This window comes from Shewanella inventionis (assembly GCF_019931735.1).
GTDB classification, from domain to species: Bacteria; Pseudomonadota; Gammaproteobacteria; order Enterobacterales; family Shewanellaceae; genus Shewanella; species Shewanella inventionis.
Map to the genome: position 1 here is coordinate 3,690,976 of NZ_CP082926.1, position 57,671 is coordinate 3,748,646.

General features: G+C 40.5%; 45 protein-coding genes and 5 tRNA genes (2 of these 50 only partly in view). 18 read left to right on the forward strand and 32 right to left on the reverse strand.

The window, feature by feature from the left end; all coding sequences use genetic code 11:
* From K8B83_RS16460 to K8B83_RS16475, 4 genes are all read right to left on the reverse strand, one after another.
* Nucleotides 1-5,599: the 5' portion of an FG-GAP-like repeat-containing protein gene (locus K8B83_RS16460; RefSeq protein ID WP_223418311.1), read on the reverse strand. 890 nt of this gene lie to the left of the window's left edge; only the first 5,599 of its 6,489 coding nucleotides appear in the window; the start codon lies at nucleotides 5,597-5,599; the stop codon falls past the left edge of the window.
* 46 nt (nucleotides 5,600-5,645) lie between these two features.
* Nucleotides 5,646-5,990, reverse strand: coding sequence for a hypothetical protein (locus K8B83_RS16465; RefSeq protein ID WP_188741251.1), 345 nt, complete (start codon nucleotides 5,988-5,990; stop codon nucleotides 5,646-5,648).
* Nucleotides 5,991-7,043: 1,053 nt separating this feature from the next.
* Entirely contained in the window at nucleotides 7,044-8,765 is a 1,722-nt protein-coding gene (locus K8B83_RS16470; RefSeq protein WP_223418313.1) for a hypothetical protein, read from the reverse strand.
* Nucleotides 8,762-9,922 carry a tyrosine-type recombinase/integrase gene (locus K8B83_RS16475; protein ID WP_188739074.1) on the reverse strand — a complete coding sequence of 387 codons (1,161 nt, stop codon included), beginning with the start codon at nucleotides 9,920-9,922 and terminating at the stop codon, nucleotides 8,762-8,764. The genes K8B83_RS16470 and K8B83_RS16475 overlap by 4 nt, the downstream gene beginning before the upstream one ends.
* Before the next feature lie 208 nt (nucleotides 9,923-10,130).
* Here K8B83_RS16475 and K8B83_RS16480 point away from each other — a divergent pair, with 208 nt between their 5' ends.
* Complete coding sequence (locus tag K8B83_RS16480; protein ID WP_188739075.1) at nucleotides 10,131-10,277, forward strand: hypothetical protein; 147 nt, start codon at nucleotides 10,131-10,133, stop codon at nucleotides 10,275-10,277.
* 307 nt (nucleotides 10,278-10,584) lie between these two features.
* On the opposite strand, the gene K8B83_RS16485 is transcribed toward K8B83_RS16480, so the two are convergent.
* Nucleotides 10,585-10,824, reverse strand: a complete 240-nt coding sequence (locus K8B83_RS16485; RefSeq protein ID WP_188739076.1) for a helix-turn-helix domain-containing protein — start codon at nucleotides 10,822-10,824, stop codon at nucleotides 10,585-10,587.
* A gap of 156 nt (nucleotides 10,825-10,980) precedes the next feature.
* Between K8B83_RS16485 and K8B83_RS16490 the strand changes: the two genes are divergently transcribed.
* Nucleotides 10,981-11,490 (forward strand): hypothetical protein, encoded by a 510-nt coding sequence (locus tag K8B83_RS16490; protein WP_188739077.1) that lies wholly within the window; start codon nucleotides 10,981-10,983, stop codon nucleotides 11,488-11,490.
* Between the two features lie 162 nt (nucleotides 11,491-11,652).
* On the opposite strand, the gene K8B83_RS16495 is transcribed toward K8B83_RS16490, so the two are convergent.
* The 7 genes from K8B83_RS16495 to K8B83_RS16525 form a co-directional block, all read right to left on the reverse strand.
* Nucleotides 11,653-12,063: an antitoxin Xre/MbcA/ParS toxin-binding domain-containing protein gene (locus K8B83_RS16495; protein ID WP_188739078.1), complete on the reverse strand. Its 411-nt coding sequence runs from the start codon at nucleotides 12,061-12,063 to the stop codon at nucleotides 11,653-11,655.
* Nucleotides 12,064-12,226: 163 nt separating this feature from the next.
* Nucleotides 12,227-12,457, reverse strand: coding sequence for a GDCCVxC domain-containing (seleno)protein (locus K8B83_RS16500; protein ID WP_223418315.1), 231 nt, complete (start codon nucleotides 12,455-12,457; stop codon nucleotides 12,227-12,229).
* Nucleotides 12,439-12,834 carry an organomercurial transporter MerC gene (merC, locus tag K8B83_RS16505; RefSeq protein WP_188739079.1) on the reverse strand — a complete coding sequence of 132 codons (396 nt, stop codon included), beginning with the start codon at nucleotides 12,832-12,834 and terminating at the stop codon, nucleotides 12,439-12,441. Before merC ends, K8B83_RS16500 begins: the two co-directional genes overlap by 19 nt.
* A gap of 67 nt (nucleotides 12,835-12,901) precedes the next feature.
* Complete coding sequence (locus tag K8B83_RS16510) at nucleotides 12,902-13,279, reverse strand: MerR family transcriptional regulator (RefSeq protein ID WP_188739080.1); 378 nt, start codon at nucleotides 13,277-13,279, stop codon at nucleotides 12,902-12,904.
* Nucleotides 13,280-13,978: 699 nt separating this feature from the next.
* A complete protein-coding gene (locus K8B83_RS16515; RefSeq protein WP_188739081.1) occupies nucleotides 13,979-15,310 on the reverse strand; it encodes a tyrosine-type recombinase/integrase in 1,332 nt (443 codons plus the stop codon).
* 263 nt (nucleotides 15,311-15,573) lie between these two features.
* Nucleotides 15,574-15,969: a hypothetical protein gene (locus tag K8B83_RS16520; RefSeq protein WP_223418316.1), complete on the reverse strand. Its 396-nt coding sequence runs from the start codon at nucleotides 15,967-15,969 to the stop codon at nucleotides 15,574-15,576.
* A 104-nt stretch (nucleotides 15,970-16,073) separates the two neighbouring features.
* Complete coding sequence (locus tag K8B83_RS16525; protein ID WP_223418331.1) at nucleotides 16,074-17,171, reverse strand: protein kinase domain-containing protein; 1,098 nt, start codon at nucleotides 17,169-17,171, stop codon at nucleotides 16,074-16,076.
* A 3-nt stretch (nucleotides 17,172-17,174) separates the two neighbouring features.
* Between K8B83_RS16525 and K8B83_RS16530 the strand changes: the two genes are divergently transcribed.
* Entirely contained in the window at nucleotides 17,175-17,936 is a 762-nt protein-coding gene (locus K8B83_RS16530; protein WP_223417353.1) for an IS5 family transposase, read from the forward strand.
* A gap of 116 nt (nucleotides 17,937-18,052) precedes the next feature.
* Here the strand turns inward: K8B83_RS16530 and K8B83_RS16535 are convergent, their stop codons facing one another.
* From K8B83_RS16535 to K8B83_RS16550, 4 genes are all read right to left on the reverse strand, one after another.
* A complete protein-coding gene (locus K8B83_RS16535) occupies nucleotides 18,053-18,469 on the reverse strand; it encodes a DUF3010 family protein (RefSeq protein WP_223418333.1) in 417 nt (138 codons plus the stop codon).
* 125 nt (nucleotides 18,470-18,594) lie between these two features.
* Nucleotides 18,595-19,863: an IS4 family transposase gene (locus K8B83_RS16540; protein WP_223418334.1), complete on the reverse strand. Its 1,269-nt coding sequence runs from the start codon at nucleotides 19,861-19,863 to the stop codon at nucleotides 18,595-18,597.
* A gap of 840 nt (nucleotides 19,864-20,703) precedes the next feature.
* Nucleotides 20,704-22,134 (reverse strand): site-specific integrase, encoded by a 1,431-nt coding sequence (locus K8B83_RS16545; RefSeq protein WP_223418336.1) that lies wholly within the window; start codon nucleotides 22,132-22,134, stop codon nucleotides 20,704-20,706.
* Between the two features lie 98 nt (nucleotides 22,135-22,232).
* Nucleotides 22,233-22,322 (reverse strand) — tRNA-Ser (locus K8B83_RS16550).
* A 258-nt stretch (nucleotides 22,323-22,580) separates the two neighbouring features.
* On the opposite strand from K8B83_RS16550, the gene K8B83_RS16555 reads away from it, so the two are divergent.
* On the forward strand, nucleotides 22,581-24,320 hold the full coding sequence (locus K8B83_RS16555) for an AAA family ATPase (RefSeq protein WP_223420099.1): 1,740 nt from the start codon (nucleotides 22,581-22,583) through the stop codon (nucleotides 24,318-24,320).
* 75 nt (nucleotides 24,321-24,395) lie between these two features.
* Nucleotides 24,396-24,911 (forward strand): bifunctional 3-hydroxydecanoyl-ACP dehydratase/trans-2-decenoyl-ACP isomerase, encoded by a 516-nt coding sequence (gene fabA, locus K8B83_RS16560; protein ID WP_223418337.1) that lies wholly within the window; start codon nucleotides 24,396-24,398, stop codon nucleotides 24,909-24,911.
* Nucleotides 24,912-24,970: 59 nt separating this feature from the next.
* Here fabA and rmf read toward each other — a convergent pair whose 3' ends face one another.
* From rmf to rlmKL, 5 genes are all read right to left on the reverse strand, one after another.
* Nucleotides 24,971-25,147 (reverse strand): ribosome modulation factor, encoded by a 177-nt coding sequence (gene rmf, locus K8B83_RS16565; protein ID WP_188739826.1) that lies wholly within the window; start codon nucleotides 25,145-25,147, stop codon nucleotides 24,971-24,973.
* 216 nt (nucleotides 25,148-25,363) lie between these two features.
* Entirely contained in the window at nucleotides 25,364-27,256 is a 1,893-nt protein-coding gene (locus K8B83_RS16570) for a DUF3466 family protein (protein WP_223418339.1), read from the reverse strand.
* Nucleotides 27,257-27,281: 25 nt separating this feature from the next.
* Nucleotides 27,282-29,198: an ABC transporter ATP-binding protein gene (locus K8B83_RS16575; protein ID WP_188739828.1), complete on the reverse strand. Its 1,917-nt coding sequence runs from the start codon at nucleotides 29,196-29,198 to the stop codon at nucleotides 27,282-27,284.
* A gap of 1 nt (nucleotide 29,199) precedes the next feature.
* Nucleotides 29,200-29,433, reverse strand: a complete 234-nt coding sequence (locus tag K8B83_RS16580; protein WP_188739829.1) for a glutaredoxin family protein — start codon at nucleotides 29,431-29,433, stop codon at nucleotides 29,200-29,202.
* Nucleotides 29,423-31,558: a bifunctional 23S rRNA (guanine(2069)-N(7))-methyltransferase RlmK/23S rRNA (guanine(2445)-N(2))-methyltransferase RlmL gene (rlmKL, locus tag K8B83_RS16585; protein WP_223418345.1), complete on the reverse strand. Its 2,136-nt coding sequence runs from the start codon at nucleotides 31,556-31,558 to the stop codon at nucleotides 29,423-29,425. Before rlmKL ends, K8B83_RS16580 begins: the two co-directional genes overlap by 11 nt.
* Before the next feature lie 289 nt (nucleotides 31,559-31,847).
* On the opposite strand from rlmKL, the gene K8B83_RS16590 reads away from it, so the two are divergent.
* The 4 genes from K8B83_RS16590 to K8B83_RS16605 all read left to right on the forward strand — a co-directional run bounded on the left by K8B83_RS16590 (nucleotide 31,848) and on the right by K8B83_RS16605 (nucleotide 32,849).
* Nucleotides 31,848-31,923, forward strand: a tRNA-Met gene (locus K8B83_RS16590).
* Nucleotides 31,924-31,967: 44 nt separating this feature from the next.
* Nucleotides 31,968-32,043 (forward strand) — tRNA-Met (locus K8B83_RS16595).
* Between the two features lie 45 nt (nucleotides 32,044-32,088).
* Nucleotides 32,089-32,164: transfer RNA gene (locus tag K8B83_RS16600), tRNA-Met, on the forward strand.
* A gap of 567 nt (nucleotides 32,165-32,731) precedes the next feature.
* A tRNA-OTHER gene (locus K8B83_RS16605) sits at nucleotides 32,732-32,849 on the forward strand.
* A 261-nt stretch (nucleotides 32,850-33,110) separates the two neighbouring features.
* On the opposite strand, the gene K8B83_RS16610 is transcribed toward K8B83_RS16605, so the two are convergent.
* The 8 genes from K8B83_RS16610 to prmB all read right to left on the reverse strand — a co-directional run bounded on the left by K8B83_RS16610 (nucleotide 33,111) and on the right by prmB (nucleotide 39,744).
* Complete coding sequence (locus K8B83_RS16610) at nucleotides 33,111-33,806, reverse strand: alpha/beta fold hydrolase (RefSeq protein WP_223418347.1); 696 nt, start codon at nucleotides 33,804-33,806, stop codon at nucleotides 33,111-33,113.
* A gap of 16 nt (nucleotides 33,807-33,822) precedes the next feature.
* Nucleotides 33,823-34,197, reverse strand: coding sequence for a rhodanese-like domain-containing protein (locus K8B83_RS16615; RefSeq protein ID WP_223418349.1), 375 nt, complete (start codon nucleotides 34,195-34,197; stop codon nucleotides 33,823-33,825).
* Nucleotides 34,198-34,458: 261 nt separating this feature from the next.
* A complete protein-coding gene (locus tag K8B83_RS16620) occupies nucleotides 34,459-34,998 on the reverse strand; it encodes an RNA methyltransferase (RefSeq protein ID WP_223420101.1) in 540 nt (179 codons plus the stop codon).
* A gap of 23 nt (nucleotides 34,999-35,021) precedes the next feature.
* Nucleotides 35,022-35,300 (reverse strand): YfcL family protein, encoded by a 279-nt coding sequence (locus K8B83_RS16625; RefSeq protein WP_188736524.1) that lies wholly within the window; start codon nucleotides 35,298-35,300, stop codon nucleotides 35,022-35,024.
* Between the two features lie 3 nt (nucleotides 35,301-35,303).
* Complete coding sequence (locus K8B83_RS16630) at nucleotides 35,304-36,440, reverse strand: ATP-NAD kinase family protein (RefSeq protein ID WP_223418350.1); 1,137 nt, start codon at nucleotides 36,438-36,440, stop codon at nucleotides 35,304-35,306.
* Nucleotides 36,441-36,468: 28 nt separating this feature from the next.
* Nucleotides 36,469-37,650: an MFS transporter gene (locus K8B83_RS16635; RefSeq protein ID WP_223418352.1), complete on the reverse strand. Its 1,182-nt coding sequence runs from the start codon at nucleotides 37,648-37,650 to the stop codon at nucleotides 36,469-36,471.
* Nucleotides 37,650-38,744, reverse strand: coding sequence for a chorismate synthase (aroC, locus tag K8B83_RS16640; RefSeq protein ID WP_188736529.1), 1,095 nt, complete (start codon nucleotides 38,742-38,744; stop codon nucleotides 37,650-37,652). Before aroC ends, K8B83_RS16635 begins: the two co-directional genes overlap by 1 nt.
* Before the next feature lie 55 nt (nucleotides 38,745-38,799).
* Nucleotides 38,800-39,744 carry a 50S ribosomal protein L3 N(5)-glutamine methyltransferase gene (prmB, locus tag K8B83_RS16645; RefSeq protein ID WP_223418357.1) on the reverse strand — a complete coding sequence of 315 codons (945 nt, stop codon included), beginning with the start codon at nucleotides 39,742-39,744 and terminating at the stop codon, nucleotides 38,800-38,802.
* A 79-nt stretch (nucleotides 39,745-39,823) separates the two neighbouring features.
* On the opposite strand from prmB, the gene smrB reads away from it, so the two are divergent.
* Complete coding sequence (gene smrB / locus K8B83_RS16650; RefSeq protein ID WP_223418359.1) at nucleotides 39,824-40,351, forward strand: endonuclease SmrB; 528 nt, start codon at nucleotides 39,824-39,826, stop codon at nucleotides 40,349-40,351.
* A 127-nt stretch (nucleotides 40,352-40,478) separates the two neighbouring features.
* On the opposite strand, the gene sixA is transcribed toward smrB, so the two are convergent.
* A complete protein-coding gene (gene sixA / locus K8B83_RS16655; protein ID WP_188736536.1) occupies nucleotides 40,479-40,952 on the reverse strand; it encodes a phosphohistidine phosphatase SixA in 474 nt (157 codons plus the stop codon).
* A 189-nt stretch (nucleotides 40,953-41,141) separates the two neighbouring features.
* On the opposite strand from sixA, the gene K8B83_RS16660 reads away from it, so the two are divergent.
* From K8B83_RS16660 to K8B83_RS16670, 3 genes are all read left to right on the forward strand, one after another.
* Nucleotides 41,142-43,931 (forward strand): insulinase family protein, encoded by a 2,790-nt coding sequence (locus tag K8B83_RS16660; protein ID WP_223418360.1) that lies wholly within the window; start codon nucleotides 41,142-41,144, stop codon nucleotides 43,929-43,931.
* Nucleotides 43,932-44,242: 311 nt separating this feature from the next.
* Nucleotides 44,243-48,562 carry an EAL domain-containing protein gene (locus K8B83_RS16665; RefSeq protein ID WP_223418362.1) on the forward strand — a complete coding sequence of 1,440 codons (4,320 nt, stop codon included), beginning with the start codon at nucleotides 44,243-44,245 and terminating at the stop codon, nucleotides 48,560-48,562.
* A gap of 107 nt (nucleotides 48,563-48,669) precedes the next feature.
* Nucleotides 48,670-49,410, forward strand: a complete 741-nt coding sequence (locus K8B83_RS16670) for a hypothetical protein (protein WP_223418368.1) — start codon at nucleotides 48,670-48,672, stop codon at nucleotides 49,408-49,410.
* 961 nt (nucleotides 49,411-50,371) lie between these two features.
* Here K8B83_RS16670 and fadJ read toward each other — a convergent pair.
* Nucleotides 50,372-52,498: a fatty acid oxidation complex subunit alpha FadJ gene (fadJ, locus tag K8B83_RS16680; protein WP_223418371.1), complete on the reverse strand. Its 2,127-nt coding sequence runs from the start codon at nucleotides 52,496-52,498 to the stop codon at nucleotides 50,372-50,374.
* Between the two features lie 5 nt (nucleotides 52,499-52,503).
* Nucleotides 52,504-53,814 (reverse strand): acetyl-CoA C-acyltransferase FadI, encoded by a 1,311-nt coding sequence (gene fadI, locus K8B83_RS16685; RefSeq protein WP_188736546.1) that lies wholly within the window; start codon nucleotides 53,812-53,814, stop codon nucleotides 52,504-52,506.
* 251 nt (nucleotides 53,815-54,065) lie between these two features.
* On the opposite strand from fadI, the gene K8B83_RS16690 reads away from it, so the two are divergent.
* The 5 genes in view from K8B83_RS16690 to K8B83_RS16710 are tightly spaced (at most 44 nt apart) and all read left to right on the forward strand, a layout consistent with a single transcriptional unit that may run on beyond the window.
* Nucleotides 54,066-55,022, forward strand: coding sequence for an AAA family ATPase (locus K8B83_RS16690; protein ID WP_188736549.1), 957 nt, complete (start codon nucleotides 54,066-54,068; stop codon nucleotides 55,020-55,022).
* A gap of 44 nt (nucleotides 55,023-55,066) precedes the next feature.
* On the forward strand, nucleotides 55,067-55,999 hold the full coding sequence (locus K8B83_RS16695) for a DUF58 domain-containing protein (protein WP_398410896.1): 933 nt from the start codon (nucleotides 55,067-55,069) through the stop codon (nucleotides 55,997-55,999).
* Nucleotides 56,000-56,542, forward strand: coding sequence for a DUF4381 domain-containing protein (locus K8B83_RS16700; protein WP_223418378.1), 543 nt, complete (start codon nucleotides 56,000-56,002; stop codon nucleotides 56,540-56,542).
* The gene (locus tag K8B83_RS16705) at nucleotides 56,542-57,540 is read left to right on the forward strand and encodes a vWA domain-containing protein (RefSeq protein ID WP_223418380.1); all 999 of its coding nucleotides are present in this window, start codon (nucleotides 56,542-56,544) and stop codon (nucleotides 57,538-57,540) included. Before K8B83_RS16700 ends, K8B83_RS16705 begins: the two co-directional genes overlap by 1 nt.
* Nucleotides 57,540-57,671, forward strand: the 5' end (the start) of a protein-coding gene (locus K8B83_RS16710) for a VWA domain-containing protein (RefSeq protein ID WP_223420102.1). The gene runs 1,950 nt beyond the window's last position; the window shows 132 of its 2,082 coding nt (coding positions 1-132); its start codon is at nucleotides 57,540-57,542; its stop codon lies beyond the right edge, outside the window. The genes K8B83_RS16705 and K8B83_RS16710 overlap by 1 nt, the downstream gene beginning before the upstream one ends.

The following is a 57,671-nucleotide window of genomic DNA, read 5'->3' on the forward strand; positions in this document are numbered from 1 at the left end:
TATTAACCAATTGTGCACCAAATATCTTTGTTGCACCCTTAATTAATGATCTGCCAATTTTTTTAAATGGATTAAAACTGAAATAACCACTCGGATCTGTCATCGACATAGGGTTGTTCAGCACGTAACTATAACGGTTATACGATTGGCTATTCAACGGCGCCTGAACGAAGGGATCAGCTTGTAAGAACCTACCTAAGGTTGGATCGTAGATCCGACCGTTCATATGAATAATATCTAAGTCTTTTATATGTTTATGGCCTGTATATCCTCTGTCCGTTGGCTCGCTGTAGGTATAATTTGATAATAAACTTGCCAAATAGACAGCGGTACGTTTACCCCAAGGGTCGTAAATCGCTTGCGATACCACTGCGCCACTGGCATTGGTTGTAGCGATGACTGAGCCTTGATGGTCTTTGTGTAGATAAAAAGTATCACTTGAACCATTGCTTCGTTGGGTATAGACAATATCGCCAACATAAAACTTATGCTCGGTTAATGTACCTGCGCCACCCGTACGATATACCTTTTCATAATTGCCTAAATAGGTTGTCTGATAAGTAACATTTTTACCATTTTCGACATACGTATCAGATTTATAAATAAGCTCACGTTCAGGCCCATATTTCATGGTAGAACTGCTGCCAGCCTTGGTGATTAATGTTGGCTTGTCGTAACTGCCATAATTAAAGGTACGAGTACCATCTGTTTTACTATTGCCGTTGGCATCATAGAAAAACTTATACAATTGCGCTCCAGAGGCTGATTTGACCTCATTAATCTGGTGCGGTTTAGTTGCATAGTAGGTGTAATTGCCCACACCCGTTTTAAATTTAATATTACCCCAGTCATCATAATTGAAATCTTGATACGTTTTAAAATTTGTTGGCAAGATACCACTACCAGTCGCAATACTAATTGTCCTGTCTTCTAAACGGTTTGTCAGGTAGTCATAGCCATACGTTTCTGTAAAGTCGGTAATGCTTCCAGGGGTTGAACCAAATTTAGTCCAGCGACTGGTTACGTTGCCTATATCATCATGCACGACATCAGTGTAAGCAAGCTGAGTACTACCCTTTTTAACGTCAATACTTGATAACCAGCCAGTGTCATCTTCAAACATCGCAGTGGTAGTCACATTGTTACCGTAAGTGACTTCGTCGACTTGATTTCGCGCGGTCATCGAGTCAACATGTTTTAATAACGCGCTCGTTATATTATTACGTACTTCAGATAGATAACCAGACGTTGTGTAGTAATTCTTAACTGAAAACGCCGCAGTACCTGCAGGGTAAGTGGTAACACTTGGGCGGCTGTAGCTATCGTAAGTTTGGCTTTGCGTGAACGTATTCCCCTCTATTAAGGTTGTTGTCGTTTTAACTAAGCCATCTGGATAATAAGTAAAACTATTTTTATAGGTTGGATTGCCACTAGCACACGTTGCAACTGCTGCATCAAATTTTTCGACTGAAAGCAGTCTGCCTTTATCGGTCGCTGTACCATAATTCCAACAAAGCGTGCCTTCTGATGGCTCATAGCTTTTTATTTTGCGTCCAAGTAAATCATATGAAAAAGTGAAGGTATGGCCTCTAGCGGTCTCCTGGGTCATTAACTCACCAAAAGCATTATAGGTGTATTTCCATAGACCTTTTGACGGGTCATTGGTGGAGAGTTTCCTGCCCCAGTCATCATAAGTCACGGTGACAATGTAATTACTGCCTTCTCCGGTTGTGTCTGTAGTCACAACATTGCCTTGAGCATCATAAGTAAAAGACACTGTATTACCGATTGCATCTTCAGTATAAGCCGTTTCACCAAAACCATTTTGATATACGCTTGTCGTTATACCGACTTCATTAGTGGTTCGACTTTCAAAGCCAAATAACTCATTTGTGACTGTTGTGCCATTGGGCTTTGTAACGGTATTAGGTCGATTTAATTCATCGTATTCAAAAAGTGTAAAGTCAGTTGAGTTTGGCTCATACACCATTTTTTCTCGGCCTTGCTCATCGTACTCTTTGATGACTTTGTTCCAGCCACCGCTAAAGCTTGTGGTTTGAGCGATAACCTCGCGCCCCCATTTATCAAAATACACTTCCTGGGTGGGATTTCCGGTTACCGTTGTTCTAACGTAATAATAGGCATTACTAGAACAGCTACTGCAAAAAGCTTGAGTAACGGTCGTTGTTTTTGCGTCAGGATGGTCAATGGTTTTTAGTCGGCCTAAATCATCAAAATATTCTATTTTTGCGACATTATTGGCATCGGTAGTTTTTATTGAAGTGATGACACCTGTTACAGAGTCTGCATCAACATTGTTATACTTAAAACTGGTTCTAAACCCCATCGCATCATCTGTGTAACTCAGGTAACGCCCTTTAGCACCATAATTGCTACTCGTACTGCGAGTAATATTTGTGCCTGTTGCTGTGCTATAACCCGTTACTGCTTCAGAGGTTTTATTTCCCCAGGCATCATACCCATAAGTGGTTGTGAGTTTAGTGGCTGCTTGATTAGGTGATAATGTGCTCGATTTCAACATCAAATTTGAATAGTAATCAAATGTGGTTTCTCGGACATGTGTTTTAGGGTCGCCTGTTCGTGTTTTTGTGACAACAGAAGAAGCTAAACGGCCATATCGTTCCCAGTCACCTGAACCATAGGTATTAACATTGTTGGTAGTGAGTACGTCATTAGAGTATTCATCAGAAATTTCAATGTTACTTTCAAGTAAGTTACCCCAGTCATCATATTGATTGGTCGTGAGCGTTACGCTTGACAGTGTGCTACTCAGATTACTGTCTAGTATGTAACTTTCTTCTTCTGAAGATGCAATATAAGGTGAAATACCACCATTAGCGGTTTGGATGACGTCTAGCGTGTTACTCGCCCTTGAAAGCATCTGAGTATCAAGCATTTGAATGGTTTCAATAGGCATGCCTGCATGGGCAAACGTTAATTCACCATGCTCTTGACTGTATTTGGTTTCGGTCACAACATTGGTTTGGTTATCGATGGTTTTTAACATCTGAAAGCCTAATGAACCACGGCCCTTTTTATGGATAAGAAAACCACCGTATTGATAGTTGACCGATACTTTGCCATCAACACCAATATTGCTTTGTGTTTCTACTTTACTGACGAGTTGCATACCTGAGTGAGGTGAGAACGTATCTGTTGTTGTGTCTGCATCTGAGAAATTGGTCACATACACGGATGAGTCTGTCATCGGTTTGTAGGTCACCGTTGTCGCAACACCAAAGCCATTGGTAATGGTATTGATGGCGAACTCTTTAATCCCTTTACGGTTATAGTATTTTTTCCAACTGCTGCCTGTTGAAGTCAGTAGGTTTAATTTACCATCGCCATCCGTATCACCAAAACGAACCGTAGCATTGGCGTCAAAATCCATAAAGCCACGGCTCTCAAATGAAATCCATTCACCCGAATTTGTGGGGCGAGAGAAGAAAATAGCCCAATTAGACGTGGAAGTTGCATGTAACACGTCCGCGCGGCCGTCATTGTTTAAATCAACAAATTGGTCAAGGTATTTTTTAGTACTCGATGTAGCTAACCCCGCGTCTCTAGACGCTAAGAATTCAATACCGTTAGAGAGTCGATACCACCATTTATCGCCACTGACAAATAACAAATCACTCAAGCCGTCACCATTTAAATCGGCTATACGGAAGGTGTCTTCATAGTTACCAAGGGTCTGCTGTAAGGTTAAGACCGGATTTGCCATGGTGCCTGATGCAACAAAAAGCATATGTTTTGTTGAAGTACTGCTGGTCCAAGTGCCAGCCCAATCTCTTTGACATTCATCTCTAGTGCGAATAGAAGCATTTAATACACCACGAACATAACAACCGGATGTTGTCGACGTCACTTTCATCACAAGGTCTGAGCGGCCATCACCATTAACATCAACGGCGCTGGCAGATTTCATATCAGCAGTTTGAGATTGCACTCCCATATTTAACTCAGCCGATGCAATGGTATCCGTAAAGGTATAGAGGGTTTTATTCGCAGTAAAAGTACCATTGCCATTGTTTACATGAGCCTTAATCGTATTGCCCGTTCGAAAAACAATGTCTTCATTGCCATCACCATTGACATCCATAACTTGCGCACCGTTCTCAAGCCCGGTGGCGACGACATTAAGGTTGGTTAACGTGTATTCAGAGGTTATAATTTTAGTAACACATTGCTCCCACTTAGCACATGCCTCAACACTTTCGCTAGCTTGAAATGATAATGCATGCCAATTTGCTGTTGCAGAGTTGGCAACAAGTAAATCCCTTACACCATCACCGTTATAATCAATATTAAGTGCATATTCCTTTTTTGATGTACCAATCGATGTCATCGTTTTGGTGGAAGTAAAGTAAGGGCCGAGCTTCACAGCCCACGAACTACCACTGACGTAAACAATATCTTGATACCCATCACCATTGACGTCAAAAACTTGAGAAGTACTAACGTTGGCAGATCCACTCGCAACAGAGGTGGGATTCTCAAATGGCTTAAAATCAGTTGATGTGGGTACATCATGACAAAAGTCAGGCCCAGCAGGCTCTGACTTACACAGATATTGCATGCTACTGCTAGATAGATTGGGGCGTTGCCAACCAAACGTTGTTTTGGGTAAGCAATTACCAAAGTCAGTATCATTATCGGGACATTCTTGAACGGATGTTAATAAGGTGCGCTCTTCTATAAAATTACTGTTCTCATAGTTCAAAAAGTAAGAGCGGTAGTTGCTACCGTCAACCGATGAGTCAATACGCTTTAGTATTTTGTTATGCTTTGCAATAGCCCCCGCTTGATAACCTAAAAAACCCTTACCGTAGTCTTCGTAAACAAATTTAACTTTATTGAAAGCAGTACTGTCGCCCAATTTTGCTGAGTACTGAATGCTATCAATGTAAAATGTCCCATTCGTTTTACTGTTGTTGTAATTAAACAGAATATAGTTATCTTTAATATCTTTGATGACTTTAACAGCCCATGTTTTTGCCATTCCAGTCTTATTGCTTGGCTCAACAAATGCGTCCGCTTGATTTGTACTGACAAGACCCGTTAAACCGGGATTACCATAATAATAAGTTTCACCGGCTTTCGTTTTGACTTCAAAATAACTAGGCCCATTAGCTTGGCTACCGCCCATAGCGGTAACAATTGAGAAGTCATCAATTTCTTTAATGTAAGTTGAATAAGGTGCACCGTAGGTACCCGCAAGCAATATCAATCGTTGACCATCAAGACAAAACCTATCACTACTGGTAAAATTTACACCTGTAATCGCATTGTCATTAATTGGCGTTTGTGGGCAGCGAGAAACGGCTGAAATACCGCCAACACTCCAACCAATACCTACAGGGCCATCTTGAAGGTTATTACTTGAATAGTTTAACGACACTTGCGGCGTTACGCCTGCTCGACCTTCAGGTATGTTAATGGGTACTGAGTATGTGGCGGCACCACTCTCATCAACCCTAAACTCACCTGAAGACAACCCTACAACTTCGGCCTTCGAAGATGCACTTACTCCAAGAATAATGAGCATTATTGGAAGCAATAATTTATGGCGAGACATGAGGCATCCTTACTTTCACGTAATAATAAAGGTTGATAATTGGAATTTAAAAGGGGGTAAGGGCTACATCGATACGTTCAATGCACTCTTGTAGCTCAAAGACAAATACAGCACTGCCTGGACCGTGTTCAACATCTTTCCTTGTTAGCTCATAAGACCGACCTGAGTTAACAGCGGAAACAATTAACTGACCAACGTTCGATTCGACTAAATCATACTCAACAGAAATGGCAACTTCACCGGAATAAGGGCAGCCGTCATAACTGGTGTTGTTTAATACATCGAAAGATACAGATTGATTAGCTGCAATAGCAGGTAATCCTACAAAATAAAAAAACACCAAACCTATGTTCAATCTTCTTAATGTAGGGCAAAACATCCTTTTGTGCATATATTGAAATCCATTTGCAAGCTAAAGTTGCTGATTCTAGAATTCGAAGAAAATATGCTCAACTTTACATTCTGTCAACATAATAAAATCAACGTTTCAAAATTATTTTTTAACCACTAATCGAAGATGAATTCGAAGCGTTATCAATGTTCGAGTTCTAGGTGAGTCACCATTAAATTTGTCGTTTTGCTATTGGTTATAATTAAATTTAATCGCCACATGCTCATGCTTTCTCTAAGTAGTGTTGTCTTGATACCTAGGTAAAACTGAGGGATCATCAAATTGATTATTATTCACTTCACTAGGCCTAATTGTTACTCATAACCGATTAGGGTTATTGAAGTATTTCAGCTAATTCAATGCTGCCGTCTTTAGTTGGCTTTTGGGGTTCAAAGGGGATTCCCCTTGCCCGAGTTTATCTCCCATCTTTTTGGAACAAAAAGTGGGAGATAAACGTACCGGGTTACGTACTGGTCCCACATAATTGTGGGCTGCTTTTTGCTTCGCAGTCACTGACTGCGAAGCTGTATTTTTTCGCACTCAACGAGTGCGAAGTTAAGGTCTGTTTAGGCTAAGTCTAAACATTATCACGTTGTAAAAAACAAATGGCCATGCGGGTTTTATACTCTCACCATATACGGTAATTTCATTTCAATACTAATGGGCTTCAAACATACATGTTGTTCAAACCTCAATTTATCAAATCGATATTTTGACTATTTCGCCTCATCCGTTTGCTCTATAAAACGACCACTGACATCTTTAATGCCGCCACTGGCAGCGTAAGTGCCATCTGTGGCAGCAGTGCTGCCAATTAGGGCTCGATAGCGCTATTGCCACAAACTACACTCCATAACTCGATACAAGCATAACCTCATGCCTAGCCGTTAATTTAAGTCTTACACTCTCAGCGATTAATAAAAAATCGGTCATCACTTTATAAAAGTAATGACCAATCCTCTGCTTAATTTGCGAGCAACTTATATTGTATTGACTCTAATCTGATAGAATACCGTTAACGCATCATTAAACGAATATTGAACGCGTGCTTTATCACATATCCAATGAGTCGTTAATCTGACTGTCTTTGCGTGTTAACGCGTTTTCAAGCTCCGTATCGCCCGTATTATTCGCAATTTTTATTAGTATTTTTCGGAGCTCAGCTGGCAAATCTGCACTAAACGCTTTAATGACATATTGCATGAACTCTGCAGCCCCCGATCTTCCTTTAAGTATCAATCGATTATTCATATGCTCTAACATTTTGTGCACTGGTAACAATGCCTGGGTTGTCATCACGCTAAGTCTGTCTAAAATTGATTGTTTTTCAGCTATAGCGTTATCTAATTCTGTGTGTTTTTGCTGTTTAAGCCAAATCGATGCATCTAATTTCTTTTCTTTCTCTACCTTTACGTTCAAACGCTCATCAACTTCTTGTTCAAGCAGCATTTTTTTACTGAGTCTACGCTGCTTTTGTTGAACAACTATCTCAATATCAGATAGTCTTTCTTCTTGCTGAATACATTGTTGTTCAAGTGCGTCATGTTTTATTGTCAAAGCGTCATAACTTTCACTCACGTTAATAATTTTGCTCTCTACATCGTCAAGCACTTGTTTTCGCTCAGAAATTTTATCATCAAAACTTTTAAGCTGAATTTCTAAACTGTTTACATTTTCAAGCAGTCGAGCATGATAGTTGAATGCTCTATCACGCTTAGCCAATTTCGCTTCTCTGCGCATTTGCTTTCGTTTTTCAGATTTACGAACCGATTCCGGATGAAATGCAGCATTGATGTTCTTCGGATGAAAGAGATGTTCGTTGACGAACTCATAGAACATCTCTTGCATATGCTTTGCCACATCGCCTGCCTGCTCATAATTCAAACGTCCAATTTCAGAAAATAAAGTCGCTGACATACCATCACGTTTGAATAGAAACTCATTCACTTTTTTAATTTGTGCGATACGTAAATCGTATTGATGCGTTAAAGCATTTTTCCCCGAAATAAAAGCATGCACATGACCGCCAGTTACTTCACCGGGTAGTCGTTCATCATGATGTAACACCATGAGTTTAATTGGATAATCAGGATAATAACGCTGTAAGAAACTTTTCATTGCGTGCATCATTTCTTCATTGCTCACAATGTCTGTACCTATCTGATTATTTATCGGGATTTTGAATAATAATTCTTCAAAATTGACAGAGTTAAGTGAATTAGGCTTATCTAACAATGTATTGTGGGCTTTGATATAATTCACCAATTGCTCAACTCGCTGAGCTTTACGCTTCATATCAAGCAAATTCAATCGATATGCAGCATGATGCACATTTATTAAGCTATCACTCGAGAAAATTTCATCGACTAACTCAATACCTTTCTTGCAAAAATGACCTGCCTTTATCCACTCTTTAAGTTTGTTTTTTGAGCGTGCTTTGTCTTGCCCCAATTTACGCGCATCAGCACTCTTCATTGTTTCGGGTTGCAAAATTTCGAACATCATTTGCTCTCTTTGCTCTTGTGAAAAGTTATCTAGAGGGACAATTCCATCAGGGGTATCAATCAAATTAGTGTGCGATAGCGAGCTATCCCATTCAATTTCGATCTCATTCTTTGAGCGCATCAGCTTCTGTGACTTAGTCAAATACTTTTGTTTAAGCGCCATTTCTTCTGTGAGACGTAATGAATGAAACAAGGTAGCTTTGCCAGCTCTGCGCCCCTTGTCATTAAATGCATAGTTAACAAATGCAAAGAAGAGAGTCGTTAATCTCATATCAACATCTCCCCAACATTCTGACTTAAAAGCATTTTTAGATGCTGTGTGATTAAATGAGGGTGACTAATGAGCAGTTGTGATAATTGTTGCTCTGAAAGCTGAATATCAGCTCCTGTTGGAGTATTTGAAGGTGCAGGTAATTCTGATGCGCAGGTATTTACTGTTGCTTGCTCAAATGCCTGTATTGGCGTAAATATCCCTTGAAACTGCTGCTCAACTTTATTAACAAAGTCTGGTGCATCTGCACACATCCACCTCGCGTAGTGAATATCAATCATGGCAGTGCTTTCGTGTCCCATTTGCCTTGCCAGCCATTCTTTTGAGATGCCTGATGTCAGGGCTTGACTTGCAAACGTATGTCGCAGCTGTCCGGCTCCGCGGTGCTTCACTTTTGCAGATGCTAAAAATGGTGTAAAAAACGTTTTGTTAAATTGTTTTGCGCTAATGAAAGGTTGATTCGTCTGAGTGTTGTAGAAAACGAGTGATAAATTTTCTATTTTTTTCGTTTTATTGTCGCGTTGAAGCACTGATATTTTTCTAGCTTTTCGATGTCCAGTTATCAGTTTTTGTTGTGTTAATATACTAATAGCAGAAGCACATAACTCAACTGTACGTTGAGAACCTGGGGTTTTTGGAGTTTTATATTGCTTATCAACTAACGCGATTTTGACTTTGAGTTTTGCATTAATAAAGTCAATATCTTCCCAGCTTATTGCCAACAACTCACTTATCCGAAGCCCAGTTAGGGCGCATAACTGAAAAGCATTTTTCCCTGACAAACAAAGCACTTCTGTTTGTGCTAACGCTGTTAATTCAGCTCGAGAGAAAGGATTAGGCTCTGCGTGACAAACCGATAGATTTTGAACACCATCCATTGGATTTCTAACGATTACTCCATCTCGAGACGCATTGTTAAATATTGCACGCAAAATGATATAAAACTCATTTATCGACTTGTTTGCATAGCTTTTATGCAATTTTTGACGCAGCTGAATGATGTCACTATGAGTGACAGAATCAATATAGCGCTGTCCAATCAATTTAATGATTTTTGATGCTTTACAACGCTCAGAACGTAAAGTCGATGGTGCGACTTCGTGTACTCTTGAAGATAAATATTGCTTCACATAATGTGAGACTGTTAAATCTTTCATTGCTTAACCTTGGCGAGTCTTTGCCCGCTTTTCTTAAGCGAAGATTAACATATCCTTGAACATATACAATACTAAAAAATATAAAAACTTTATATATTTCAATTGCTTATATACATCCAACATTTTAAAAAGTCAATATTACAACGTCATGAACAAAATAAAACATTACATAATCACAGTGTTAAATGTCATAGCGAACACGTTTAACATGACTGAAATCATCGACAAAATTTATATTATGAGTAAATTATTTTTTGAATATGTAGAAAAAAAGGCTGAGGAGGAGGAAGCATCAACGGTTCGTCATGACACAGTAATGTTGCCGACATTATTGAGCTATCATCGCATGCAGTAACTTAGTCAACTTTACAGTCATCACTTTCAATACAAACAAAGTATCGCTAAATGACATTGTGTGTTGATGGGCAAAAATTATATTTGGCAGCTTTACCCACCTTAGCCGTTTATCTTGTGCTTAAGTGGCTTTTGCAAGTTTGAATCATAAATAAAAAGCATTGATAATCGATATACCGCAAAATACTGTCATAGAGTTGTTCTAGACGTGCTTCGATAAGATTATTCTCGTAACTGCATTACGCAGCATATCGCCTCTTCTAAGGTTAAATAAACCTTCACTTTACTCAACAATCTTGTGTCTCAAGCTATTCAACCTCGAGTAAGATCGCTTTCTCGTCTGGGATTAAATCATGCACTGAGCATTCAAGAATCGCTGCAATAACATACACTTTCTCTAAGCTGATGCTTTTCTCACCGCGCTCTACGATACCAATATAGTTGAGGCTAAAGCCGCATTGCTGTGACAGGTCTTTCTGAAGTATGTCTTTTTCTTTTCTTTTTTCTGCGAGTTTTTTTCCAAACTCAATCGCAATCTTTTTTTTCATTCTTATCTTGTAGATTAAATTAAAACACACTATAGTGTGTTTTGTGGTGATTAATCACTTAGCTAATATCAGTTTGCCGCTGCCTTATTAGCTAAACGCTCGCCCAGGGATGCTAGCATCCCTGGGTTTATTTACTCACAACTCGAATCCTTCAAAATGACACAAGTTGATTTTATAGACATTATTAATAAACATTGCCCCGTCGTGTTTACTACGGAATATTTGTTACAAGCCCTTATCTATACGTATGAGACTGAAGATGCTGCCATTCTTCGAAAATGCATGCATAACCACTTGTATCAATTAGAAAAACACCGCTTTGTGAAACGGCTTTCTCCTAAAAGAAGTCGCAACGCACAATATGAACAACGATTCAGTCTACAAGCCCCAATTCATATGCAGCCCAAAAGGCCAGACGGTACTTTACATAAGCACACTGATAATCAGAGCATGGTAAAAAACCACTATAATGTACTTCAGCAACATATCAAGCAGTTAACACATAAACTCAATGCTTTTAAATTGCTTAGTCATAAGTTTCATTTATATAGCCCCATCATCAATGGCAAAATCAAGGTGTTAGATACCGAGCTATATGCAAAAGGCATTGAGCTCAATGCCGTCAATGAATTGATAGATGAAATCAAAAAGTGCAGTAGAGGTTGAACGTAAGTTAGCAAAAGTGATTATTGACTAAACTATACTATACTATTCGCACCGTAGGGGAAATCGTCATTAGGCTAACGGCATTTGCCGTTGAAAATGTTGGGTGGAATAGAGCTTGGTAATTAAAATTGTCGTCAAGGCGCTGTAAAGTCACCGGCGTTGTTACGCTGTCATGCCATAAGATAACTTAATTATCGTCGCATTAATCATGTCCAAACCGATAATGGTATCTAGCAGCGTTATCGGTTGTTGATTAGCAAACGCCTGGTTGGGTGTCTTTAGCCATAAAAGCATTCTATCTTGCGTACCAAAGTACTCTGTTCCTGCTTGAATAGTACTGATGAGCATCAACACACGCTCGGTCGCGATGGCTGGCAACAGCTTATCGTAAAGTCTTAATTTTACCCCTAATACTGTTTCTAATTCACGCCTAGATAAACCCGTAAACGTCATCGCATTAGCTAGCATGTCAGCGGTTACCCCCTGCCGAATAAGCTCTATATCGCTATATGAGTCACGATTAAGGTGCTCGATGCTTGTACCAACCAATACTGAAAACGCTTCATTTAACATATAGAGCAACTCCAACAGAAAATGGTATTTGATAGCAGTATAAGTGAAATTCAAAAGCCTGAAGACCTAATTTATTAATGCATCAATAAGGTTAAACTTCGTGTATTGCTTCAAACACATTTTTGGACAGAAATGCGTTAGATCTAATACCTAATTTAGGCCATTAAGAGGCTGTCACTGAGCTCATACAACAGCTTTGTCCTTCTTGAATTGGTGGACATTTAACTGTTCCATAGGAGCAAAATACACAACAGTCGCCCGTCAAGGGCTTTAGAAGAACTTTGCAAGATTCACATTCATAATACCACTGGCAAGCGTTGGTTGGCATTTTTTCAGTTTTACTGAAGCCGCATTCAGGGCAAGTAATGGTAGAATTTAACTCAATATTTTGCATGTTTGCTCCTTCAAAGGTTTAACAATGTCTAATACGGACATGACAATCATCAAACAAATACCTACATAGAATAAATAAGTGCTCCAATCGTATTGCCATAACGGATAGAGGGTTAACAAAACCGCTATAGGGCCAATAACTCCAAGAGTACCTCTCGTATGATTTTTGTTTTTATACCAGTTATACAAATTTGCCAACAATGCCAGTGTTGCAAATATAGGTAATACGGTATTTACAGCAATCCCCTCAAAGTGAGAGAGAAAGCCTAATCCCAATGCTGATGATAATGAGCCTAGAGCAGGAAAACACCCTGTGCAACTAAGGGCTGCAATCCAAACTCCACCTGAGCCAACTTTATCTAAAATCTTATTAATCATTTTTTGAACATCTAACTTTATTTGAATGATTTGAGTGTAAACTCCGTAGGTAGATACGGAGTCAATACTATTTTAGCGAATCTATTATTGGGCAGTGAGATTGGTCGTTATTGTTGCGGCATGAATTAGTCATTTCTTTTATGACGACTTCTAAACGTTGAAGGTCATCTATCTTACTTTGAATTATGCTCAATTTCTGCAAGCTTAGAGACTCAACTTTGGCACAATCGCCATCCATTGACATCAACGAAGCCACTTCTTTTAGAGTAAAGCCAAGTGCTTTGGCCTTACTAATGAATTGTAATTGTTTAGTGATCGAGTCGTCATACACACGATAACCATTTTGAGGTTTTTGAGGCTGATTTATCAAGCCTTCTCGCTCATAAAACCGTATAGTTTCTATGCCTAAATCAAGTTCTTTAGCCAACTTGCCTATTGTTCTCATCGTCTGACCACAAAATCAACTTTAATCATGACATGAGTATATCAATACGAATTATAATTGCTCGAATTACAATGAGTGCTTTCCGCTCAAAGCTGCCGTCAACATACACTATGCCTTAGTCAGACTTCACGTCAATTGTTTTGGAATAGATATGCAAAAGTGAGATCTGGCAGGAATTGCTACAAGATGAACGCTTTTGGGAGTTTCCTTTCATCGTTTCTTTGCGGCCACGCATGAGAAAATGTAGAACGAATTGAAGCGATATTTATCAGCCGAAAATCTCGCTAGCAAGGTTTGGGGCATAAACGTTTTAGCTGGTTTCATGCAGAATCCCTATATATCTCCCAAAATAGAGATACAGTTAAAACTACTTACTCACTCTTTTATACAAACTAATTTCGCTCTCAGTGAGAGCGAAAAGGTTTGTTTCGCACTACCCTATAGCTGATGAGTGCTGGGTTGCAGAGCATTTATGACAATCTATTAAAAAAGCAATGTTTGAAACGCTTGTTTGATTTATAAGTTTTTCTTCGCACTCACTGACTGCGAGCCATTTTCAATAACATTATATTTCGCTCTCTGCTGTAGCGAAATAATTACAGCTTTGGCAGTATTTGTGCCTCAACTGACACTGTTACTGCCAATCGAGACAGATTGTTAATTTAGGTTTAAAGTTTATTTATTAACCACACCCGATCATCAAATTTGATATTCAATTCTCTCAATATCCTTAAGCAATGCGGCAACGTTTATATCTTTGCCGTAACGACTGAAAGTGATGTTGGGATTAGCGTGGCCAACGATTTGCGCCACGATGTGCTCGCTGATATCTAATTGCTTCATTTCATCAATAAACGTGTGCCTAAGGCTGTATGCGGTTGGACGCTTATTCGCTTGCATGCCGATTTCGGTTTGAAGCTTAGCGAGCTGTTTACAGTAGGTTTTTGACCAATCTTCAATGATGCCAACAGGTTTATAGTCAAACAGCTGTATTTGTTGTGTTTTGCGTTGAGTCACAAAGGCCATAAAGCCTTGTTCGAGTAATGCACTATGAATTGGTACATAGCGCTTAGCATTGATGTTTTTTATTCGTTGCCCTGCACCGCTGTCATCAACGCTTATGCAGTCAACGCCATCTACTTGCTTGATATCACTTAATAACAGCTGGCACGCTTCAGATGGCCTTAAACCGCCATAAAGCATCATGAGTGTGACCCACTTAAAATCGTCGGTTGAGTCGTTAAATGCAGTCGAGCGTATTAATCGTTTTAATTCAGATGCAGTCCAGCGGTTGCGACCTTGATTCGCTTTGGCTTTCGGTTTTTGACCGACGGTGACACTTTCGAATGGGTTGTGATTTGAGTAGTTCATTAGCTGACACCATTTAAAGAACTGAAATATGGCGGCTAAGTATTCTTTATTGCTTTTGTAGCTTCGGCCTTGAGTCAGCAACTCATCGCGATAGGTCATCGCATCAGCGCTGGTGATATCGTGCACACATTTATCATCAGTTTTAAACTTGGTTTTAAGAGCGGATTTTGATGATACGGTATCAATAAAATGTCGAGTACGCTGCTCAAGCTGCTTAATAGATAGAGGTCTGATGGCTGATTTTTGTTTTGAAATAATAAATGCGCTTAATGCTTCGTTTAACCCAATAACAGGCTTTGCTTGCGCAACAGCTGTGGTTTCACGATATTCCGACAACTTAGTGTCTCTGATTGGAATGGAATGAGGTTTTTGCGTGGTGTTGAACGTAATATCAGAATCATCAGCATCAAACTGAGCTCTAAGATGGTTAATGACTTCATCGACGTAACGAATAAAGTCGTTAATACGTGTTTGATGGTCAATAGACTTGATGATTTTTTTGAGTGTTCCGGCAACATCAATGTTGCGGATAACCGCTTCTGCTCTGTCACGAGTCAGTAAGGAGACTTTTACGTCAAAGGGGAAGCCCTTGTCGCGTAAATATTTGGATAAACAGATACGTGTAAAGTATACGTTGTTGGGTGCTCGATAAAGATACATTGTCTGAGTCAATCCTTATGGAGAGCCCCTCAAACGCCAGAAACAAAAAAAGCCGTTGATAATCAACGGCTTTTCTCGTATTTAATGTGGCGGAGGGATAGGGATTTGAACCCAAGCAATCAGCCACAAAATAAAACTAAAATTCATTATAATCAACAACTAATCAAAAAATCACATCTCAGAAAGTGAACATTCGTAGTCGATATATGACATTTGAATATTTATATAATCTTTTGTCAAGAAAGAATAGCATCTTGCTAGTTTTATTTTATGCTTTCTGAAAATAGTGAACCATCTCTCCAATCGATATTATCACCGATGGCTGATGCCGTTTTATGTAATGCTGCCGAAAAATTATCTCCTGAGCCATAAATTCCACAACCTTGGCACTCACATAAGTGAGTTTTATTCGCTAATTTATAGATATTTAACTCTTTTTCACCACATTGAGGACAGTAATCAACCGATTCAAGAAATGGTTTCTTTTGTAGTTGAGCCGCGTCATTAGCCTTTTTCTTTGTTTTGGCGATTAAAGCAAATGCATCTGCATTCATACCCTTAATATCAGAGTCATATTTTTCTTTTGCTCTTTCTTCAGCGCTCAGTGGTTGAGGAGCTTCTTCAGGAAAGTCTTCGAAATAATCAGACCATTCGCCCATATCCATTAATCCTTTTTAATGTAAATACTTTGATAATAAAACTAGCGCATGAATTAGCGTTTGCTTTCAAACACAGTAGTAAATTAGTTGGAAATATCTGCTTATTAGACCAATTTACTGACTTCGCTCACGAGTTCTGAAAGCGAATTACCTTTGAATTGGTTATCTCGGCGCCATTGGGAACCTTTTTTACTTTTTTGCACAAAAATATTGCCATCTTCACTCAATATACGAAAGGATGTTTTTCCTTTCAGCATCGGAATGCCATCTTCAATAGCCCAGTCAAGGGTTTCTGCGCGAATATTGTTTAGCTGAACATGAAACGATGATGCCGTTTGAAATCGCTTCGATGGTTCAATGTGGGTTGCTTTCCTAATTGTACGTTTTAGCTTTTCAGAAACCCACGGCGGCAATGAACTCAAATCAATGATTTTACCTTTCAATATTTTCGTCTTAAGGCACTGATCTGAATATATTGATTTATCTGCATCTGTGCTTAACTCATCATATGTTCTACGTTCCGGCTTACTTAGCCAATAAAACTCATCATAAGGGAGGCTCCCACCAAGCAATTGATAAAGAACCAGACCTATTTGATATAAGTCTCCAGTAAAACCATAGCTATTGGTTTTGATAGATTCAGGTGGACGATACAGAACTGCATGACTAGACGCAGGTATTTCTGTTGATGCTTCAGGTAAATACTTGATCGAACCAAAGTCACCGATAATTGATTGCAGCTGATCACCTAGATATATGTTCGCTGGCTTCAAATCACGATGTAAAAAACGCTTTTTATGAAGCGCTCCAACCCCCATTAGTAATTGACATGTAAGATTAATTGCTTGCAAATTACCTAATTCAGTTTTATCGATTAAATCATCTAAATCACCATTCACACAGTATGGGGTGACGAAATATGCCCATTCTCCATTGAGAAGACCCGCATTATGAACAGACAAAACGTGAGGAGATTCAATAGCTGCTAAAATATTAGGTTCGGCATGATATCTTTTATCACTTCCCCAATAATAGAATTTTACGGCTATTCCTGTATTAAGAATACGATTTTCACCAAAAAAGAGATATCCATTACCTCCTTTAGTAATTTCCCTAGGGTCTGTTGATCTTTCGTGATGGCTTTTTAAGCAGCATGGTAAGGCGTTATAATTTGTTTCGCCAAAAATAAACGATAACTCCATACCATGCCGAGACTAATGCTAACTGATAAGTGGTGGCAAAAGCTACTTCAACTGATGAAGAACACTGGCCGCATCTATAATAAATCTGAACATAGAATGACCTTTGAAGGAATTCTTTACCGCTTGCGAACAGGAGTTCCATGGCGTGATCTTCCAACAGAGTTTGGGGACTGGAGCACTGTTTATCGTCGCTTTAATCTGTGGTCTAAAAAAGGCCTGTTAGATATACTATTCAAAGAGTTATCAAAACTTTCCGATTATGATTGGGTGTTTGCAGACGGCTCAATAGTCAAAGCTCATCAGCATAGCGCAGGAGCTGCGACACCAGATAATGAGTGTATTGGAAAGAGTCGCGGCGGTAACTCAACGAAAATTCATTTGGTCGTGGATAGCGGTGGATTACCAATCTATTTCGAGCTATCAGAAGGCCAGAGAAATGATATTGCTCGTGCCGAGAGTCTTGTTGACCACCTTAAGGAGGTCAACGTATTTATCGCTGATAAAGGCTATGACAGCGACGCTTTAAGGGCATATGTCAATTCTAAAGGTGGCAAAACCGTTATACCGAAGCGAAATTATGGGCAAGATATCGACAAAGAAAGCATGGATTGGTGTCTCTACAAGTATCGACATTTGGTTGAGAATGCTTTCGCGAGGATAAAGCACTTCCGAGCAATATCAACAAGATATGATAAGTTAGCAAGAAATTACGCCAGTATGGTATCACTGGCGTTTACTATAATGTGGCTGCCGATGTATTGTTGAATAAAATGTGTACAGCAAAGATCAACAGACCCTAGTAAGCTTTATATCTTTAGACAGGAGCTTCAACTGATTTTTAATTTCAACAGGCGCACTTATCCCATCTATAAATAAAGTGCTCATTTGTTTTGTCTAAGATATAGAGAGGCCGACATAAATGCTGTCTCTTGATATTTATTGATTCCGTTAGGAATTTCAAAATTATTATTCTTATGCGAAGCCGCAATTCCTTGCCCGGAAACAAAAAACACTTCGGCAGTTCCGTTTAGCTGAATCAACGCTTCAAGTTTGAAAGATACTCCGCCTCCTGACATTGAACCATTTTTCTTTCTTTTTTTAATAACGACTACATCTATATGATTGTCGGTTACATAATTTTTAAAGGATTCGTAAAAAGATTGAACGGCATGAGTCGATTCATCATCTCCAATTTTAATCCTGCGCGGGTCAATATTAATATATTCCTGACTATCTGCTTCAATAATGGCCAGAATAGCTTCTGACCCTTTGAGTTCAATTCCACATACTTTAGGCATATCGATAAATTCCTTTTGGAGCCTAATCGCTTATTGAAGGGCTTGCGCTGTAAAGTCAATCCCTTAACTTATTGATAAATACCATCCTACATTTGCTATCTTAATGAAGTAACATACACTGGACCTTAAGCATTAAGTCTGACATAAATCCCATCTAAGGTTATGTCTTCTTTAGATTTTCTTTGCTGTGACTTTGGAGCGTTTCTTGTTATATAGCAAATCGCCCAGTCTAGCTTTTCTGTTATTTCTGACCAGGCTCGATGACAGATACATTCAAAGATAGGCAGTAACCAAACGTCCACATTTTTTGCAGCTTTGAACAGTGAAACTGAGGGCATTATCTGAAGTGCGGTACTGCGCCTGATGATAACTGCCAGCAGACTGGCCCAGACTAGGCCGTCAACTATCGCTTTTTGCGCGGTAGCAAATCTCTGCCAGTTTGTATGTGATTTCAACTCTTTGAACAGCAGTTCAACCTGCCAGCGGCAGCGATAAATCGCCATAATATCATCGGCTGAGTAGGCCTCTGTCGGTAGGTTTGTTAACCAGATACAAAACCGCTTTTCTTCAGCGAACCAACGTCTTACAACTCGAAACTCCTGTTTGCCTCTGTGGACTTTGAGGTCAAGAATTTCAGTGCGGTTGGTACGGCGCGTTATGTCTTTGAGCTTCATTCCAGCTAGCTTAGGAAGAATGCGGCCCTTGCCATTTTTAGCTTCTACAACCCTTGGATTGAGTGACTTTGCACCCCGAACAATATAGAAACCATTATGACGCTCCACATCGGCAAAAAACTCGAAATCAGGGTATCCCGCATCAGCCAGAAGTAGCTTGTTTTTCATCTTAAATGGCTTGGGAAGATAGGCTCTTTCTGAAGCCGTATCAGCAGTTATCGTCATCGCCGTCGGGTTAAAGGTTCGTAATGACATGGTCATATGGCACTCTATCGCAGCAGGATTGCGTTTAAAGCGGCTTGGGTAGACATCGGCTAACGCCTTGTGAACATGAAATGAACTGCCATCTTGAAGCAGAATATCATCAAAGCAAGACAGCTTCTTCGGAAGCTGAGCACATTGTTGGCGGGCAAATTGAGCGATAGCCAACTGTACCAGTTGCTGCATAAAATGAGGAAAGGCTTCCTTACGGAGCTGGTTGTGGAAGGGCTTGTAAGCCACATTATCATTTTCAGTCAAACACATACCATTGAACTGACGATGCAAGTCTGCAATGGCATGGCAGTTGCCTTTACTCAACGCAGATATCAAGCTTGGGATCAGTATTTCCGGCAGAATAGACCGATTTCGTTGAATAAACCCCGTGCGCTTAGCCGTTTTTTGAAGGATGTTTGCATTGAAGAATTGCATAAACTGCTTTTTTAAGGAGATAATCGTCATCGGCTTTATTTATTGCTCATGGTAGTTTGTTTGGCGACAATTATCAGATCATAAATAAGGCCTTTTTTCTACCTAAAATATAGCGTTATCGCTAAAGATCCTGTCTATGAATGAAGTAAAGCAATTAATTGTGCCTAACAGACAAAAACAAACCGAGCTTGCGCGTAAAGTAGAATTTTGGCTCAGTACACTAAAAATTAAAATCAATAAAATCAGATAATTACGGTTTTTCTATTTTTAATACGATACAACTAAAGAACGATTTTAAATCGTTTTTTAGTTGTAAATCGATGAAATCCCATTATAACTGTACATAAAAACAGTGCGTACCATATAAAAGTGTCCCAGCTGATTTTATCTTTCACGCTTTTGGCTTTTTCACATGCGCAGCATGTGGCTGTTGGGGTTAAGGGGTTCACCCCTTGCCCGTAGCTCCTATCCGATCTTTTTGGAACAAAAAGTGGGATAGGAGCGTACCGGGTTACGTTGTAGTCCCACTTAATAAGTGGGCTGCTTTGGCTTCGCACTCATTGAGTGCGAAACGGTTTAAATTGCATTCTTTAAGTGAACAGTTACGTGAAATGAGCGTGAAATTAACGCGAAAAAAGGTGAAAATTCGATTTCTCAGCAAGCTTTTGTATGGATTTACGCCCGTAGGGTTTGATAAGCGTTGCTGATAAATGATGCCGCTGGTAGGTTTCATCATTTCTCAGGCTGATTTTTGGTTCTGTAAGAGCAAATTTTGGCGTATAAAGTCACTCAGGATTTACTGACTGTTGTCATGATTAACGCTCTACGGTTTATCTTTTCAGCAAAAATCCTCTCATATAATCCCACTTCTTATACTGGTAGAAATAAATTCAATGTGTAACTGACTTTATCCACCACTGGTTTGAGTGTTTTCACATCATATTGCTTGCCGTATCGTCCATAGGTGATGTTGTGATAAACGTGTCCAACGATTTGTGCCACCATCGATTCTTCTATTTGCAGTTGCTTGAGTTCATCAATAAAGGTGTGACGGAATGAATAGGCTGTAGGTCGCTTACCTGCAATAAACTTAAGCTGGTCGAGTAATTTTCCAAACTCTCGGCAAAACTTGTGTGACCAAACGCCATCGCTACTGGGTTGATAATGAAATAACGGACAGCTTGTTAACTGGCCGCTTTTTAACGGACTATTTTTTATGTGATAGCTTTTTGATGTTCGGTCAGTAATGGTTTGAACGAAATCGGTAAAACCGAGCTCAATCAATTTTTGATGTAACGGAACGGTTCGTTTTGACTGTGCTGTTTTGAGTTGTTGGCTCATGCCTTCATTGGTCACGTGAATGACGCTGATACCATCGATTACGGTTATATCATTGCTGTGTAGCTGACAAGCCTCTGAAGGCCGTAAACCGTGATACAGCATCAATAGTGTTATCCATTTAAAGCCAGGGTGTTTATCGATAAATTCTTGTGATTGCAGTACGTGTTTTAGTTGCTCAGGTTGCCAGCGCTGACGCGCTAAATCATGCCCAGCTTGGTTACTTGGCTTTGATAGCTTCACTTCATCAAACGGGTTTGCGGTGGTGTAGCGCATCAGTTTGCACCATTTAAAGAACTGCGACACCGCAGCTAAGTAGTCTTTATTACTCTTATGGCTTCGACCTTCTTCGAGCAAACAATCCTTGTATTCCATCGCCTCAGCGCTGGTAATGTCGAATACATCATCTAAGTGGGTTCGCTCAATAAAGTGGCCTATACGTTGATTAAGCTGCTTTACCGTTAACACTGAGACAGACTGCTTTTGTTTGGAGTTAATAAACTTAATTAGTGCATCAGTTAATGTGACGTTAGCGACTGAATTTGTTTGCTTTTTACTACCCGAACTTTTTGAAAATACCAAGTTTGTTGATGAGGGATAATTGTCATATGTCGCACTATTATGGGCTAATTGCGTTGGCCGAGTGGGAATAAACTGAATGATTTCCCGCACTGGCTTGGCATTTTCATCAAGCGTATCAGTTACCCCAACAAAGCCTGCACGGGCATCATTAATCAATTGATTAACGTGTTCCTTAAACGCATCGGGCTGTGATTGTGGTGTTAAACTGCTGATTAATGGGCGCAAGATGCCCGCAACGACAAGGTTACGGCATATCGCGATTGAGCGCTGTTTAGTGAGCAGGGATACTTTGATGTCGGCAGAGAAGCCTTTATCACGCAGATAAGCAGGCAACACCATGCGGGTGTAATAGGTACAATTTGTGGCTCTGAATAGGTACATATGTCTCAGTCATCCGTTTTGGGTCTGAGAATATGATTTTTCAAATGCTAGAAAGCAAAAAAGCCATTGATTATCAATGGCTTTTTCACTTTAGAATGTGGCGGAGGGATAGGGATTTGAACCCTAGAACGGGGTAAACCGTTGCCGGTTTTCAAGACCGGTGCATTCGACCACTCTGCCATCCCTCCGAACGGCGTGAATAATATAAGTAACTCGTTTACTTGTAAACCTTAAATTTAAAAAAATTATCTAAATGTATAGCATTTAATCGCCCTGTTTCAATTTTGTACATGCGCATCATCAGCACGCGACTTTGATAAACCCAAATCTCGACTAATACAGAGGCTACATAATTTTACAACCGCGTAAATGTCCTGAGGTTTTTGTAATGCTTTATGCTAATATCGAAAGAATATTTTTTGTTGTCATGGCCCAATTATCACTCTATGAACCCAACGCTATTGCCTAGTGCCAAACTTGCCCCTCAATATCATTTACCTGAAACTGCGCCTACGGCTTTTTTTCCAAGTCAATTATTGCTTGGCCAAGAACGTGCCGTTGATGCATTTAAATTAATGACCAAAATCGATTCGCAACATTTGTATTTGGGTGATTTCCCTGGTGTAGACAGGCCCTTATTTATTAACGCATTAGTGTCTCAGGCTGACACGCCTTCTAATAACTACTTAGTGGCGGCAAAAAAGTTGTCAGATGATGCTGAGATACAGTTTAAGTGGCAGGCGTCGTTGCCCCCGCAACATGTCGGTATTGTTGCTAAACAAGAGTCACTGTCATGTTATTTGCAGGGAACACTTCGTCGGGCCGATTTATTGGGCCGAATGGTTAAGACGGATAAGAGCAGCATTTATAAACCTGGGGCTTTAGCATCAAATCATATGGTGTTCATTTGCTTGGAGTCTATTTGGCAACGTGAAAACCTTTGGGATTTGTTGATGCAAATCCTTCATGACGGATACTACCGTATCAACAATGAGTTAGCGCCTATTCCTGTCAATTCTAAGATTATTTTGATTGGTTCAGGAATGGCATACAGCCAACTTCGCCAAGAAGATCGCCGCTTTAACCAGCACTTTCCATTACTTGCTGAAATGAGTAACGAAGTGGACTTAACCCAATACCCAGAATCGGCTTATGTACAATGGCTGAGCGTATTAGCTAAAGATGCGGGTGCTGAATTGGAACCATCGAGCTTATTACCATTATTTTGGTTTAGCTCTCGCCTTGTTGAGCACCAACAGCGGTTAAGTTTAAGCATGCTTGATATTAAGCAGCTGTTAGCCCAAGCCAAAGCGTATGCGGGTAAATCATCATTAAATGCATCCGCGATTGCTAAAGCACTCGAAAAACTCAAGTTTCGCCATAATAGTTCTGAAATTTATTCGGCTCAAAGTTTCGATGACAATTTCATAAATCTGCCAACTAAAGGTGCTATGGTTGGCCAAATTAATGGCCTTACCGTGATTGATACTGGTGATTACACCTATGGCGAACCTGCACGGATCACAACCTCAGTACATTATGGTGACGGCGAAGTCGCCGACATTGAAAGAAAATCTGAGCTTGGTGGTAATATTCATGCTAAAGGCATGATGATTTTGTCGGCCTGTTTATATCGTATTTTCGGACGTGATGCCCCGCTTCACCTTAATGCCAATATTGTTTTTGAGCAGTCATACCAAGAAATCGACGGTGACAGTGCATCATTAGCAGAGTATTGCTGCTTAATGTCGGCCATTGCTGAGCAGCCTATTGTGCAAAGCCTAGCCGTAACAGGTGCGTTAGACCAGTTTGGTAACGTACAAGCTATTGGTGGCGTGAATGAAAAAATTGAAGGTTTTTATACTTTATGCCATCGCCGTGGACTCACGGGGGAGCAAGGTGTCATTATTCCTAAAGCTAATGTGTTGCAACTCAATTTACAACCTGCAGTTATTGATGCGGTAAATAAGGGGTTATTTCATATTCATGCGATTGAACATATGGACCAAGCGGTTGAAATTTTAATGCAAATGCCGGCAGGTGTGGCAAATGAAGACAATGACTTTGCGGAAGAAACCCTATATGGTTTAGTACAACAACGTTTAGATAAGTTGGCTGGCCAAGATGATGAGGAAGTGGAGCTTAGCTTTATTGCTAAAATGTTAGCTAAGTTACGGATTATATAGTGATCGGAGTTGTTTAGCTTACACGTGTTCGCTATCTTGTTGCGATTAATAGTTAAAAGAGTGGTAGAGAAATAAATGGAAAAAGCTAACAGTTTCACTAAAGAACAACTTATCGCCTGTGGTAACGGTAATCTTTTAGGTCCTAATAGACCACGTTTACCTGTCGATAATATGTTAATGATTGACCGTATTATTACCATCAATGAAGATGGTGGTGAATTTGGTAAAGGTGAAATTGTTGCCGAACTTGATATCACTCCAGACTTATGGTTTTTTGATTATCACTTCAAAACCGATCCGGTAATGCCTGGTTGCTTAGGTTTAGATGCTATGTGGCAGCTAGTGGGTTTTTATTTGGGCTGGGAAGGCGCTGAAGGTAAAGGCCGCGCGCTTGGTGTAGGTGAAGTTAAATTTACTGGCCAGGTGCTACCAGATGCTAAAAAAGTAACCTACAAGTTGAACATTAAGCGCAAGATCCATCGCAAATTAGTCATGGGGATTGCCGATGCAACTATGGAAGTGGATGGCCGTCAGATTTATTCGGCTACCGATTTAAAAGTGGGTATTTTTAGCGATACCTCTACATTTTAATTGTTTTCATTGTACCTTTTTTAACAATGCCCTCTAACTTGAGGGCATTTTTTTGGCTATTATTTGTTGAATAAGCCACTGAGGCGACCATCAACGCCCTCTCGCCATCCGCCAAGCCATTGAGACCGTGAATCAAGATTAGAGTGAGGACAAACTTCCTTTGAGCGCCCTCCTATACCGGCCTGAAATCCTTTTGAAAAAGCTCTGTCTAAACGATCTCTTTTCTGTCTTTTCATGCATGCGTCCTCTTCATTTGTAGGCTTCTGTTTGACGGGTTAAATCTGAAGCCGTAAATATAGAAATAGACGTTTTTTTAGCCAAGATCAATCAAAAAAATGACCATTTTATGGATTTTTTATTAAGGTATTGAGAATTAAATCAAAAAAAATCGAGGAAATATTCCTCGATTTTTGTTCTATATTATGTTCTAGGCTGTAGCTACAAATCTTAAGTTATTTTTTAACTCTACGACGAAGCCACAATAATGGTAAAGCAAATAACCAGCCAAAACTTGCTGCACCTAGACGCTCATAGTCAGTGTCTTCTACCGCATCAGATGTATCACATGCTTCACCTGCTGTAGGTTTCAAAACGACCATGCGCGGTAGATAAGATGTAACCGGATCGCCATTGCCATCTAATTCAAACAAAGGTAATCCATTTTCACCAATAATTAACTCGCCATCTGTATCGTATTGGTATTCTGGTTTAAGAATAAACCCTGTGCCAACAATGGTGCCATCTTCGTTGATGCTATTTGCTTCAACAACTGAGATCTCAGTATTGTAAGTTAATATCTCACCGGTTCCGTCTTGCACACTCACAGTATGACGAACCCAATTACCATCGGTATCTCTTTCGTAACCTTTTGACTCACATGTCAATTGATCGTTTAGGTTTACAAACTCTGAGGTGGTCATGTCATATAAAAAGCCCACTTTTGGACGTGGCTTTTCTTTGTCGTATGTAGATTCGATGTAACCCACGACCTGACCTTTATTGTTAATGTCTTTTGGTTTACTGCTTAGATCAGATAGTGAGGTTTGAAAGTCATTAGGAGTAGTAATGCCTTCTTCTGGGTTATTGGTGTCAAAAGTAAAGAACTTGCTCCGCAAATAGCCACTGATGTATTTACTGTAACTACCAACTAGAATACCTGAATCGTTGATGTCATAAGCAATAGAATAGTAAACGTCATCATCCATCGTTACCCAGTTGTACTGGTAATCACCATTGGCGTCTTTTATCCAGTATGCAGCATCAAAGTATAAATCGTCGTCATCACCGTTACGGTAAACGTGTGAGCGGCCTGCAACATCACCGTTTGAGTTAATCCCTAAACCTTGAGCTGTATAAATAAGCGTTGAATCTTCATCTGGGGTTAATCCTAATTCCAGTTCTGTGCGCTCTGGTAAACCGTCTTCGTCTAAGTTATTAAGATCCCATACAAAAGCACGAGTTTGATATTGAATATACCGAGTACCGTTATCATCTGGGTACTGCCAGGCTTGTACACAAATATCGGTTGGGATGGGATTATCGGCATCTGTATCTTCGGCGTCTTCGATACAGGTATCAATACGGGTTTCGCTAGATGAAGCCAGCGCAGTACTACCATAACCCACAACTAAGTCGTTATCATTGACTTTAGCAGCAACTGACCACCCGCCTACTTCAACGGTAGCTGCATCGACATCTGCAGTTTGCTCACGCTCGTACGTGGTAAATGAAGGTAATAACGGATATTCCACGCCATTTTTAACCGCAATACCACGCATTTCAAATTCGCGATAATAGAAATATTCTTGAGTTGTACTCGTGCCTTCGTAATCGAGTGTTAACTCTTCACCTGTATAAGCACCTACTTTTACGCCATTATTGTTAAGGCCATAAAAAAAGGTATCGACATCATTGACGATTAACTCGTCGTCTGAATCCGTTTCAGTGCTGGCAGGGTCAAATGTATCAGCCATGCTAAAAAACTCAGGAACCCAAGAACCCACTGATGCATTGTCACTTGCTATAAAAGTAAAGTTGTTCGCTTCTATTTCAGAGTAAACAGAATATGTGATGGATTCTGCTGCGGTAATACCATCTTCAATATCAATTACAGAGTCATCAACGTCATCAATTGTTAACTTGTTTTTACCTTTTGAAATACCAACAAGTTCATCTTCGTCGTTAACTGCCATGGCATAGCCATTTCGAGTGCCATCTAAGGTGCCGTTTAAATCGTAATCTTCAATATTAACAATTTCATACACAGACGCGGCTTGAGCCGAACCGATAACACTTAATACGCCAATCGCAACGAGTGACAGGGCTTTATCAAACTTTAACTTCATGTAACCATTCCTGTTTTATTATGCTTTACTTCAGTGACTCTAGTTCTTCCCAGCGTTGGAAGCACAGCTCTAAATTCTGTTCTTTCTCTGCTAATGTTTGCAGAGCCTTATTAACCGTATCCGCTGGTTGGCTGTAAAAATCAGCACTGCTCACGGTTTGTTGTAGTGTTTCAATCTCTTGTTCAAGCAACTCCATTTGACTTGGAAGCGCTTCTAACTCTTTTTGTAATTTATAAGAGAGCTTTTTAGCTGGCTTTTCTGGTGCTTTTACAGGCTTTGTTTCTACAACGGGTGTCGTTTGGACAACAGTTGTTGCAACTGGTTCCTCAGAATAAAATTTTGCTCCCTGAGAAATTGCATCCTGGTAACCACCTACGTATTCAGACCAATGGCCATTACCCGCAAACCACCAGCTACTGGTGACGGTATTATCAATAAATGCTCTGTCGTGGCTCACGATTAATAACGTACCTTCAAAATCAGTGAGCAGAGACTCTAACAACTCTAATGTCTCAATATCAAGATCGTTTGTTGGTTCGTCGAGAATAATGAGGTTTGCAGGGCGTAATAACAACCTTGCGAGCAATAAACGGTTCTTTTCTCCACCAGAGAGTGCTTTTACCGGAGTGCGAGCGCGCATAGGCGAAAATAAGAAATCTTGTAAGTAGCTTAAAATATGGCGGTCTTGACCATTAATGGTGACTGTGCTTTTACCTTCGCCAACGTTTTCTTCGACTGTTTTTTCAGGATCTAGCGCTTCTCGGTACTGGTCAAAATAGGCGATTTCTAACTTTGTGCCGACTTTAATTTCGCCAGATTGAGGTTGCAGTTTTTCTATCAATAACTTGATTAGTGTTGATTTACCGCAGCCATTAGGTCCGATAAGTGCAATACGATCGCCGCGCATCACGGTAGTGCTAAAGTTTTTGACTAAATTTTTATCCGGTAAGTTGTAGTTTACGTCTTTTACATCAAAGACTAACTTACCTGAACGCTCTGTATCAGACACTGCCATTTTGGCATTGCCCTGTCGATTGAGCCGTTCACTACGCTCGACTCGTAATGCTTTTAACGCCCTTACTCGACCTTCGTTACGGGTGCGACGCGCTTTTACACCTTGACGGATCCAGGTTTCTTCTTCAGCTAGTTTTTTATCAAAATGGGCGTTTTTTTCAGCCTCAACACGAAGCCACTCTTGCTTACCGTCTAAATATGCTTGATAACTGCCAGGCCATGAGGTAACAACGCCACGGTCGAGATCGACGATTCGGGTTGCCATACGTTGAATAAAACCACGGTCATGGCTGACAAATACGATTGCACCTTTAAAGCTAAGCAAAAACTGCTCCAGCCATTCAATGGTATCAATGTCTAGATGGTTAGTCGGCTCGTCGAGTAACAACAAATCTGGGTCTACAACCAATGCTCTGGCTAAGGCTACTTTACGCTGCCACCCACCAGAAAGCTCGCTTAATGGTTTATCAGGATCGAGTCCAAGTAATTGACAGTTTTGAATAATACGTGAATCAAGCTGCCAACCATTATTATGATCTAGCACCTCTTGGATCCGCTGCATTTCATTGAGCATACGCTCCATATCATCAGGGTTAGCTTCTGCTACGTCATGTGATAATTGATGATACTTCTCTAATGCTTCACCTATGTCTTTTAAAGCTGCAGCAATATAAGCATATACCGAGCCTGTTTCTGCTTTAGGTGGATCTTGCTGTAAACGGCTCACATTCACATCATTGGCAATGTTGAATTCGCCATCATCAAGCAATACATCACCTGATAACACTTTCATTAAGCTTGATTTACCCGCGCCGTTGCGTCCAACAATACAGACGCGCTCGCCTGGCTCAATGGTAAAATCTGCATTTTGCAATAAAGGAGTGTAACCGTAGGCTAACGAGCCATTATTTATCCGAACCAGACTCAATCTAAACTCCTATAAACTCTTGTAATTGTTGGCTATCAAAAGGCCAAAATAATTCACGTTGCCCCTGTATTAGCACTGGAATACTTATACCATAACGCTCAGCTAAAGCGTCATCGTCGCAAATGTCAACGTGTTGAAAATGAATACCTGTATGCTTAACAAGTGCCAAAGCGATATCACACAGATGGCAACCCTCTGTGTGATACAAGATGTAAGGCTCAACATTATTTGGCATGGGTGAGCAACCAAACATTATGAATATGCGGGTTGCGCTTATAATCTAACGGCAAACATAAATGGTCGATGTTAGTCACATCAATCCCTGCTTGATTAAGGGCGTCGATGTCCATTTTGAACTTACGTTTGTTGTTAGAAAATACAAGCTCACCATTTGGGGCAAGTAACTTAATTAAACCAGACAACATTTCGGCGTGGTCGCGCTGTACATCCCAACTGTCTTCCATACGTTTTGAGTTTGAAAACGTTGGTGGGTCGATAAAAATCAAATCAAACTGTTGGTGACTGTTGTCTTTTATCCACTGTAAACAATCAGCCTGAATAAAGTCATACTTAGCACCAGACAAACCGTTCAAGGCAAAGTTCTCTTTTGCCCAATTTATGTAAGTGTTTGACATATCTATAGTAGTAACAGACTTTGCGCCACCAATTGCTGCATGTACAGACGCTGAGCCGGTATAAGCAAATAAGTTAAGTACACGTTTGCCTTTAGATTTATCGCCTACGAGTTTTCGCGTTACGCGGTGATCTAAGAATAAGCCGGTGTCTAAATAACCGGTTAAGTTAAGCTTAAATTTTGCACCGTATTCTTCGGTGATGACTTCTACTTTGCGTTCATCGAGTTTTTGATACTGACTTGTGCCTTTTTGACGCTCACGGGTTTTAAGCGTAACGCGATCAGGGTGAATACCTAATGCACCTGGCAATGCCAATAACACATCGCTGATCCGACGTTTTGTAACGGCTTCAGGGATGGTAGCGGGTGCTGAATATTCTTGAATAACCACATAATCAACGTACTTATCAATGGCTACGTTATATTCTGGCAAGTCTGCATCGTATAGACGATAGCTGTCGATACGCTCTTTTTTAGCCCATTTTTCGAGTTGCTTGAGGTTCTTTTTGATACGGTTAACAAATGCTGGCGCGATGTCAGCAATATCAACCCCATCAGGTAAAACGACGGCTTCACGACGGGTGCTTTTGGCATGTAAGGTATAAATGTTAAATGCACATTCAAGGGCGCCGTTAAACATTTTCATTTGCTTGTCGGCTTTAAGTTTTAGCGACGACAATAATTCAATGTCGCTGCACAGCATGGCAATTTTCCAACCGCCAAACTCTTTTTTAAACTTGTCACCTAATTGGTAATAAAGCTGTAAAAGCTCAGTGACATTACCTAAACGCTCACCGTATGGCGGGTTTGAAATTAAAAAGCCTTCACTTACAGGCGGTGAAACATCTAATGCATCAGAAACGCTAAACTCAATGAGATCTGCCACACCTGCATTTTCAGCATTGCGCTTAGCAATTGAGACGAGGTGCGCTTCAATATCTGATCCATAAAACTTAATTTTGCAGCGTGTTTTACCTAAGGTTGCACGAGCTTGAGCTTCTGCTAATACATTCTGCCACATGGCTTTATTGTGGCTTTGCCAATTCTCGAAACCAAACTTTTCACGTTTTAAGCCAGGTGCAATGTCGGCAGCCATTAATGCCGCTTCAATTAACACTGTGCCGCTACCACAAAATGGATCTAGGATAGTGGTTTGATCAGCTTGCCAGCCACTTCGCACTAGCATGTTTGCTGCTAAATTTTCTTTTAGTGGTGCTTCGCCAGTAGTTGAGCGATAACCACGTTGATGTAAAGATGCACCAGAAAAATTCATCGAAATGGTTAGTTGACCATTACGAAAGTGCGCATCAATTTTAAAGTCAGGGTTTACCCGTTCAACATCAGGGCGGCTTGAACCGTCATCACGAAAACGATCGACCACCGCATCTTTAATTTTTAGCGCACCAAACTGAGTATTGTTGATAAACCCACCGGTACCGTGAAAGTCGATACTAAAGGTTTTTTTATGTGAAAAGTGCGACGGCCAATCGATGCAATATGCTGCGTTATAAAGTTGCTCGGCAGATTCACAAGCTCCTTTATAAATCACTAAGACGATACGGCTAGCAAGGCGAGTCCACAAAGTGATTCTATATGCCAATTCAAGTGGTGCAGAGAAATACACACCAGCAACACTTTCTTTAACATCGGTAGCACCAAACTCTTTCAACTCAGAGGCTAGGCTATATTCAAAACCCTTAGGGGCTGCAGCAAAAAAATTAAACATGTATTAGTCAGTCATCGTTACACAAAATTCAGTGCAGCATTATACCTGTTCAAACACATATCCCCAACGACTTATCGAACTGGGCCTATAAATTCTCCAATTTGAACCTTTAATGTTCAATATTCGCAATTTAAACCGAGTAGCGATTAATTAATCGGCAAACAAATAAGTTTAATTCGATTTTGCTTGCAAACATAAATAGGGATCGCTATAGTTCGCCCCGCTTTGAGGCAGACAGCAATCACACCAACAGGTATGAAGCTTAACTCTTAAAGCAGCGTTTACCGGACGCGGGATGGAGCAGTTGGTAGCTCGTCGGGCTCATAACCCGAAGGTCGTAGGTTCAAGTCCTGCTCCCGCAACCAATTCTTAGTTAATAGAATTAAAACAATTAGCAGCGTTTATCGGACGCGGGATGGAGCAGTTGGTAGCTCGTCGGGCTCATAACCCGAAGGTCGTAGGTTCAAGTCCTGCTCCCGCAACCACTTTCTTGTACAACAAAAATAAAGATAAACAAAATCAAAATCAGTCGCGGGATGGAGCAGTTGGTAGCTCGTCGGGCTCATAACCCGAAGGTCGTAGGTTCAAGTCCTGCTCCCGCAACCATTTTGACAATTCAATATTTTTAACTCTTCATATTCATTCCAAATTACTTACTAAAATTTCAGTGTAACCTTACTGTGCACAAAGTAATTGGTAGTTTGTTGTGTTCAGATTTTTATAAACTACTCTTTTTTATAAGCAAACGCTGAAGGTCGTCTCTTTTTCTTTTTATCAAGTCCTGCTCCCGCAACCAATTCTTAGTTAATAGAATTAAAACAATTAACAGCGTTTATCGGACGCGGAATAGAACAATTGATAGCTCGTCGGGCTCAGCTTTTTATAAACAATCGTCGAAGGTCGTAGATTTTTATCAAGTCCTGCTCCCGCAACCATTTTGAAACCTCAAATATCCAATATCCAATATCCAATTGCTTATACCCTCAATTAAATATAAATACTCCAATATTATCAGAGTAATACCGAAGCAGTTGACAACTCGTCGTGCTCAGCTTTTTATAAACTACTCTTTATTATAAGCAAACGCTGAAGGTCGTCGCTTTTTATCAAGTCCTGCGCCCGCAACCATTTTCTTGTTTAACAAGAATAAAGATAAACAAAATCAAAATCAGTCGCGGGATGGAGCAGTTGGTAACTCGTCGGGCTCAGCTTTTTATCAACAGCTCTTTTTTATAAGCAAACGCTGAAGGTCGTCTCTTTTTCTTTTTATCAAGTCCTGCTCCCGCAACCATTTTGAAACCTCAAATGTCCAATATCAACGTACCCTCCATTAAATATAAATATTCCAATATTATCAGATCAATACCAAATCAAATGACAGCGCGTCGTGCTCAGATTTTTATAAACTACTCTTTTTTATAAGCAAACGTGAAGGTCGTCTCTTTTTCTTTTTATCAAGTCCTGCTCCCGCAAGCATTTTCTCTGTTCAAAAAATTAGCTCCGCGCATACAATCTAGCTAAATGAATAAACTCAACATATGCCCGACCATGCTTAATCCAGTGTGTTAAGAAACGTTTCGATGCATTGATTTACACTATCGGGTTGTTCAGCAAACACCATATGGCTGCCCTTCTCTATTATTGCGATTTGCGCATTGGGGATTTGCTGCTGTAAAAATGTGGCATATTTTATCGGTGTCATTTGATCGGTATCGCCCACAATAATTAATGTCGGCACATCAATTTTCGGTAGTTGATCGATAACGTCAAATTTATCGCAAATGGTGAAATCAGTCAGCATGACGCTAACACCATTATTGATAATTGAATTGTTGATTTGTGTTTGTAATGGCTCGGCAATATTTTGATTTGCCGCCAGTAAATAATCTGGGAACGGCTGTTTTAACTCAACAAGCTCAGACAGTGATTGTAATAGTTGAGGCATTACTTTGAGCCGAGCTCCCGCGCCAATAAGCACTAACGCCTTTAATTGTATCTTTGCCTTTGCTGAGATAGCGAGTTGCATTGCTACGGCGCTGCCAAGAGAGTGCCCAACTAACACCACGTCGAACAGCTGATGCTGGGTAATGTAGTCTGCTAACCATTGTACTAATTCATCAACACTTGCCAATGCTTGTCCATCTGGATGACCGGGGTAATCAACCGCAATGCTATGTTCAAAAAACTGTTGCTGGAGCTGCCAAACAACATGCGTACAACCAGAACCATGTAAAAAAAGTAACGTCATAATAATGAACCTTTTTCTATTTATTTGAGGTTGATAATGTCGGCAGTTTCGCTTTCCACCAACTCAACATGCCACCTTTGAGTTGATACACCTCTTTAAATCCAGACTGCTTTAGTTTTCTAACGGCAGGAATACTTCGGTGGGCAGAGAGACAAATGACAATGGTGAGATGGTCTTTATTTAGCCGCTTTTGCCTAACAGAATCCGCAGAATAATGGGTAATAGGAAGGTTAATCGACCCTTTGATATGAGATTTATCCCACTCCAACGATGTGCGCACATCGACTATTTGAATATTATTATCTTCAAGATGCTGAAAAACACTTTTAGCATCCATTTCTGGCACGTCACCGAATGGTAACCATTGGGATAACCGACTGAGAAATGACATTAGCAGTTCCTTCAAATAATAAGGGCTTAGCTTAAACTACATTATGTTCAGCCCTTTATTCAATCGATTAAAGTTTGATACCTGCATAACGTCGGATCAGAACAATTATTCATTCAGTCAGCGCCGTGTTTAAGCCCTGTTAAACTCTCGCGAAGTCATCACTTATTAACGTTATTCGGGCTAATAAAAATTGAGAAACATAAAAAAATACCGGATGATTTCTCATCCGGTATTTTCAAATAAATATGATATTAAGCAAGCTTACTTCAACCAGTGTTTCACTTTAGTCCGATTATTATTGTCACGGCTTTGTTTTATTAACTCATCATCCGCTTTAATTTGCGTTGTCTTAGCGAGGCGATCATAAAGTAGCACATTCACCGATGCGGCAAGGTTCATGCAGCCTACTGTCGGCACATAAACAACGTCAGCCGCGGCGTCAATTAATTGCTGCGGGATTGTGCCATCTTCAGGTCCGAAGATATAAAACGCATTGTCGGGATGAGTAAATAATGGCAAAGGTGTCGCGCCAACCACCAAGTCAACGCATACGATTGTTGCGCCTTGAGGCACGCTTTCAAGTAAGGACTCAACACCCTCTAACGGAATGCGTTTAGCCGCATCTTTGGTGTCGACATCATATTGAGCGTCGCCCGACTTAGCCGCTAACTCATATCGCTTACCTGTGTAACAAACACGATTAACACCATAACAGCCAGCAGCACGCATAATACCGCCAACGTTTACCGGTGTTTTAGGGTTAACTAACCCAATTGTGACTTGCGAAGACGGATTTACCATAACACTCTTTGTTTGTTCCACACTTAAGCTGCTTGAGCAACAATACGTTGACGCAGTTGCTGCCAGGCAGCTTCAACGAGGGCGTAGTCTTGCGCATTTAATTCTTTGTCTGCTAAGGCTAAGCAACTTAATAGTTTTTTATCGAGTGCGGCTAAATCTTGCTCAGCTTCGACTTCTAGTTCGGCTAACACAACAGCAACATGACCTTGTAAGTAACCACAAGCAAACAATGCATCATCATCACTGTTATTTACGCTTTCTTCAATCCAAGACTCTAATGCTGCATCGTACTGTTCTAACATGGTTTAGTTCTCCACCAAATCTGGGTTGGCCACTTGATACATCACGTAATCGTGGTAGCCAGTGACTATTTTGTAATAGCCAGTGAGTGCTTTGTCTAATTCAGGGTCGCCACTATCCACAATTAATGGCCTACCTTCAAGTGCTTTGAGCTTAGTTTTTGTGGCTAAGATTAAAATATTGTCTTTTGGGATGCGTTTTATCAGCTCTGGGGACAATTGCTGGTTACCGCGGCCTAATATGTGCCCTTGTCCACCGATGAGGGTAATCACCAGCTTAACCTTGTCGGCAGGCATATCTTTGGTCAATTCGAGCAATTGATTGGCGCTGACATCTTGAGTAATTAACATGTTGTCTTGAATAACATCAACACCGAGTAAGGTATTGTCTATCCCCAACTCTTCCATCACAGCAGCAACGGTACTGCCCGAACCCATAATAAATAACTCATCGTCCATTGATTCAATGATGTCAGCTGCAATATCAGCTAACACTAATTCATCAACTTCTTTGCCGCCCATTTTTACTGCTTGTATGTAACGCGGCTCTGCTGGCACGGTCATTTCACCAAACCGTTTTGCTCTAACGCTGCCTTGCCTAAAGGCGACTTCATCAATGTCCATCACATCAGCCGACATTAAACTCACCAGCTCACCCTGCAACAACATACTCACCACCAAGCCTGAAGCGTGTGGCGTAATACCGTAAACACCCGAGTGAATTTTAACCCCCGCAGGTACACCTAAAACGGGCAAACTATCGTCAACCACAGCATAAATATCACGAGCGGTGCCATCTCCTCCGGCAAACAGCAATAAGTCTAATTGCTGCTCTAACAAACAGGAAACTGCATTTTGGGTATCTTGTGAGGTAGTGGTGCTATCACTGCAATAAACTTCAGTGGTAGAAAAGCCCATTTGTCGACACAAGTTTGCACCCATGTCGCCCGATGCAGTAATGATATCGAGTTTTTCTGCAAAAGGTAATATCACCGCTAATGCTTGCTGCATACGCATTTGAGCTTTAGGGGTTGCACCTTTGGCAATGGCTTCTAACGCCACACCATCAGACCCTTTTAACCCTACACTGCCGCCTAGTCCGGCCAATGGGTTGATGATTACCCCTAAGCGAAAACGTTTCACAATAACTCCTTGCGACTCTTTTTAGATGTTAATTTTGTATTGCATTAGCGGTGACTTCACCATTGATATTTGGGATCAGCATAACCGCAATCATAGATAAAAACGCGCAGCTCGCAGCAAAGACCCATACCCACATGGTTTGGCTGCCATCGCCCCAAATCATACCGCTTATCCATGTACCAAGTGCACCACCTACACCAAAACTCACGCTGGCGTATAACGCCTGCCCAGTGCTGCGATGGCTAACATTAAAATGACGATGAATAAAATGAATAGACGCAGCGTGCACTAGGCCAAAGGTAAAGGCATGAAGAATTTGGCTTATGATCAACAACAAAAGCGATTCAACGCCAAAAGCCAACAATAGCCAGCGAATGGCTGTCAGTAACATACTCACCACCAGCAACACTCGAATACCATACTGGCGAATTAAACGTGACGAATAAAAGAAGATAATAATTTCAGCAAATACGCCAAGCGCAACCAGTATGCCTGCAATGGTTTCTGAATAACCAAACTGCTTTAAGTACAATACAAAGAAGCCATAAAAAGGCCCTACGCTCATTTGCAGCAGCATTGCTGATACCATAAACCAAATAAGTGATGCATCGAAGGTTAATTTGGGACGATCTGACTTATTAATCACTGCACTGCGATTAGCCGGTAACGGTAATGAACAGGCAAACAAGCCTAGAAATAATATCATGCCCATATAAGGCAGCACTTCAGGGCCCCAATAATCAATGGCAAAACCACCACTTATCACTAACACAATATAGCCGACACTACCCCAGCTACGAATTGCACCATAACGCTCAGCTTTGTCACCTAAGGTTTCTAAGGTAATCACTTCTAACTGCGCCAGAATTGAGTTCCAAAAAAAGGTATAAATGGCCAAGCTAATGGCAAGGTATAAAAAGCTGCCGTCAAAGAAAAAGCTGATGTAGGTCATTGCGGCTGCGAACGAGCCCAGCTTAATCAGCTCGGCGCGCATCCCTGTTCGGTCGGCAACAGCAGCCCAAATATTAGGTGCAACAATGCGCGTGGCCATTAAAATAGCCAGCAAAAAACCAATCTCTTGGGCATTGAAGCCTCGACTATCAAAAAAGACCCCTAAATAGGGGACCATAATGCCGAGAATAGAAAAGAAAAAGAAATAACAGGCGCCGAGCCAGCGTAAATCTGGTTCAGCGCGATGACTTGAAGGCATTAACGCATACCAATCACAGGAGTTTGACGAACCACATCTTGGTTTTGCGCGCGGTGTCGTAATAAATGATCCATTAATACAATCGCTAACATGGCTTCAGCAATAGGCACTGCACGGATACCCACACACGGGTCGTGTCGGCCTTTAGTGATCATATCAACCGTATCACCCTGCACTGTCATGCTTTGACCCGGTACACTAATGCTAGATGTGGGCTTTAATGCAATATGGGCTACAACAGGTTGGCCTGATGAAATACCGCCTAATACACCACCGGCATGATTAGAGGCAAACCCCTCTGGTGACATTAAATCACGACCTTCAGAGCCTTTTTGGGTCACAACACCAAAACCATCACCTATTTCGACACCTTTAACGGCATTAATGCCCATAAGCGCATGGGCAATATCAGCATCTAAACGATCAAATACTGGCTCACCTAACCCCACTGGTACGCCGGTGGCTGCCACGGTAATTTTGGCGCCAATTGAGTCACCCGATTTACGTAAATCGCGCATGTACTCATCTAATGCGTCTAACTTAGTTGCATCAGGAAAGAAGAATGCATTTTGTTCAATTTGGGTTAAATCAATTGTATCAGCAGTTATGGGGCCTAGTTGAGCAAGGTAGCCATGAATTTCAATACCATGCACTTGCTTAAGGTATTTTTTAGCCACGGCGCCCGCTGCAACACGCATCGCAGTTTCGCGCGCAGATGAACGCCCACCACCACGGTAATCACGCATGCCATATTTTTGCTGATAAGTATAGTCAGCATGGCCTGGGCGGAAGGTATCTTTAATGTCTGAATAGTCTTGGCTGCGTTGATCGGTATTTTCAATCAACAAACCAATAGAAGTACCCGTGGTTTTACCTTCAAACACACCTGATAAAATTTTCACTTCATCAGGCTCACGCCTTGCAGTGGTATAACGCGATGTGCCTGGACGTCGTCTGTCTAAATCATGTTGCATGTCTTCAACGGTTAATTCGAGCCCTGGTGGGCAACCATCAATGATACAACCTAATGCAACACCATGGCTTTCGCCAAAGGTTGTGACTACAAAATTTTGACCGATACTGTTTCCTGACATGCGCGTTAACTACCTCTAAAATTGATTAATACACAGCTAAATGCTCTTATGCTTATTATTCACCATCTTTGTATATTGCGAAAAGTGATTGATTTTCAACTAGCTGATCATGAGTCAATACAAACACACCATCACCACCAAATTCAAAATCTACCCAGGTGAACGGCACATCAGGGAATTGCTCCATTAAATGCACCATTGAATTACCCACCTCAACGACTAACACGCCGTTTTCGGTTAGATAATCAGCTGCATTGGCTAAAATGCGTTTGGTTAAATCTAAACCATCGCGACCCGATGCTAAACCAATGGCTGGCTCATGATGATATTCATCTGGCATGTCACCAATATCTTCAGCGTCAACATAAGGCGGGTTTGAAACGATTAAATCGTAATGTGGCCCTTTAGGGATCGCTGAGAATAAATCAGACTGGATGGGGAAAACGCGCTCCATCACATCAAGTGACTCAATGTTAATTTGCGCAACGTCTAATGCATCTTCACTGATATCTAGCGCATCGACTTCAGCATCTTCAAAAGCATAGGCACATGCAATAGCAATACACGCACTGCCAGTACATAAGTCCATAATACGATGTACAGGCTTGTTGTATAACCACGGGCTAAATTGGTTATTAATCATTTCTGCAATCGGTGAGCGCGGCACTAACACACGCTCATCAACATAAAATTCAAGACCGGCAAAACTCGCTTTATTGGTTAAGTACGGCACAGGCAAACGCTCACGGACGCGGCGAATAATTAACTCAACAATTTTATGTTTTTCACTACTAGTGAGGTTACTTAAGATAACTTGTTGACCGATTTCTTCGGGTAAGTGTAAAGCATGAAAAACCAATGCAATAGCTTCGTCCCAGGCATTATCTGTACCGTGACCATAATAAATATTGGCATCATTAAAACGGCTAACCGCCCAGCGCAACATATCACCTATAGTACGTAACTCAGTGACCGCTTCATCTACAAAGATTTTATCCAAAACACGCTCCTAAAAAATTGTTCTGCACTATTGTAACTGATGTCTATTAAGATGACCTAGAATTCAATACAATACCGTCATGAAAGACGAAAATTACCCAGACAACTCGCTGTTTAGTCAACTGATAGACGGTATCAAACCGCTTAAGCAAGATACCCACCATTTTAAACAGCCAGTCAAACCCAAACAACAATTCGAATTTAAAGAGCGTCAAATTCACGTTGACAGCTATTTTTCGGATACCTATCAGCCGCTGCTGCCGGTCGATGGACCTATGCGTTGGATTAATGACAGTGCAGATAAACTTGAGCTAAAACGCTTGAGGCGTGGTGACTATACACCCGATTTGCTACTCGACTTACACGGATTAAGGCAAGCAGAAGCCAAACTAGAGTTAGCGGCTCTTATACAAGCCTGTGTAAAGCAAAGCAGCATTTGTTGTTGTGTCATGCACGGATACGGAACTGGCATTTTAAAACAACAACTGCCCATGTGGTTAGCACAACACCCCAAAGTTAAAGCGTTTCATCAAGCACCAAAAGAATGGGGCGGCGATGCTGCGTTGCTAGTGTTAATTGATATTGGAGAGCACCCCCACCGGCGTTAACCGCAATAGCATCATTCGGGCTAAACTAATTTGGTATGGCTTTAAAAATGCAAAAAGGTAAGTTCACACTTACCTTTTTGTTATGTTTGTACCCAATTTACTCAATAAATGCACGATTTCAGCATCATTAAGATACAACTTGATGAGGAGCGGTCATTGCAACAAAACTACATTGTTCCATATGCTTATCAATTTGCGCAATGGCAGAGGTTGCAAACAAAGGCGGCTCAATGCCCGCAACCAGCTCACTGACCATAAAACCTAAAATAGGCATGTGAGCAATCACTAACACTTTATCCGCTTTAAATTGGTCAGCATAAGCAAGTACAACATCAACCGCTCTTTTAGCATCACCAGAAGGCGTCACATCATCAAGAACAACAAACTTTCGAGGTTCGGGTAAATGTTTACTCACCTCTTGCCACGTTTGTTGAGCACGTAGATAGGGGCTCACTATTACCAGATCAAAATAACTATTATTTTTGACTAACCAATTAGCCATATAGCCACTGTGTACACGGCCAATTTCAGTTAATTTACGCTCTCTGTCTGACGGTGCATCAAAACTTGATTCACCATGTCGCATCAAAAATAGCTGCATACTTCTCTCTGGATGTTTTTATTATCATTCTTAGGCAATTGTAGCGCTAAATAGCACAACAACAAACCCTAGTATCACCGATAATTCGCTAAACTTTAGTCGATAAAGGCATAAAACATGCCTTCGCTATTTGCTAAAAACCCATAAGAAGATCAATATATAACAAGTTATGTTTTCTGGAGCCTTCTTTTGCCTGATTATCCAGCAGTTTATAAAAGCCAAAATGACCATCGTCAATATCAATATCGAGTATTAAGCAATCAATTGCGAGTACTACTGGTTGAAGATATGCAATCAAACCAGGCGGCAGCATCTATGGCTGTCGGTGTTGGTCACTTTGACGATCCTATCGATCGCCCTGGCATGGCGCATTTTCTTGAACATATGTTGTTTTTAGGTACCGAAAAATACCCAGACTCTGGCGAATATCATGCTTACATTAATCAACATGGTGGCAGCAATAATGCTTGGACAGGTACCGAGCAAACCAACTTTTTTTACAGCCTTAATGCCGACGCCCTAGAAGGCTCTCTTGACCGTTTTAGTCAGTTTTTTATCGCACCTAAATTTGACTTAGCGTTAGTTGACCGCGAAAGACAAGCCATTGAATCTGAATTTAGCCTTAAGCTTAAAGACGACATTCGCCGGGTTTATCAAGTACAAAAAGAAACGGTCAATCCAAAGCATCCATTTTCAAAGTTTTCGGTGGGCAACTTAACCACTTTAGCTGGAAAACAAGCAGACATTCGTGATGAGTTATTAGCGTTTTACCAACAACATTACAGCGCTAATATCATGACATTGTGCGTTGTCGCGCCCCGTCCCATTGCTGAGCTAGAGATAATTGTTAATCGTTATTTTTCCAGCATTCAAAACCGAAATGTAAGTAAACACTATCCACAAGAGTCTTTGTTATCAAAAGAGCAACTGCAAAAACACATTCAAATAGTGCCATTAAAAGATCAAAAAAGAGTGAGTATTTGCTTTGCACTACCACCGATAGATCAATTCTATAAACGTAAGCCTCTCACTTTCATTAGTCACTTATTGGGTAACGAAAGCCCAGGTAGCTTATTGTCATATTTAAAGGTACAGGGCTTAGCAAATAATTTATCCGCTGGCGGTGGTGTCAATGGATACAATTTTAAAGATTACTCCATCAGTATTCAGTTAACAGACAAAGGCCTAAATGAGCTAGATGAGGTTGTAACCTGTGTATTTGAATATATTGAACTAATAAAACAACAAGGCGTAGAAGCATGGCGCTACCAAGAGCGAGCCAATTTATTAGACACTGCGTTTCGCTTTCAAGAACAGATTAAAATTTTAGATTTAGCCAGCCATTTAAGCATCAATATGCACCATTACGACACCGAAGACATTATCTATGGTGACTACCGCATGGATGAGTTGCTAGAGCATGAAACAAAACAGCTCTTATCAATGATGTCAGCTGACAATATGCGTTTAATGACAGTCGCAAAAGAGTCGCAAGTAGACAAACAAGCAGCTTGGTACGACACACCATACAAAGTTAATGACTTAACGCCTGAGCAACTAAAGAAATGGGCCACAGTAAAAACGAGAAATGCGCTAAAACTGCCTGAAAAAAACCCTTTTATTGTCGCCAATCCTCAGGCAAGGCCCGAGCCAAGCAACACCCTTGTGCCCAAAATTGTGGCGGAGGGTGAAGGTTATCGAATTTGGCATAAAAAAGACGATGAATTTAACGTGCCTAAGGGGCATTTATATTTATCGCTAGACTCAGATGAAGCCAGTTCAACCCCAAAACAGGCTGCATTAACACGGCTTTATGTCGAAATGCTCATCGACTATTTAACAGAGCCAACTTACCAAGCAGAAGTCGCTGGGCTTAATTACAACATTTACCCGCATCAAGGTGGTATAACGTTACACTTAACAGGGTTTACAGGTAACCAAGAAAGATTACTCACCTTAATTATTAACAAAGCGCGCGAACGTAATTTTACCGAACAACGCTTTAGTATGATTAAAAAACAAATTTTGCGTAGTTGGAATAATGTCGCCCAGGCAAAACCTATATCGCAGTTATTCACCAGCCTCACGGTAACATTACAAAAACGCAGTTTTGAGCCCGCCAGAATGGCAGAAGAACTGTCTAGCCTTACGCTAGAAGACTTACATAATCATGTCAGTGCATTTTATAAAAAAGTGTATTTAGAGGGTTTAGTTTACGGAGATTGGTTAGAGGAAGAAGCCCAACAACTCGGTAAACGCTTAAAACATTTATTGTCATTAGTCACCAAGCCAAGCACAGAGTCCTCTCGAGAATTAGTCAATTTAGATAAAAGAGGCTCACTGCTACGTGAAAAGAGCATTGCCCATCAAGACAGTGCCATCATTGTATATTATCAATCGCGCTTTGCTACTCCAGAGCGTATGGCACTGTTTAGCTTGTTGAATCACACTATGTCTTCAACCTTCTTTCACGAACTGCGCACTAAGCAACAACTTGGCTATATGGTTGGCACTGGTTATTTACCACTTAATCGACATCCTGGGATTATATTTTACGTTCAATCCCCTACTACAGGGCCCAGACAATTACTCGAGGCAATTGACGAGTTTATCGCAGACTTTAATTACGCCGTGATGCAAATCACCAATGAACAGTGGGAAAGCACCAAACAAGGCATGATCAGCCAAATAATGGAAAATGACACAAACCTAAAAACCCGAAGCCAGCGCTATTGGGTTAGCTTAGGAAATCGAGATTATCACTTTAACCAGCGAGAACTTGTGGTGGCAGAAGTGATGAAACTCACCAGAGCTGATTTAATTAAGTTTATGGTCACTCACATGCGCAGTAAAGATTGTGATCGCTTAGTGCTATTTAGTTGCGGTGAACAACATCACAGCCAGGCGAGTCTTCGCACAGACAACATGATTGTTGACTTAAAAACGTTTAAACAACAAGCAGAAAAATTTCAGTTTTAATAAGATATTTAAACGAATACAAACTAAAGAGGCCTTAGCACAGATTGAGTAACTAACGTGATGAGGCCCCATGTTATGCAATGTAAAGAATGTAAACACTGTTTACTGAACTGCATTCCATATAAAACTTTAGTATGACTAAGTTATTGATAAAAAACTAACTCTAGACCATCTTCTTTAGAATAATTGCTCAATAAACTATCAACCTCGTGATTTTTGTTAACATGCTTTTGACAAAGACGCAGGTTTCTGAAAAAGTAGACAATTCTTCTATATTATTGCGGCATCGAAAGAGAATAAACATAACAATTATGCCTAAAATTTTACTCAAACTCTGTGTCTACGCCAGTTTATTGTTAAGTTCATTTGCCCACGCCTTTGATAGCAATGGCACAGAATCAAACTTTGACCTTTTACTGAATCATACAAACTACGGTGTAGCCGACGGCTTGTCACAAGATACCGTCACTGCAATCGTAGAAGACAGCGAAGGTTATGTGTGGGTTGGCACCATAAATGGCTTGAATCGCTTTGATGGTAATGAGTTCAAACAATTTTATGCTGCTGATGATGGCAAATCTTTACCGAGCTCTTTTATTCGTAACCTACTTATCGATAATAACGGTGCCCTGCTGGTTGGAACTGATAAAGGCTTAGTTCAATTTGATAGTGAAACTGAATCTTTTTCAAAAAACAGTATTTCTGAACATATCGGAGAACAAGCTGTTTGGTCATTATCGCAACAAGGTAATGAAATTTTTGTTGGGTTGAATAATAAATTTATTATTTATGATAACAATACACGTGATATCACATACTCATTTAAAGATAACACTCTAAAAGAAGTTAAAAAAATAATTAAATTTGAAAACACTTATTTCATTAGAAACTATGAGGGATACTTAATTAAAGTATCAAACAAAGAGCTAGAGTTAATCACTAACAAATCAAATGAAATTGCAAATCTTGGTAATCAGTTAATAATAGCTAAAAATGATGGCATATATACATTTCTACAGAACTCACAGACACTAACAAAAAGTTCAAATCTAAAAGTCCAACATATCAGTTCAAACGGTCAGTCAACCATTGCAATAAATGGTCATGAACTATTCCACATAGAGATGAAATCTGGCGTTATAAAAGCAAATAAAATAGGCTTTTTTGACATAGAAGAAGAAAAATTAAAAAAATCATTTGTACAAGAGCAAAATGGAAATATATACATATCCAATTACAATGATGGGTTCGTAAAAATAAATCAAGAAAACAACTTCATCAACAAAATAAAGAATGCGACAGGCAGTATCTGGTCAATGACAAAAGATACTAATGCGACATACATTATAAATGATGAAAGCACTATTTTTGTTTACAACATGTCATTCGACTTGCATGACATTATTAAAACCGAAATCCCACATGGACCGAAATCCATGATAGCAAACAATAACAAAATTTACATTGGTTCCTCTTCTGGTTTGTATAGCATCGATACCAACTTAAAAAAACAAATAAAAATTTTAAACGAAAATATTTTCAATATAAAGCTATTTAATGACTTACTATACATATCGACATTCAAAGGTGATATTTATATTCTAAATTCAAAAAACAAAGTAATAAAAACTATAAAAACAAATATGAACTACCCCGTATATGATACATTACTAATTGATGACACATTATGGATTGCATCACAAAGCGGGTTGCACAAATACAAAAATGATGAGTTAAAAAAAATCTACAGCGGAGATTTTGTTTTTAACCTTATAAATATTAATGGAATTATGTTTTTTGGAACTAGAAATGGCGTTTTGTCGACAAATATAAATGACGATAAAAATAGAATAAACCAAATAATAGATAGAAAAAAAATAATATACTCACTATCTAACATTGGCGACATTATCATTGCTGCATCAAATAGAGAAGTAAACATCATAGACTTAAAAAACAAAAAAAACTTCACTTTAGATACAAACAACGGATCATTAGAAGACTACAACTCACAGGCATCTTTAACATTTGACAACAAAGTTATTTTGGGCAGCAACAATGGTGTTGGAATAATAGAACCTGCTAAAGTAATATCAAAAATTAAAGAGAAAAAAAACCATCGAATATCACTTCAAGAGTTACTTTTATTCAACACTCCAGTAGTAACTGGTAGTTCATTACTTACAAAACCATTTAACAACACAAAATCAATAACATTAAAGTATTCAGACTACCCATTTACTTTTAAATTTGGAGTCCTGGGAGGGAAAAATAATAGTTATGAGTTTTTTTATTACCTAGAAGATTTAGAGAACAACTGGCTATCAACCAAAGGTAATACCAGTGTTACATACACAAACCTTTCAGCGGGGAATTATACTTTTAAAATCTATGCTGAAAATAAATTAACCGGTAACAAAACTGACATTAGAGAGTTAAAAGTAATTATTACACCACCATGGTGGTTGTCTAATTTAGCTATCGGTATCTACTCTATTATTACTATTATTATTATATCTTTATTTTTTAGAAGCATTAATCGTCGCCGTCAAACACAAAAACAAATAGCCAAAAGTGAAGAGCGCTTAAAACTGTCGCTTTGGGGTAGTGGCGATGAAATGTGGGACTGGGATATTGAAAGCGGTAAAATTTATCGTTCTAATATATGGGGTTCACTAGATTTCCCTCAAGATGGGCAACGCTCAGGCACACCAGAAGAAGAAAGCAATATACATCCTCAGGATAGAGAACGGGTCACCAAAGCATTGAACGATCATTTCAATGCGATAACTGACCACTTTGAAATCGCCTATCGGGTTAAAGCACGAAACCAACAATGGGTTTGGATTTTAGACAGAGCAAAAATTGTTGAGCGAGATCAGAAGGATCGTCCGCTGCGTATGACTGGTACTATTAAAGACATCAATAATATTAAACAAGCAGAAGAGCAATTACGTTTATTTGCCAGAGCCATTGAAAACATTTCTGAAGGCATGTTTATTCTTAATGAAAAATACCAATATGTTGAAGTAAACCAAGCTTGTTGCGAATTAACGGCCTCAACACAAGAAAAGTACCTCAATAAAACCCTAAGCTTTAATCGTTATCCAGAAAGTTACTCTGAACAAATACGAACCCTATTAAAGCAACAAGGTCGTTGGAGTGGCGAAATTGAAGCTTGCCGAGGTATTGATGACTTTTTCCTGATGGAACTTACAATTGACGCCATTTACAATGAACAGGGCGAAGCAAGCCACTATGTTGGTGTTTTCTCTGACATTACTCGCCGTAAACAACAAGAAGAAGAACTCAGAAAATTAACCAATAATGATTTACTCACAGGATTACCTAACCGCTCTAGCTTGCAAGTAACCTTAAGTAACCTGGTAAAAAAAGACATTCACCATACTCTTATGGTGCTGGATCTAGACAACTTTAAGCGTATTAACGACTCTTTAGGGCACCAAATTGGCGATGATTTATTAATTGGCGTGTCTGAGCGTATTAAGCTAGCGATCCCTGCTCATGCCAGCCTTTACAGATTAGGAGGTGACGAATTTGCCCTGCTAGTTGATCAACATCCTGATATTGGGTCGTGTGCAGCCATTGCTACGCAGGTAATTAATTGCTTAAAACCGGCTTTTAACCTCAATAACGAATCTTTAGTGTTGGGGATCAGTATCGGTATTGTGCTATATCCTGAAGATGAACAAAATGAACAAGCTTTACTGAGAAAAGCTGACATTGCGATGTATCATGCAAAATCGGCAGGGGGTAACCGATATCAATTCTATTCAGAATCCTTAAACCAGAATGCGTTACGCCAACTCGAAATAGAAAACCTTATCAGAGAAGCATTAAAAGATGATTTTTTTGAGGTTTACTATCAACCTAAAATTGACGTTAAAAAAGATCGCTTAACGGGAATGGAAGCCTTAGTTCGCTTAAACCACCCAACGTTAGGCATCATTGGCCCAAATGAGTTTATTCCACTTGCTGAAGAAAATGGATTAATTGTTGAAATTGGTGATCTTGTGCTTCGCAAAGCCTGTTTTGCAGCTCAAAAATGGTTAGACGCAGGCCTGTTTAGTGGTCGGGTTGCCGTCAATTTATCGTCAAAGCAGTTTGCACTTCCTGATTTACAGCAACGTATTGAGTCAATTTTACGACTCACTAAACTGCCAGCTAAACACCTAGAATTAGAAATTACCGAAGGCACGGTAATAAAAAACCCAGAACAAGCCATTAAAGTCATGCAGCAACTGGCAAAAATGGGGGTAAGTTTGGCACTTGATGATTTTGGAACGGGTTACTCATCATTGTCGTATTTAAAACGCTTCCCGATTAATTGTTTAAAAATTGACAAAACCTTTGTTGACGATATCGACAAGTCAGATCGCGACTTAAAAATGGTTGATTCAATTATTACCATCGCTCATAACATGGGCCTAACCGTTGTGGGAGAAGGTGTTGAGCAAACAGCTCAACTCAACATTCTAAAAGCCTTAAATTGTGAAGAAATACAAGGCTATATATATAGTAAACCGATAAAGGAAACTGAGTTTGAGTTAATGCTCACAGCAGATAAACTCAAATTTGAGTCGCTTTCGCAAACACAAATAAAAAAATAAATCATTCTCTCTTATATTTGGCACGACAAATGCTAATACAGACTCAGTTGTCAAAAAATAATGTTTTTAACCCTGAGCTTGAATTACTAAATATAAGAGAGAATAAAATGATTAAAGGAATAATTTCACTAGCAGTTTTATCGGCGTTGTCTGTTGGCTGTTTTGCACTTGAAAATGCTCAAGATACAACAAAAGTAGAGAAAAACAATAAATACACTGCTGGTATTCCGGGTCTTAAAGTACTAGATACTCAAACAGCTGGTATTCCTGGTCTTAAAGTACTAGACACTCAAACAGCCGGTATTCCTGGTCTTAAAGTACTAGACACTCAAACAGCTGGTATTCCGGGTCTTAAAGTACTAGCCATTCAGACAGCTGGTATTCCTGGTCTTAAAGTCCTAGATACTCAAACAGCTGGTATTCCAGGTCTTAAAGTACTAGATACTCAAACAGCTGGTATTCCGGGTCTTAAAGTACTAGATACTCAAACAGCTGGCATTCCTGGTCTTAAAGTACTAGATACTCAAACAGCTGGTATTCCGGGTCTTAAAGTACTAGATACTCAAACAGCTGGCATTCCTGGTCTTAAAGTACTAGATACTCAAACAGCTGGTATTCCGGGTCTTAAAGTACTAGATACTCAAACTGCTGGTATTCCGGGTCTTAAAGTACTAGATACTCAAACAGCTGGTATTCCAGGTCTTAAAGTGCTAGATACTCAAACAGCTGGTATTCCTGGTCTTAAAGTACTAGATACACAAACAGCTGGTATTCCTGGTCTTAAAGTACTAGATACTCAAACAGCTGGTATTCCGGGTCTTAAAGTACTAGACACACAAACCGCTTAAGGAGTCTATGATGTTTACTTCTCTTAAGATAGCATTAGGTTTAGCAAAACCAGCACGTAAGAAAGTGAAACTACCAGAAGGGTTAAACCACTTAGAAGTTATACCTGCTAAGGCTTGGTGGAAATAACCTTTGTCGGTTATCCCCATAAAAAAAAGGAGCTCAGGCTCCTTTTTTAGTGTCATACAACGGAGTTAACACTGTATTTTATACCCGCCTTGACGCAATAGTTTTACATCTGCAAGTCGCTTGTGAGTGCTAAACAACGGATAGGTCAATGGGCCTAATAATAATGCTAAAAAGCCCCATCGCTTGACTCCAAGCCCTTGCCTGTAAGCTGCCACCCCAAAACCAATACAACTGGCTGCACTCGTTAAAAGCAGAACCACTAACCAACTAAACTGCATATATAAAACCTCAAAAAGTAAGCGAGCTCTCTATCACACTGTCGCTCAAGCTATCTATCGCACTATCTATAAAGCTGCCCTCAAACCTCCATGATGATTTATAACAGCTCAAGGTATCCGATGTTCACTATTAATAACGATAATTTAGCACCAATGTACGATTAAATATCGTAATAGCATCACTAAAGTCCAAGCATTATAGCGAAAAGCATAACAAGAATCGATTAAAAATACGGCAAAAGTATGCCTTATTTAGGTGGTATTCCGGCAAGCTGTTGCCGCATTTTTGCGCCATGTTAATTAACCACTATCACAGTGTTACTGTTGCAAATACATCACTCCACTAAGAGTGTTTTCAAACTTAATTGAGCGACTTGAAACCTGGGGTTAGATCACGGCGTTATCGTTGTCTTAAGTAACAATGGCTTAAAAATACTAGCCCGAATAACAGGCCCGTCATTTTACAATACCCATTGGTATTTTTAGCATCAATATGATGAATTTAAGCGATAAAAAAGCCGCTCTTACATGAGCGGCTCATAACATATTTTAAACTCTAGTTAGGGTAAAACTGGCTGCCCTCGGTTGCCATTTTCACCAAGGTTTCGCAAGGCGCAAAACGCTCACCATAAAGAGTTTGATACCCTCTTAAGGTTGCCACTAAATTACCTGCTCCTAGGGTATCAATATAACGGAACGGACCACCTAAGAATGGCGGAAAGCCAATACCAAATATTGCGCCAATGTCACCATCTCTTGCTGAAGCAATAATGCCCTCTTCAAGACAACGAACGGCTTCGTTTAGCATTTGGACAGTACAACGCTCTGCAACATCTTTTGCTTCTTTGTCTGACGCAATTAAAATATCAAGTACTTTGTACACTGACTCATCGACCAGTTTGGCTTTTTTCACTTTAGGTCCATACTGATAAAACCCTTTGCCATTTTTACGCCCTTTACGCTCATCGGCTAATAACTTGTCAAAGGCCGCAGGCGCTTTAAAACGCTCACCTAACTCTTTTTCTAAAATAGGCGAAATCTTACCGCCTACATCAATACCCACTTCATCGAGTAATGTCATCGGGCCGACTGGGAAACCAAACTTAACAAGCGCTCGGTCTAAATGCTCAACACGTTGACCTTCTAATAACAGTTGCGCGGCTTCGTTCATATACAAAGCTAAGATACGATTAACATAAAAACCGGCACCGTCTTGCACAACAATTGGGGTTTTACCTTGTTTGCGTGCAAAGGCCACTGTAGTTGCAATGGTTTCAGGCGACGTGGTTTTATGGGCAATCACTTCCACTAACGGCATTTTTTCTACTGGTGAGAAATAATGCAAACCAATCACGTTTTCAGGACGGCTCGCCGCTGCAGCAATTTGGCCAATAGGTAGTGATGATGTGTTCGATGCAAAAATAGTGTTTTCACCGCATTCGCGTTCAACATCTTTCACCATTTGATGCTTTAGGGCTAAATCTTCAAATACCGCTTCAACCACGATGTCAGCATCTTTAATACCTGTGTATTCGGTTGTTGTGGTCATCAAAGACATAATATTGTCACGTGCCGCTGGCGTCATATGACGGCGCTTAACACCTTTATCTAATAACTTGTAAGCATAAGATAACGCGTTGCTTAAGCCCTGCTCTGAAATATCTTTAACACGCGCAGGAATTTTAGCTTTGGTGGTGGTAACAGATGCAATGCCACCACCCATTAAGCCACCGCCAAGTACCATCACTTTTTTGACCTTGCGTGGAACAGCCCCTTCGGCGCCAGTTTCTTTCTTCATTTCTGTAGTGGCAAAGAATAAGCTACGTAACGCAGCAGATTCTTTTGACATCACCAAGTTTGCAAAATGAGTGGCTTCAACCTCAAGACCTTTTGCCATGCCTTTATTCATACCTTGGCGAACACAGTCAATGATTTTAGCCGGTGCAGGATAATTACCCTGGGTTTTCTTCATAACCTGCTTACGCGCTTGATCAAACATAATATCGCGCGTAAACGAACTCGACTCTAAAAATTGATTCATTTTAGATTGTTTGACAGGTTTGGCTGCACCCTTGCCTTTTTTAGCTAATGCAACCGCAGTTTCAACTAAAATTGAATTAGGCACCACATCATTAACCAGCCCCATTTTCAAGGCTTGTTTAGGGCGAATTTGCTTACCTGTTAGCATCATATCTAATGCTGTGGCAATACCGACTAATCGAGGTAAACGCTGGGTTCCGCCGCCACCAGGCAATAAGCCTAATTGCACTTCTGGTACGCCTAACATGGTCTTTTTATCGTCACTACACACACGTAAGTGACACGCTAATGCGAGCTCTAAACCACCACCTAAACACGCCCCATTAATGGCAGCGACAACAGGGATCGACAAACCTTCAAGCTCAGAAAATACCACATGGCCTTGCTGAGACAATGCTTTTGCTTGTTCTTCACTTTTACATGCCGCTAGCATAGTAATATCAGCACCGGCAACAAAAGAGTCAGGCTTGCCAGAGGTGATCACCAAGCCTTTAATGCTATTGTCAGCTTTGATCTCAGCTAAAATCTCAGTGATTTCTGGCCCAAATTCGGCTTTTAGGGTGTTCATGGTTTCGCCAGGTACATCCATTGTTAAAATGGCAATACCATCTTCACGGCGCACTAAATTAAATGTTTTTTCCATGCTCATTACTCCACCTCTAAAATCATTGCTGCACCTAAACCACCCGCGGCACAAGCTGTTGCCAAACCAGTACCACCGCCGCGGCGTTTTAATTCACGACACACTTGTGTAATTAAACGCGTACCGGTTGCAGCAAATGGATGGCCATAAGCTAGTGAGCCACCTAACACGTTAAATTTGCTCATATCAATTTCGCCAATCGCGCGGTTACGCCCCAGCTTTTCTTCAGCAAACTTTTTAGAGCCAAACATCTGCATGTTCGCTAATGTTTGTGCTGCAAATGCTTCATGCATTTCAATTAATGTTAAATCTTCTAACTCCATTCCAGCGCGCTTAAGCGCTAATGGCGTTGCATAAGAAGGTCCCATCAACATGTCTTGCCACACATCAATAGCAGTAAAGGCATAGCTCTTAATGTAACCAATAGGTTGATAACCTAACGCTTTCGCACGGCCTTCGCTCATTAAAATAATGGCTGAGGCACCGTCGGTTAATGGCGTACTGTTTGCGGCTGTTACGCTACCGTGTTTGCGGTCAAACGCAGGGCGCAATTTAGCGTAAGATTCTAAAACTGAATTTTCACGAATATTATTATCACGATCGATAAATTGTTTATACGGCGGAATATGTGCCGTCATCACCTCTTGCTGAAGCACACCTGAATTCCAGGTTTCAGTTGCTAAGGTATGCGAGCGATGCGCTAATGCGTCTTGGTCGGCGCGGCTAATGTTATACGTTTTAGCCATTTGCTCAGCCGTTTGCCCCATAGACAAGCCCGTTGAGTATTCGGCCACCGCAGGCGGTACAGGCATTAAATCTTTTAAGCCTAAACGGCGAGCAATAGCAAACTTGTCCTTAAAAGTACGAGCCTTATTAAGGTCAACTAATGCGTGAGCTAACTTTTTAGACACACCAATCGGTAACACCGATGAAGAATCAGAACCACCTGCCAAACCAATTTCAATATTACCAGTCATAATTGACTCAGCAACGTTTACCGCAGACTGAAAACTAGTCGCGCATGCACGTGTTACAGAGTAAGCATCAGTTGACACATTCATACCTGTGCCTAAGACAATTTCACGGGCAATGTTTGGCGCCGCAGGCATTTGTACTACCTGGCCATAAACAAGCTGCTCAATTAATTGAGGGTCGATTTCAGAGCGAGACAGCAACTCATTTACCACCATTTTGCCCATATCTAGCGCAGATACGCCATGAAAAGCTGTCGCTTGTTTCGCAAATGGAGTTCGTAAACCGGCAACAATCGCTATGCGTTCGCCCCGGGCATTTGTTACCTGTTGTCTATCACTCATATGTCACCCTTCTATTATTGTTAGCTCATCAAGGCAGAGCCGATAAGTTTTCTATTTTTGCCAGATTATCTGGTCAGACCATCAAAGTGTGACCCGATTCTAACTTTTTATTGAATAGTTTTAAACAGGCGTTTACAACTATCTGCTTCATTAATAGTTAAAATATGTTAATCCTACTAGCCAAAAACCAATAGAATTCATAACATAGGCTTCAATAACCCCAATGCCAACTAAATAAATTGAGTACAGCTATGCCGTTAAGTCGTTTCCACTCACTGCGCACCTATTTAGATACTGTTGTGTTAGGTCAACCTGTATTAACCGAAAACTTATTAATCGCACTTATCGCCAATGGTCATTTATTAGTAGAAGGCCCACCAGGTTTAGCAAAAACACGTGCAGTAAAAGCACTTTGCGACGGTGTTGAAGGCGAGTTTCACCGCATTCAATTTACACCCGATTTATTACCTGCTGATTTAACAGGGACAGACATTTACCGCCAACAAACCGGCACATTCGAGTTTGAAGCTGGGCCGATTTTCCACAATCTCATTTTAGCTGACGAAATCAACCGTGCACCGGCAAAGGTGCAATCGGCATTGTTAGAAGCCATGGCAGAAGGACAGGTTACAGTAGGTAAAAACAGCTACCCATTGCCACCGTTGTTTTTAGTGATGGCTACCCAAAACCCACTTGAAAACGAAGGCACTTACCCGCTGCCAGAAGCACAACTTGACCGATTCTTAATGCACTTAAACCTTGATTACCCAAGTGCAGAAACTGAATGCGAAATTTTGCGTCAATCGCGCAAAGAAGCACAAACACATCAATTGCCAACAATCGACCCTGTTGCCCAAGCAGACGTGTTTGCAGCTCGTGATCAAGCGCTAGAAATTTACCTAGCCGATCCGCTAGAACAATACATAGTCGAAATCATAATGGCGACTCGTCAGCCTGCTCGTTACAGTAACGAACTGGCCAAATGGTTAGAATATGGCGTAAGCCCGCGAGCAACCATTTCACTTGAACGTTGTGCACGTGCTCGCGCTTGGTTAAATGATCGCGACTTTGTGTCACCAGAAGACATTCAAGCCGTAGCACCTAACGTACTACGTCACCGCTTATTGCTGAGCTATCAAGCACAAGCCGAAGGCGTGACCGCAGACCAAGTGATAAATCATATTCTTAGCCAAGTTGCCGTACCTTAAAGGCGAAATTGCATGTTGATATTAGCAAGTAAAGTCGCATTATGATGCTAGATACCCAATCATTGCCTCTATACAGCGACGGAGTAAACCTCACAGAGCAAGAGCTTATTGCTTGCCAGAGTCTCTCGCGCGCCATTCCAGACCGTCAATCTCGCGCTAAAGCGGCATTGTCTGGCCATAGAAGCAGCCTCATAAAGGGGCGCGGAATGGAGTTTGCTGAAGTGCGTCATTACCAAAATGGTGATGATGTTCGCACCATTGACTGGCGAGTGACTGCACGTACCGGTGTGGCTCACACAAAATTGTTTGTCGAAGAGCGTGAACGCCCTATTCTGCTGCTCATCGATTTAAGTCATAGTGCATACTTTGGTTCGCAACTTTTATTGCAGTCAGTACAAATAGCACACCTGGCTACCACACTTGGCTGGAATGCTATTAATCATGGCGATCGTTTAGGGGCATTAATTGCCAGTGAAGCAACACATTTAGAGCTCAAACCGCGCAGCCGACGCCAAGGGATTTTGCAATTAACCTCTGGTTTAATTGATGTACACCAAAAGCAATTAAATCAAATTAATCAGCTAGCCTCAGCCCCTGACCACCTGTTCAAAGCTTGTCAGCGTTTACAACGTATTGCAAAGCCAGGCTCATTGATTTGGATTATAACTGACGGCCAACACATTAATCAGCAATGTTTAGCACCGCTTACTGAGTTATCTCGGCACTGTGACATTGGCGCATTCATCGTCACTGACCCACTCAGACAAGGCACATTAGCTTTACCTAAACAATTTACTTTACCCGTACGAGATGGCCATCAACAATTAACTTTAACTCGCCAAAGTTACGATGCATGGTTAACAAACCAACAATCACAACAGCAGCAATTTATTAGTTTAATGAATTTGATTAAAGTACAACCTAAATTAATTGATGCCGCTAAACCACTGAGCGCCCAATTGGATATTTTACGTTAAATGACAACTTCAAATTTACCAATGCCGCCAACAACAGCCGATGCCAGTGCTTCTCCACTAGCACAATTAAATGACATCCAATTACCCGACCCCATTAGTGCTATGCCTATCGCACCCGGTTATTGGATAATTGCGGCATTAATTATCGCTATTGCCATATGGTTTGCATACAGAATATACAAACAATATCAATACCATGCACCCAGAAAAAAAGCATTGTCACTGCTGGATCAGTACGACATTAACGATGACAATTTTGCAGCCCAGGTAAACAGTTTACTTAAACGAACCGCAATGACTTATCTGCCACGAGAAAGCCTAGCCAAGCTAAATGGCCAACCCTGGTTTGACTGGCTCGACAGCAGGCTACCTAGCAAGCAACAACATGTAATAGGTGAATTACTGTTTAAGCGTCATCAGGCCAATGGCTTAACTGCGGACGAAAAGCAGCAATTAGCGCTGTTGGCAAAAATATGGCTAAGCAATAAAAAGCCGTTTAGTGACCCGTCATTAACCACTTATCTGCATACGCAGGAGGCCTAATGCTAGCATTATATTGGCCTTGGCTTTTACTGCTACTCCCTTTGCCCTTATTGATTAAGCAAACCAAAACACACGAGGTTGGTGGGCACTTACACATTCCGGGCATTGCCAGTGGCATCACAGTCGCTCACACCCGAAAAAACAAACACAGTCGTAAACGTTATTGGTTAATGTGGGCATTGTTATTAATTGCTATCGCAAGACCACAATGGCTTGGCGATCCCATAGAGTTACCCTCTAAAGGTCGCGATTTGATGGTGGCCGTTGACTTATCTGGCAGTATGCAAATTGAAGACATGGTCATTAATGGTCAAACAGTTAATCGTTTTACGTTAATTCAGCATGTGCTCAGTGACTTTATTGAACGTCGTAAAGGCGACAGGCTTGGACTAATTTTGTTTGCTGACCATGCGTACCTGCAAGCCCCATTAACCTTGGACCGCCGCTCTGTTGCAACCTTTTTAAAAGATGCACAAATTGGTTTAGTTGGCAAGCAAACCGCCATTGGTGAAGCCATTGCTCTAGCCGTAAAACGGTTTGATCAAGTAGGCGAAAGTAACCGTGTATTAATTTTATTAACCGACGGTTCAAACAATGCGGGCAATATTGAGCCCGAAGTTGCAGCGCAAATAGCAGCCAAACGCAATATTACCATTTACACCATTGGAGTGGGTGCTGATGTATTAGAGCGCCGAACCATATTTGGCAAAGAACGCATTAATCCATCAATGGATTTAGATGAAACACAATTGAAAAAACTCGCAGAAATGACCAATGGCTATTATTTTAGAGCGCGAAACACTGAAGAGTTAGACAGCATATATCAACAAATCGATAAACTCGAACCCGTTAGCCGAGACCAAATCAGCTATCGTCCTAAAAGCGAACTCTTCTATTGGCCTTTGTTATTGTCATTCATCATGAGTTTACTCATCGTTTTGCAACAACAATGGCCAACGGTTTTCGCCTCTAAAAATGCAAATAAGGAGGCAAACTAATCATGGTGCATTTTATTCGACCTGAATGGCTGTTAGCCTTGCTTCCTGTCGCTTTAATTAGCTTATTATTTTGGCGTAGACATAGCCAACAATCTGCATGGAAACAATATATAGCACCACATTTAAGCCAA

Coding starts and splice junctions, on each gene's coding strand:
- K8B83_RS16515 (WP_188739081.1), bottom strand. CDS start 15,310: ATGTATCTTTATCGAGCACCCAACAACGTATACTTTACACGTATCTGT.
- K8B83_RS16670 (WP_223418368.1), top strand. CDS start 48,670: ATGATTAAAGGAATAATTTCACTAGCAGTTTTATCGGCGTTGTCTGTT.
- K8B83_RS16610 (WP_223418347.1), bottom strand. CDS start 33,806: ATGACGTTACTTTTTTTACATGGTTCTGGTTGTACGCATGTTGTTTGG.
- K8B83_RS16475 (WP_188739074.1), bottom strand. CDS start 9,922: ATGAAAGATTTAACAGTCTCACATTATGTGAAGCAATATTTATCTTCA.
- K8B83_RS16510 (WP_188739080.1), bottom strand. CDS start 13,279: ATGAGAACAATAGGCAAGTTGGCTAAAGAACTTGATTTAGGCATAGAA.
- K8B83_RS16495 (WP_188739078.1), bottom strand. CDS start 12,063: ATGTTAAATGAAGCGTTTTCAGTATTGGTTGGTACAAGCATCGAGCAC.
- K8B83_RS16615 (WP_223418349.1), bottom strand. CDS start 34,197: ATGTCATTTCTCAGTCGGTTATCCCAATGGTTACCATTCGGTGACGTG.
- sixA (WP_188736536.1), bottom strand. CDS start 40,952: ATGCAGCTATTTTTGATGCGACATGGTGAATCAAGTTTTGATGCACCG.
- K8B83_RS16500 (WP_223418315.1), bottom strand. CDS start 12,457: ATGCAAAATATTGAGTTAAATTCTACCATTACTTGCCCTGAATGCGGC.
- K8B83_RS16525 (WP_223418331.1), bottom strand. CDS start 17,171: ATGGAGTTATCGTTTATTTTTGGCGAAACAAATTATAACGCCTTACCA.
- smrB (WP_223418359.1), top strand. CDS start 39,824: ATGAAAGACGAAAATTACCCAGACAACTCGCTGTTTAGTCAACTGATA.
- K8B83_RS16465 (WP_188741251.1), bottom strand. CDS start 5,990: ATGCACAAAAGGATGTTTTGCCCTACATTAAGAAGATTGAACATAGGT.
- K8B83_RS16520 (WP_223418316.1), bottom strand. CDS start 15,969: ATGGGCGAATGGTCTGATTATTTCGAAGACTTTCCTGAAGAAGCTCCT.
- K8B83_RS16480 (WP_188739075.1), top strand. CDS start 10,131: ATGACTGAAATCATCGACAAAATTTATATTATGAGTAAATTATTTTTT.
- K8B83_RS16530 (WP_223417353.1), top strand. CDS start 17,175: ATGCCGAGACTAATGCTAACTGATAAGTGGTGGCAAAAGCTACTTCAA.
- K8B83_RS16545 (WP_223418336.1), bottom strand. CDS start 22,134: ATGTACCTATTCAGAGCCACAAATTGTACCTATTACACCCGCATGGTG.
- K8B83_RS16665 (WP_223418362.1), top strand. CDS start 44,243: ATGCCTAAAATTTTACTCAAACTCTGTGTCTACGCCAGTTTATTGTTA.
- K8B83_RS16695 (WP_398410896.1), top strand. CDS start 55,067: ATGCTAGATACCCAATCATTGCCTCTATACAGCGACGGAGTAAACCTC.
- rmf (WP_188739826.1), bottom strand. CDS start 25,147: ATGAAAAGACAGAAAAGAGATCGTTTAGACAGAGCTTTTTCAAAAGGA.
- K8B83_RS16705 (WP_223418380.1), top strand. CDS start 56,542: ATGCTAGCATTATATTGGCCTTGGCTTTTACTGCTACTCCCTTTGCCC.
- K8B83_RS16540 (WP_223418334.1), bottom strand. CDS start 19,863: ATGACGATTATCTCCTTAAAAAAGCAGTTTATGCAATTCTTCAATGCA.
- K8B83_RS16470 (WP_223418313.1), bottom strand. CDS start 8,765: ATGAGATTAACGACTCTCTTCTTTGCATTTGTTAACTATGCATTTAAT.
- K8B83_RS16580 (WP_188739829.1), bottom strand. CDS start 29,433: ATGCCAAATAATGTTGAGCCTTACATCTTGTATCACACAGAGGGTTGC.
- K8B83_RS16570 (WP_223418339.1), bottom strand. CDS start 27,256: ATGAAGTTAAAGTTTGATAAAGCCCTGTCACTCGTTGCGATTGGCGTA.
- rlmKL (WP_223418345.1), bottom strand. CDS start 31,558: ATGTTTAATTTTTTTGCTGCAGCCCCTAAGGGTTTTGAATATAGCCTA.
- K8B83_RS16555 (WP_223420099.1), top strand. CDS start 22,581: ATGAACCCAACGCTATTGCCTAGTGCCAAACTTGCCCCTCAATATCAT.
- aroC (WP_188736529.1), bottom strand. CDS start 38,744: ATGTCAGGAAACAGTATCGGTCAAAATTTTGTAGTCACAACCTTTGGC.
- fabA (WP_223418337.1), top strand. CDS start 24,396: ATGGAAAAAGCTAACAGTTTCACTAAAGAACAACTTATCGCCTGTGGT.
- K8B83_RS16490 (WP_188739077.1), top strand. CDS start 10,981: ATGACACAAGTTGATTTTATAGACATTATTAATAAACATTGCCCCGTC.
- K8B83_RS16535 (WP_223418333.1), bottom strand. CDS start 18,469: ATGCCTAAAGTATGTGGAATTGAACTCAAAGGGTCAGAAGCTATTCTG.
- K8B83_RS16690 (WP_188736549.1), top strand. CDS start 54,066: ATGCCGTTAAGTCGTTTCCACTCACTGCGCACCTATTTAGATACTGTT.
- K8B83_RS16635 (WP_223418352.1), bottom strand. CDS start 37,650: ATGCCTTCAAGTCATCGCGCTGAACCAGATTTACGCTGGCTCGGCGCC.
- K8B83_RS16620 (WP_223420101.1), bottom strand. CDS start 34,998: ATGGTAAATCCGTCTTCGCAAGTCACAATTGGGTTAGTTAACCCTAAA.
- merC (WP_188739079.1), bottom strand. CDS start 12,834: ATGATTAATAAGATTTTAGATAAAGTTGGCTCAGGTGGAGTTTGGATT.
- K8B83_RS16700 (WP_223418378.1), top strand. CDS start 56,000: ATGACAACTTCAAATTTACCAATGCCGCCAACAACAGCCGATGCCAGT.
- fadI (WP_188736546.1), bottom strand. CDS start 53,814: ATGAGTGATAGACAACAGGTAACAAATGCCCGGGGCGAACGCATAGCG.
- K8B83_RS16625 (WP_188736524.1), bottom strand. CDS start 35,300: ATGTTAGAACAGTACGATGCAGCATTAGAGTCTTGGATTGAAGAAAGC.
- fadJ (WP_223418371.1), bottom strand. CDS start 52,498: ATGGAAAAAACATTTAATTTAGTGCGCCGTGAAGATGGTATTGCCATT.
- K8B83_RS16485 (WP_188739076.1), bottom strand. CDS start 10,824: ATGAAAAAAAAGATTGCGATTGAGTTTGGAAAAAAACTCGCAGAAAAA.